At 70.6% G+C, this 57,671-nt stretch carries 53 protein-coding genes and 1 riboswitch (1 of these 54 running past the window's edge); of the genes, 33 read left to right on the top strand and 20 right to left on the bottom strand.

What is annotated here, in order from left to right:
* Positions 1-147, bottom strand: the beginning of a protein-coding gene (locus ACWGDB_RS12815) for an SseB family protein (RefSeq protein WP_453822444.1). 276 nt of this gene lie to the left of the window's left edge; only the first 147 of its 423 coding nucleotides appear in the window; the start codon lies at positions 145-147; its stop codon lies off the left edge, out of view.
* A gap of 218 nt (positions 148-365) precedes the next feature.
* Here ACWGDB_RS12815 and ACWGDB_RS12810 point away from each other — a divergent pair, with 218 nt between their 5' ends.
* Positions 366-2,627, top strand: a complete 2,262-nt coding sequence (locus tag ACWGDB_RS12810; RefSeq protein ID WP_453822443.1) for a protein kinase domain-containing protein — start codon at positions 366-368, stop codon at positions 2,625-2,627.
* 16 nt (positions 2,628-2,643) lie between these two features.
* Here the strand turns inward: ACWGDB_RS12810 and nadA are convergent, their stop codons facing one another.
* A complete protein-coding gene (gene nadA, locus ACWGDB_RS12805) occupies positions 2,644-3,828 on the bottom strand; it encodes a quinolinate synthase NadA (RefSeq protein ID WP_362378115.1) in 1,185 nt (394 codons plus the stop codon).
* A gap of 328 nt (positions 3,829-4,156) precedes the next feature.
* On the opposite strand from nadA, the gene ACWGDB_RS12800 reads away from it, so the two are divergent.
* Complete coding sequence (locus ACWGDB_RS12800; RefSeq protein WP_093827773.1) at positions 4,157-4,513, top strand: iron-sulfur cluster assembly accessory protein; 357 nt, start codon at positions 4,157-4,159, stop codon at positions 4,511-4,513.
* An 88-nt stretch (positions 4,514-4,601) separates the two neighbouring features.
* Here ACWGDB_RS12800 and ACWGDB_RS12795 read toward each other — a convergent pair whose 3' ends face one another.
* Positions 4,602-6,503, bottom strand: a complete 1,902-nt coding sequence (locus tag ACWGDB_RS12795) for a hypothetical protein (RefSeq protein ID WP_453822441.1) — start codon at positions 6,501-6,503, stop codon at positions 4,602-4,604.
* A gap of 206 nt (positions 6,504-6,709) precedes the next feature.
* Entirely contained in the window at positions 6,710-6,919 is a 210-nt protein-coding gene (locus ACWGDB_RS12790; protein WP_453822440.1) for a hypothetical protein, read from the bottom strand.
* A 131-nt stretch (positions 6,920-7,050) separates the two neighbouring features.
* Here ACWGDB_RS12790 and ACWGDB_RS12785 point away from each other — a divergent pair, with 131 nt between their 5' ends.
* On the top strand, positions 7,051-8,025 hold the full coding sequence (locus tag ACWGDB_RS12785; RefSeq protein WP_453822439.1) for a carbohydrate kinase family protein: 975 nt from the start codon (positions 7,051-7,053) through the stop codon (positions 8,023-8,025).
* Between the two features lie 128 nt (positions 8,026-8,153).
* On the opposite strand, the gene ACWGDB_RS12780 is transcribed toward ACWGDB_RS12785, so the two are convergent.
* Entirely contained in the window at positions 8,154-9,530 is a 1,377-nt protein-coding gene (locus ACWGDB_RS12780) for an aminotransferase class V-fold PLP-dependent enzyme (RefSeq protein ID WP_453822438.1), read from the bottom strand.
* A 261-nt stretch (positions 9,531-9,791) separates the two neighbouring features.
* Here ACWGDB_RS12780 and ctaC point away from each other — a divergent pair, with 261 nt between their 5' ends.
* The 4 genes from ctaC to ACWGDB_RS12760 all read left to right on the top strand — a co-directional run bounded on the left by ctaC (position 9,792) and on the right by ACWGDB_RS12760 (position 14,278).
* Entirely contained in the window at positions 9,792-10,757 is a 966-nt protein-coding gene (ctaC, locus tag ACWGDB_RS12775) for an aa3-type cytochrome oxidase subunit II (protein ID WP_406203935.1), read from the top strand.
* Entirely contained in the window at positions 10,754-12,490 is a 1,737-nt protein-coding gene (ctaD, locus tag ACWGDB_RS12770) for an aa3-type cytochrome oxidase subunit I (RefSeq protein WP_453822437.1), read from the top strand. The genes ctaC and ctaD overlap by 4 nt, the downstream gene beginning before the upstream one ends.
* Positions 12,487-12,885, top strand: coding sequence for a cytochrome c oxidase subunit 4 (locus ACWGDB_RS12765; protein WP_328882172.1), 399 nt, complete (start codon positions 12,487-12,489; stop codon positions 12,883-12,885). The genes ctaD and ACWGDB_RS12765 overlap by 4 nt, the downstream gene beginning before the upstream one ends.
* Positions 12,886-13,015: 130 nt before the next feature.
* A complete protein-coding gene (locus tag ACWGDB_RS12760; protein WP_453822436.1) occupies positions 13,016-14,278 on the top strand; it encodes an Ig-like domain-containing protein in 1,263 nt (420 codons plus the stop codon).
* 95 nt (positions 14,279-14,373) lie between these two features.
* On the opposite strand, the gene ACWGDB_RS12755 is transcribed toward ACWGDB_RS12760, so the two are convergent.
* The gene (locus ACWGDB_RS12755; protein ID WP_383596429.1) at positions 14,374-14,775 is read right to left on the bottom strand and encodes a response regulator; all 402 of its coding nucleotides are present in this window, start codon (positions 14,773-14,775) and stop codon (positions 14,374-14,376) included.
* 145 nt (positions 14,776-14,920) lie between these two features.
* Between ACWGDB_RS12755 and ctaE the strand changes: the two genes are divergently transcribed.
* From ctaE to ACWGDB_RS12725, 6 genes are all read left to right on the top strand, one after another.
* Positions 14,921-15,541 (top strand): aa3-type cytochrome oxidase subunit III, encoded by a 621-nt coding sequence (gene ctaE / locus ACWGDB_RS12750; protein ID WP_019756799.1) that lies wholly within the window; start codon positions 14,921-14,923, stop codon positions 15,539-15,541.
* Positions 15,542-15,621: 80 nt separating this feature from the next.
* Complete coding sequence (gene qcrC / locus ACWGDB_RS12745; protein ID WP_453822434.1) at positions 15,622-16,434, top strand: cytochrome bc1 complex diheme cytochrome c subunit; 813 nt, start codon at positions 15,622-15,624, stop codon at positions 16,432-16,434.
* Entirely contained in the window at positions 16,431-17,480 is a 1,050-nt protein-coding gene (gene qcrA, locus ACWGDB_RS12740; protein ID WP_453822433.1) for a cytochrome bc1 complex Rieske iron-sulfur subunit, read from the top strand. Before qcrC ends, qcrA begins: the two co-directional genes overlap by 4 nt.
* Complete coding sequence (gene qcrB, locus ACWGDB_RS12735) at positions 17,477-19,114, top strand: cytochrome bc1 complex cytochrome b subunit (protein WP_383596438.1); 1,638 nt, start codon at positions 17,477-17,479, stop codon at positions 19,112-19,114. The genes qcrA and qcrB overlap by 4 nt, the downstream gene beginning before the upstream one ends.
* Before the next feature lie 184 nt (positions 19,115-19,298).
* Positions 19,299-20,363 (top strand): anthranilate phosphoribosyltransferase, encoded by a 1,065-nt coding sequence (trpD, locus tag ACWGDB_RS12730; RefSeq protein ID WP_453822432.1) that lies wholly within the window; start codon positions 19,299-19,301, stop codon positions 20,361-20,363.
* Positions 20,364-20,448: 85 nt separating this feature from the next.
* Positions 20,449-20,565: riboswitch (SAM riboswitch) on the top strand.
* A 144-nt stretch (positions 20,566-20,709) separates the two neighbouring features.
* On the top strand, positions 20,710-22,092 hold the full coding sequence (locus ACWGDB_RS12725; protein ID WP_453822431.1) for an aminotransferase class V-fold PLP-dependent enzyme: 1,383 nt from the start codon (positions 20,710-20,712) through the stop codon (positions 22,090-22,092).
* On the opposite strand, the gene ACWGDB_RS12720 is transcribed toward ACWGDB_RS12725, so the two are convergent.
* From ACWGDB_RS12720 to ACWGDB_RS12690, 7 genes are all read right to left on the bottom strand, one after another.
* Positions 22,047-23,240: a glycerate kinase gene (locus ACWGDB_RS12720; protein ID WP_453822430.1), complete on the bottom strand. Its 1,194-nt coding sequence runs from the start codon at positions 23,238-23,240 to the stop codon at positions 22,047-22,049. The genes ACWGDB_RS12725 and ACWGDB_RS12720 overlap by 46 nt on opposite strands.
* A gap of 145 nt (positions 23,241-23,385) precedes the next feature.
* Complete coding sequence (locus ACWGDB_RS12715) at positions 23,386-24,789, bottom strand: SLC13 family permease (RefSeq protein WP_453822604.1); 1,404 nt, start codon at positions 24,787-24,789, stop codon at positions 23,386-23,388.
* 63 nt (positions 24,790-24,852) lie between these two features.
* Complete coding sequence (locus ACWGDB_RS12710; RefSeq protein ID WP_383596449.1) at positions 24,853-25,515, bottom strand: response regulator transcription factor; 663 nt, start codon at positions 25,513-25,515, stop codon at positions 24,853-24,855.
* Positions 25,512-26,957, bottom strand: coding sequence for an ATP-binding protein (locus tag ACWGDB_RS12705; RefSeq protein ID WP_453822429.1), 1,446 nt, complete (start codon positions 26,955-26,957; stop codon positions 25,512-25,514). The genes ACWGDB_RS12710 and ACWGDB_RS12705 overlap by 4 nt, the downstream gene beginning before the upstream one ends.
* Before the next feature lie 238 nt (positions 26,958-27,195).
* Positions 27,196-27,489, bottom strand: a complete 294-nt coding sequence (locus ACWGDB_RS12700) for a small secreted hydrophilic protein (RefSeq protein WP_453822428.1) — start codon at positions 27,487-27,489, stop codon at positions 27,196-27,198.
* Between the two features lie 81 nt (positions 27,490-27,570).
* Positions 27,571-27,852, bottom strand: a complete 282-nt coding sequence (locus ACWGDB_RS12695; protein WP_328428302.1) for an Lrp/AsnC family transcriptional regulator — start codon at positions 27,850-27,852, stop codon at positions 27,571-27,573.
* Positions 27,849-28,616: a rhomboid family intramembrane serine protease gene (locus ACWGDB_RS12690; protein ID WP_453822427.1), complete on the bottom strand. Its 768-nt coding sequence runs from the start codon at positions 28,614-28,616 to the stop codon at positions 27,849-27,851. The genes ACWGDB_RS12695 and ACWGDB_RS12690 overlap by 4 nt, the downstream gene beginning before the upstream one ends.
* Before the next feature lie 165 nt (positions 28,617-28,781).
* On the opposite strand from ACWGDB_RS12690, the gene ACWGDB_RS12685 reads away from it, so the two are divergent.
* The 5 genes from ACWGDB_RS12685 (at position 28,782) to ACWGDB_RS12665 (ending at position 34,159) form a co-directional block, all read left to right on the top strand.
* Positions 28,782-29,021, top strand: coding sequence for a hypothetical protein (locus ACWGDB_RS12685; protein ID WP_328882184.1), 240 nt, complete (start codon positions 28,782-28,784; stop codon positions 29,019-29,021).
* A gap of 37 nt (positions 29,022-29,058) precedes the next feature.
* Positions 29,059-30,402, top strand: coding sequence for an NYN domain-containing protein (locus tag ACWGDB_RS12680; RefSeq protein WP_453822426.1), 1,344 nt, complete (start codon positions 29,059-29,061; stop codon positions 30,400-30,402).
* A gap of 211 nt (positions 30,403-30,613) precedes the next feature.
* On the top strand, positions 30,614-31,648 hold the full coding sequence (locus tag ACWGDB_RS12675) for an NlpC/P60 family protein (RefSeq protein WP_453822603.1): 1,035 nt from the start codon (positions 30,614-30,616) through the stop codon (positions 31,646-31,648).
* A gap of 229 nt (positions 31,649-31,877) precedes the next feature.
* On the top strand, positions 31,878-32,891 hold the full coding sequence (locus tag ACWGDB_RS12670; RefSeq protein ID WP_453822425.1) for an NlpC/P60 family protein: 1,014 nt from the start codon (positions 31,878-31,880) through the stop codon (positions 32,889-32,891).
* 65 nt (positions 32,892-32,956) lie between these two features.
* Positions 32,957-34,159, top strand: coding sequence for a hypothetical protein (locus ACWGDB_RS12665; protein WP_453822424.1), 1,203 nt, complete (start codon positions 32,957-32,959; stop codon positions 34,157-34,159).
* Here the strand turns inward: ACWGDB_RS12665 and ACWGDB_RS12660 are convergent.
* Entirely contained in the window at positions 34,147-34,677 is a 531-nt protein-coding gene (locus ACWGDB_RS12660; protein ID WP_453822423.1) for a PadR family transcriptional regulator, read from the bottom strand. The two genes, ACWGDB_RS12665 and ACWGDB_RS12660, sit on opposite strands and share 13 nt — an antisense overlap.
* 82 nt (positions 34,678-34,759) lie before the next feature.
* On the opposite strand from ACWGDB_RS12660, the gene ACWGDB_RS12655 reads away from it, so the two are divergent.
* Positions 34,760-36,079 (top strand): MATE family efflux transporter, encoded by a 1,320-nt coding sequence (locus ACWGDB_RS12655; RefSeq protein ID WP_453822422.1) that lies wholly within the window; start codon positions 34,760-34,762, stop codon positions 36,077-36,079.
* Here ACWGDB_RS12655 and ACWGDB_RS12650 read toward each other — a convergent pair.
* The gene (locus tag ACWGDB_RS12650) at positions 36,040-37,275 is read right to left on the bottom strand and encodes a glycosyltransferase 87 family protein (RefSeq protein ID WP_453822421.1); all 1,236 of its coding nucleotides are present in this window, start codon (positions 37,273-37,275) and stop codon (positions 36,040-36,042) included. The genes ACWGDB_RS12655 and ACWGDB_RS12650 overlap by 40 nt on opposite strands.
* A 119-nt stretch (positions 37,276-37,394) precedes the next feature.
* Here ACWGDB_RS12650 and ACWGDB_RS12645 point away from each other — a divergent pair, with 119 nt between their 5' ends.
* Positions 37,395-38,537, top strand: a complete 1,143-nt coding sequence (locus ACWGDB_RS12645; RefSeq protein ID WP_453822420.1) for a glycosyltransferase family 4 protein — start codon at positions 37,395-37,397, stop codon at positions 38,535-38,537.
* A 67-nt stretch (positions 38,538-38,604) separates the two neighbouring features.
* Positions 38,605-40,227, top strand: coding sequence for a GMC oxidoreductase (locus tag ACWGDB_RS12640; RefSeq protein ID WP_453822602.1), 1,623 nt, complete (start codon positions 38,605-38,607; stop codon positions 40,225-40,227).
* Between the two features lie 28 nt (positions 40,228-40,255).
* Here the strand turns inward: ACWGDB_RS12640 and ACWGDB_RS12635 are convergent, their stop codons facing one another.
* Positions 40,256-42,052 carry an AMP-dependent synthetase/ligase gene (locus ACWGDB_RS12635; RefSeq protein ID WP_453822419.1) on the bottom strand — a complete coding sequence of 599 codons (1,797 nt, stop codon included), beginning with the start codon at positions 42,050-42,052 and terminating at the stop codon, positions 40,256-40,258.
* Positions 42,053-42,362: 310 nt separating this feature from the next.
* Here ACWGDB_RS12635 and ACWGDB_RS12630 point away from each other — a divergent pair, with 310 nt between their 5' ends.
* The 6 genes from ACWGDB_RS12630 (at position 42,363) to ACWGDB_RS12605 (ending at position 47,572) form a co-directional block, all read left to right on the top strand.
* Positions 42,363-43,160 (top strand): metallophosphoesterase family protein, encoded by a 798-nt coding sequence (locus tag ACWGDB_RS12630; RefSeq protein WP_383596486.1) that lies wholly within the window; start codon positions 42,363-42,365, stop codon positions 43,158-43,160.
* Positions 43,161-43,292: 132 nt separating this feature from the next.
* Entirely contained in the window at positions 43,293-43,733 is a 441-nt protein-coding gene (locus tag ACWGDB_RS12625) for an SRPBCC family protein (RefSeq protein WP_453822418.1), read from the top strand.
* 131 nt (positions 43,734-43,864) lie between these two features.
* Positions 43,865-45,040 (top strand): ArsA family ATPase, encoded by a 1,176-nt coding sequence (locus ACWGDB_RS12620; protein WP_453822416.1) that lies wholly within the window; start codon positions 43,865-43,867, stop codon positions 45,038-45,040.
* A gap of 57 nt (positions 45,041-45,097) precedes the next feature.
* On the top strand, positions 45,098-45,589 hold the full coding sequence (locus ACWGDB_RS12615; RefSeq protein ID WP_453822415.1) for a DUF5304 domain-containing protein: 492 nt from the start codon (positions 45,098-45,100) through the stop codon (positions 45,587-45,589).
* Positions 45,590-45,729: 140 nt separating this feature from the next.
* Positions 45,730-46,683, top strand: a complete 954-nt coding sequence (locus tag ACWGDB_RS12610; RefSeq protein ID WP_328882197.1) for an ROK family glucokinase — start codon at positions 45,730-45,732, stop codon at positions 46,681-46,683.
* A gap of 139 nt (positions 46,684-46,822) precedes the next feature.
* Positions 46,823-47,572 (top strand): endonuclease/exonuclease/phosphatase family protein, encoded by a 750-nt coding sequence (locus ACWGDB_RS12605; protein ID WP_453822414.1) that lies wholly within the window; start codon positions 46,823-46,825, stop codon positions 47,570-47,572.
* Between the two features lies 1 nt (position 47,573).
* On the opposite strand, the gene ACWGDB_RS12600 is transcribed toward ACWGDB_RS12605, so the two are convergent.
* Both ACWGDB_RS12600 and ACWGDB_RS12595 read right to left on the bottom strand, forming a co-directional pair.
* The gene (locus ACWGDB_RS12600; protein ID WP_453822413.1) at positions 47,574-48,227 is read right to left on the bottom strand and encodes a hypothetical protein; all 654 of its coding nucleotides are present in this window, start codon (positions 48,225-48,227) and stop codon (positions 47,574-47,576) included.
* On the bottom strand, positions 48,220-48,999 hold the full coding sequence (locus ACWGDB_RS12595) for an alpha/beta hydrolase (RefSeq protein ID WP_383596507.1): 780 nt from the start codon (positions 48,997-48,999) through the stop codon (positions 48,220-48,222). Before ACWGDB_RS12595 ends, ACWGDB_RS12600 begins: the two co-directional genes overlap by 8 nt.
* Positions 49,000-49,194: 195 nt before the next feature.
* On the opposite strand from ACWGDB_RS12595, the gene ACWGDB_RS12590 reads away from it, so the two are divergent.
* From ACWGDB_RS12590 to ACWGDB_RS12570, 5 genes are all read left to right on the top strand, one after another.
* Positions 49,195-49,926, top strand: a complete 732-nt coding sequence (locus ACWGDB_RS12590; protein WP_453822601.1) for a lysophospholipid acyltransferase family protein — start codon at positions 49,195-49,197, stop codon at positions 49,924-49,926.
* A gap of 34 nt (positions 49,927-49,960) precedes the next feature.
* On the top strand, positions 49,961-51,190 hold the full coding sequence (gene macS / locus ACWGDB_RS12585) for a MacS family sensor histidine kinase (RefSeq protein ID WP_453822412.1): 1,230 nt from the start codon (positions 49,961-49,963) through the stop codon (positions 51,188-51,190).
* The gene (locus tag ACWGDB_RS12580) at positions 51,187-51,888 is read left to right on the top strand and encodes a response regulator (RefSeq protein WP_453822411.1); all 702 of its coding nucleotides are present in this window, start codon (positions 51,187-51,189) and stop codon (positions 51,886-51,888) included. Before macS ends, ACWGDB_RS12580 begins: the two co-directional genes overlap by 4 nt.
* A gap of 147 nt (positions 51,889-52,035) precedes the next feature.
* Entirely contained in the window at positions 52,036-53,064 is a 1,029-nt protein-coding gene (locus ACWGDB_RS12575) for a 6-phosphofructokinase (RefSeq protein WP_383596517.1), read from the top strand.
* A gap of 57 nt (positions 53,065-53,121) precedes the next feature.
* The gene (locus ACWGDB_RS12570) at positions 53,122-54,117 is read left to right on the top strand and encodes a 2-hydroxyacid dehydrogenase (protein WP_453822410.1); all 996 of its coding nucleotides are present in this window, start codon (positions 53,122-53,124) and stop codon (positions 54,115-54,117) included.
* Here the strand turns inward: ACWGDB_RS12570 and ACWGDB_RS12565 are convergent.
* Both ACWGDB_RS12565 and ACWGDB_RS12560 read right to left on the bottom strand, forming a co-directional pair.
* The gene (locus ACWGDB_RS12565) at positions 54,069-56,003 is read right to left on the bottom strand and encodes an anthranilate synthase family protein (protein ID WP_453822409.1); all 1,935 of its coding nucleotides are present in this window, start codon (positions 56,001-56,003) and stop codon (positions 54,069-54,071) included. The genes ACWGDB_RS12570 and ACWGDB_RS12565 overlap by 49 nt on opposite strands.
* 105 nt (positions 56,004-56,108) lie before the next feature.
* On the bottom strand, positions 56,109-56,165 hold the full coding sequence (locus ACWGDB_RS12560; RefSeq protein WP_078516689.1) for a trp operon leader peptide: 57 nt from the start codon (positions 56,163-56,165) through the stop codon (positions 56,109-56,111).
* Between the two features lie 96 nt (positions 56,166-56,261).
* Here ACWGDB_RS12560 and ACWGDB_RS12555 point away from each other — a divergent pair, with 96 nt between their 5' ends.
* A complete protein-coding gene (locus tag ACWGDB_RS12555; protein ID WP_453822408.1) occupies positions 56,262-57,614 on the top strand; it encodes a class II 3-deoxy-7-phosphoheptulonate synthase in 1,353 nt (450 codons plus the stop codon).
* Positions 57,615-57,671: the final 57 nt, after the last annotated feature.

The raw sequence follows: 57,671 nt of genomic DNA, 5'->3' as shown, positions 1-57,671 counted from the left end.
CGCCGCCACCGACAGCAACGAGTCATCCACCACCGGCACGAACACCTCGCTGCGCCTGAACTCACCGACAACCGCCCGCAGATCGCCCCGCCCGGACGCCGCCAGATCCACCAACCGCGTCCGCAGCCCCATGGCATCCGCGCTCAAAACAACCCCCGCCGAAACCCCGCCGAAAACTCCACCGTCGATCGCACATGCGAACGATCATGCTAGTCAGGCGAACGCGAGCCGACCCAAACGCCGCCACCCCCGGCGTTTCGGCCAGTCCCGGCCCCGAGGCTCCAAGAGCTCCTCGCTCGGCCCCGCCGACTCACCGTTACGTATCCTGAGCCCCTCGAACTGCATGACGGGGGAGGGTTCCGGGCGTGCTGCTGCACAAGGACGACCCGAGGTCGGTCGGCGGGTACAGGTTGGTCGATCGGCTCGGGGCCGGGGGTATGGGGGTCGTCTACCGGGGCAGGTCGCGTTCGGGGCGTGAGGTCGCCGTCAAGGTGGTGCACTCCCAGTACGCCGAGGACCCCGTCTTCCGTGCCCGCTTCCGGCAGGAGATCGAGGCGGTCCGCAAGGTGAGCGGTGTCTTCACCGCACCGGTGGTGGACGCCGACCCGGAGGCGGTCCGGCCCTGGATGGCCACCCAGTACGTGCCCGGGCTCTCCCTCGCCGCCCGGATCGCCGACCAGGGCCCCTTGAAGGGCACCGAGCTGCGGCGGCTGACGCTCGGTCTGGTGGAGGCGCTGCGGGACATCCACCGGGCCGGGGTGGTCCACCGGGATCTCAAACCCGCCAATGTCCTGATCGCGGACGACGGCCCGCGTGTCATCGACTTCGGCATCTCGCGCGCGGCCGAGGACCACAAGACCCTCACCGAGACCGGGCAGATGATCGGTACTCCGCCGTTCATGTCTCCGGAGCAACTCACCGACGCCCGTTCGGTGGAGCCGGCCTCCGACGTCTTCTCCCTCGGCGCCCTGCTCGTCTTCTCGGTCACGGGCCGGGGCCCCTTCGACGCGGACAGCCCCTACCTCACGGCGTACCGGGTCGTCCACGACGCCCCCGTCCTGGACGGCGTACCGCAGGCCCTTCGCTCGATCCTGGAGCGCTGCCTCGCCAAGGACCCCGCCCACCGGCCCGAACTGGACGAACTGGCGCGGGAGTTCGTGACCGCGCTGCCGGAGGCGGGTGCGGACGACCAGTCCACCGTGACGCTGCGCACGGAGGAGATGGCCCTGGTCCGGACCCGGCCCGCCGCGGTCGCCGACCTCGACCCCGGCGCCGAGGCCTCCGGCCGGCGACGCAGTCGTATACGCCCGCTGTGGGCCACGGCCGGCACGGTCGGTGCCCTCGCGCTCGGCCTGACGGGATACCTGCTGCTCGGGACCGGAGTGGGGGACGACGACGCCCGGAAGGCGGCCGACACCGCCGCGGCCGCGCCTGCCCGATGGGCGGCCATGCAGGCCGGCTGGAAGCCCTGGCAGACCACGGTGGACGCCACCGCCGCGCACGGCGTGAAGAAGGGGTCGGCCGGCGGGACCGGGTTGGGAGACGGCCCGCAATGCCGGCTGTACGAGGGGGCCGTCTACTGCGCGGGTGACGGTGTACTGCCCATGCGCCTCGACGGGCTGACCGGACGGATCGACTGGCGGGCCGACGTCCTGCCCCCCGGCCGGCAGCAGGGGACGTACACCTTCTCCGTCCTCGGACTCGTGGACGACGCGATGCTGGTCCAGGAGGAGTTCACCCCCGTCGCCGGCCAGGCGTCGAGCACGACGGTCGCCGCTCTGGACACCGGGACCGGTGAGCGGCTCTGGCATCGGAAGGTGACGAACCACGGGATGTCCCCGGCGGTCTCCGGCAGCCTCGTGGTCATGTCGGCCGACGGTGCCCGCGCGGTGACCGCCCGCTCGGCACGCACCGGCGCCGCACGCTGGACGACACCGCTGCCGGCGGGGCAGTACTGCGACGCCCAGGACGTGTCCGAGGCCCTCCGGCTGGAGTGCGTCGCCGAGTTCGAGCCTTCCCAAAACATCCTGCTCATGGAGCTGGACCGGGCCGACGGCTCGGTTCGGCGCGTGAAGGTGCCCAACCACGGAACTCTCGTGGGCACGATCGACGGCCGCCTGCTCTACGTCGACCCGGCCGAGGACGAGGAGGGGAACATCCCCGCCGGCGACGACGGGCCGTTCGGCGGCATCCGGCTGGTGGACCCGGAGACCGGTGAGGGCCGCTCGACGGAGCTGGCGGAGCAGTTCGAGGGCGATGTGACGCTCGGGGACGGCACGCTGTGGTTCGTCACGTCCTCCGGCCAGGTGACCGCCGTGTCGGTGCGGACGGGCGAGCGGCTGTGGCAGACCCCGACGAGCCTGGAGACGCCCAGCGGCGTCACCCACGACCCGCGCGCCCGCGCGCTCTACCTGTCCAGCGCCAGCGGCCGTGTGGCCGCCCTCGACACGAAGAAGGGCACGCTGCTGTGGGAAACCCTGCCGCGTGCCCAACGGGTGACGAACACGGGCAGCCGGTCGCTGCCCGAGGTGATGCTCCGTGAGGGCGCCCTGATCGCCGCCACCCCGGACGGTGACCTGTTCACCCTCGACCCCGCCCACCCCGACCGGAAGCCCGTGTCGGGGTGAGCGCCTGAAGCGCGGCCTACGGCAGCGCCAGCATCCGCTCCAGCGCCAGCTTCGCGAACGCCTCGGTCTCCTTGTCGACCTCGATCCGGTTGACGAGGTTGCCCTCGGCCAGCGACTCCAGCGTCCAGACCAGGTGGGGCAGGTCGATGCGGTTCATGGTCGAGCAGAAGCAGACCGTCTTGTCGAGGAAGACGATCTCCTTGCCCTCCGGCGCGAAACGGTTCGCCAGCCGGCGGACCAGGTTCAGCTCCGTGCCGATGGCCCACTTCGAGCCGGCCGGGGCGGCCTCCAGGGCCTTGATGATGTACTCCGTCGAGCCTACGTAGTCCGCGGCGGCGACGACCTCGTGCTTGCACTCCGGGTGGACGAGGACGTTGACACCCGGGATGCGCTCGCGCACGTCGTTCACCGAGTCGAGGCTGAAGCGGCCGTGCACCGAGCAGTGGCCGCGCCACAGGATCATCTTGGCGGCGCGCAGCTCGTCCGCCGTCAGTCCGCCGTTCGGCTTGTGCGGGTTGTAGACGACGCAGTCCTCCAGGGACATGCCCATGTCCCGCACGGCGGTGTTGCGGCCGAGGTGCTGGTCGGGCAGGAACAGGACCTTCTCGCCCTGTTCGAAGGCCCAGTCCAGGGCCCGCTTGGCGTTGGACGAGGTGCAGATCGTGCCGCCGTGCTTGCCCGTGAACGCCTTGATGTCCGCGGACGAGTTCATGTACGAGACGGGTACGACCTGCTCTGCTATCCCGGCCTCGGTCAGCACGTCCCAGCACTCGGCGACCTGCTCGGCCGTCGCCATGTCGGCCATCGAGCAGCCGGCGGCGAGGTCGGGCAGGACGACCTTCTGGTCGTCGGAGGTCAGGATGTCCGCCGACTCGGCCATGAAGTGCACGCCGCAGAACACGATGTACTCGGCCTCCGGGCGGGCGGCCGCGTCCTTGGCCAGCTTGAACGAGTCACCGGTCACGTCTGCGAACTGGATGACCTCGTCGCGCTGGTAGTGGTGGCCGAGCACGAAGACCTTGTTCCCGAGCTTCTCCTTGGCAGCGCGGGCGCGCTCGACCAGGTCCGGATCGGACGGCGAGGGAAGGTCGCCGGGACACTCGACGCCGCGCTCGCTCCTCGGGTCGGCCTCACGGCCGAGGAGCAGCAGGGCGAGGGGCGTCGGCTGTACGTCGAGCTCCTGGGTCTGGGCGGTGGTCACGACACGCACCCTTTCTGTTCTGCGGCTCGCCGGCACCGGGAAAGTCCGGACCCGGCGGGTCAAGCGGGACACCTTCTTCGACTTCTCGTCGAATTGACGTTATCTATCATAACCGGTTCACGTCAGTTTGACGATGGCCATCATGTCGATGTGACGTGAATCCCGGTGCCGGGCCCGCGTATTCCCGATTCGGTCGTTTTCCGCTCCGGGCACCGTGTGCGAGCATGAAGAAGGACCGAAAGACAAACGCCCGGCCCGGAATGAATCCGCGGCCCCGTCGGTTGCAACCGTCGGCAAGCAGTCTCCGTACAACCCGGGAGAGATGTAGATGTCCGTATCGGACGAGACCAGCACCGTCACCGACGGCATCATCCTGTCCGACGCCGCCGCGGCGAAGGTCAAGGCGCTGCTCGACCAGGAAGGCCGTGAGGACCTGGCGCTGCGCGTCGCCGTTCAGCCCGGTGGCTGCTCCGGCCTGCGCTACCAGCTCTTCTTCGACGAGCGCTCCCTGGACGGCGACGTCGTCAAGGACTTCGGCGGCGTGAAGGTCGTCACCGACCGCATGAGTGCCCCGTACCTGGGCGGCGCGTCCATCGACTTCGTGGACACCATCGAGAAGCAGGGCTTCACGATCGACAACCCGAACGCGACCGGCTCCTGCGCCTGCGGCGACTCCTTCAGCTGACCCGGCCGAAACCGGCTGATCCAGTCGAAACGCGAGAAGGCGGCGACCCCCTCCGACGGGGCCGCCGCCTTCCCGTGTCCGTCGGCGCTTACCGCGCCCCGGACGTCTCAGGCCGGACCGTCCCCGGCTTCTCCAGCGGGACGTCCTGCCCGTCCGTGCCCACGACCTTGCGGTCCCCGAGCGGCTCGTCCAGCTGCACGGTCTTGTGGAACACCTTGGCGATCAGGATGCAGACCTTCTCCGGCTGCGACGTCTCGGTCACCCGGACCGTCACCTCGTCGCCGCTCTCGCTCGCCGTCACCTTGTAGTCGGCGCACACACCGCCCGTGAAGGCCACGGTCAGCTCCCTGCCGTCGACGGTGTACCCGTCCACACCCACGTTCCGCGTGACCGGCGACGACGTCGGCTCGTCCTTGGGTCCGGACGGCCGCGGGCTCGGCTGAGCGGGCGGCTCCTGGGACGGCGTGGTCGACACCAGGTACTTCGGGTCGATCGCCGGATGCGTCACCGTGAAGCTGTCCTTCGCGCCCGGCGCCCGCACCTCGAACAGCCAGGACGGCACCAGCGCCTGCCGCGTGTCGACGTAGTGCGAGGCGAGCCCGAACACCGCCTTCTCGACCGTGAGGGTGTCCTTCGCCGGCGTGCCGGTGCCGGTCTCGGTACCCGTACCCGTCGAAGCCTCCGAACCGGAGGAGGCGCAGGGCGCCTCAAGACGGTCCTTCAGCGGTACGGGGCCGGCGCAGCCGCCGATGCCCATACGGCCGTCGCCCGCCGGCGCCGCGTTCATCAGCCCGAGCGTCTTCTCGGCGTCCAGCACGGGGTACGTGTCCCCCTTCACCGGCGCCGCCAACTGGCCGCTGCCGCCGACCACTTCGCCCTGGGGGTGCACGGTCACCCCGGTCGTCCAGCCGTACGTGGGCAGACCGCCGACCACAGGGCTCGCGTTGACGACCCGCCGGCTGCCCATGAGCTGGCTCGCGTCGAGCTTCGCGTCATCCTGACCCACAGCCTTGAGCACGGGCGCGGCGGCCTTCTTCGCGGCGGCCTCGCTCACCGGCTCGCCGCCGTGGTCCGGCGCGTCCTTCGAGCAGGTGGTGGTCGACCGGCAGTCATCGGTGCCGGGGGCGTACTGGTGGAAGGTCCAGGTGCCCGGCGCCTGCTTGTTCACCTGCAGGCTGGGCCCCGCCCCGTCCTTCGCCCCGACCCGCCAGGTCTGCCCCTGTGCGACCGGCGTCCCGGCCACGCCGAGCGCGTCGGCCAGCCGGGCCACGTCGTCGGCGCCGACCTCGCCGCCGGCCCGGTACACGGGCGCCGAGCCGGGGCCGTCCGCCAGGTCCCCGTCGGCCTTGTAGGTGACGCCGTACGGGTTCGGTTCGCCGGGCGCGATGCCCGTCGTGCCGCCGCCCTCGGTGTAACCGTCCAGATGGAGCGGCGGGGGAGTGTCCTCGTCGGCGGCCCCGGAGGTCGTACCGCCGTCCGAACCCCCGGACGCGTTCGCGGCGAGGTAGGCCCCGCCGCCCCCGACGAGCAGTACGGCGGCGGCGACGGAGGCGATGATCGCGGGGGAGCGGCGCCGGCTGGAACCGCCGGCTCCGTCCTCATCGGCCTCGGCCCCGGCAGCGGAGGTGGCAGAGGTGGGATCCGCGCCGGCAGAGCCGGTCGGCTCCGCTTCCACAGCGGCAGCGGGCGCAGCAGCCTTCGCGTCCCCGGCCCGTTCCCCGTCGGCGGCGCCGGTGCCGCTCTCCGCACCGTCGCGCTCGCCATCGGCCCGGCCGGCCTCGGCGTCGCGCCCGGTCCGGCCGCCCTCCGCCGCGCCCTCGGGATCGCGCTCCCCGTCGGCGGCGGGAACGGCGGTGCCGTCCGCCGCTGCGCCGGACGCCCCGGTACCGGAAGCCTCGGTACCCGCGGCGCCCTTCTCCTCCCGGGTGCCCTGCTCCTCGGCGGAGCCGTCGGCGCCCGTGTCGTCGTTCTCGGGTCGCTCGGTGTTCACCGCATCGCTCCTTCGGCTGCGCACATGTCCCATGACCCTGACCCGACCCTGTCAAAAGGAAGGGTCTGCCGGGTCGTATCCCGCATCCCCTTTACGGGGGACAGCGATGGGACGCAGCGGGGGAGCGCACGGTTCCCTGAAGGGCGCCGATTGAGCCGCCGGAGTTCGATCGGCCGGCGTAATCCGGACGGATGGCGTCGTTTCGATCAGTCGCCGTAGTCCGACATCGCGTCCACCAGCCGCGCCGACCCCGGCGGCACGGTCACCCCGTGGATGAGTGACGGGGAGACCGGACGGGACAGGACGCGGTCGGGAGCGGCCCAGTGAGGAGCCATCCGCGCGCAGTCGCCGAGCAGCGATGCCAGGCCGGCCTCCAGGTCTGCCTGAGCGGTGGCACGGACCTCGAATTTCGTCATAGCGGAACCGTAGGCACGTGAACACCCGCGAAGAAAGATCTACTATCGGGTAGTTTTGACTGCTTCAGAGTCCAGGTCACGGACGGTAGCGTGAACTGTCAACCCATCCTCTTCGCAGGAGACTCCACGCCGTGCGCATCGCAGTCACCGGCTCCATCGCCACCGACCACCTCATGACCTTCCCCGGCCGCTTCACCGACCAGTTCGTCGCGGACCAGTTGCACACGGTCTCGCTGTCCTTCCTGGTCGACAACCTGGACGTACGCCGGGGCGGCGTAGGCGCGAACATCGCCTTCGGCATGGGTCAGCTGGGCACGAAGCCGATCCTCGTCGGCGCCGCGGGCTCCGACTTCGACGAGTACCGGGCCTGGCTGGACCGGCACGGCGTCGACACCGGGTCGGTCCGCATCTCAGAGACCCTGCACACCGCCCGCTTCGTCTGCACCACCGACGCCGACCACAACCAGATCGGCTCCTTCTACACCGGTGCGATGAGCGAGGCCCGCCAGATCGAGCTGAAGACCGTCGCGGACCGCGTGGGCGGCCTCGACCTGGTCCTCATCGGCGCCGACGACCCCGAGGCCATGCTCCGCCACACGGAGGAGTGCCGCTCCCGCGAGATCCCCTTCGCCGCCGACTTCTCCCAGCAGATCGCCCGCATGAACGGCGACGAGATCCGCATACTGCTGGACGGCGCGACGTACCTCTTCTCGAACGAGTACGAGAAGGGCCTCATCGAGTCCAAGACCGGCTGGAGCGACGCGGAGATCCTCTCCAAGGTCGGCCACCGCGTCACCACCCTCGGCGCGCGGGGCGTGCGCATCGAGCGGGACGGCGAGGACCCGATCGAGGTCGGCTGCCCCGAGGAGGAGCGCAAGGCCGACCCCACGGGTGTCGGCGACGCCTTCCGCGCCGGGTTCCTGTCGGGGCTGGCGTGGGGTGTGTCCCTGGAGCGGGCCGCGCAGGTCGGCTGCATGGTCGCGACGCTGGTCATCGAGACGGTCGGCACGCAGGAGTACCAGCTGCGTCGGGCGCACTTCATGGACCGGTTCACCAAGGCCTACGGGGACGTCGCCGCCGAGGAGGTCCGCAAGCACCTCGGCTGACGCCGGGCGCGACCGATGAGGCCGCCTCGGCGGGTTCGTCGTCGGCCGCGGGTGCGTGGGGGCTGTTCGCGCACCCGCGGCGGTAGCCGCAGGTCCACACAGCCCCGCGCCCCTGAAAAGAAGGGCGTTCAGGTCATCCGGCGGACGGTGTACGCCGTTCCCCGCTCCGCCGGCTCCTCGCCCACGTACTCCTGCCCCCGCATCTCGCACCACGCCGGGATGTCCAGGCGGGCCGCCTCGTCGTCGGCGAGGACACGGACCGTGCCGCCGACCGGTACCTCGCCGATGACCTTGGCAAGCTCGATGACGGGCAGCGGGCAGAGCTTGCCGAGGGCGTCCACGACCAGGACGTTCTCCCGCACGACCGTGCTGGGCACCGGCGCCCCCAGCTTCTCCCGGACCCCCGCCACGGCCGCCGGCAGCACCTCCAGGAACCGCTCGACGTCCTCCTGCGGAGTCCCGAACGGCAGGGACACCCGCACGTTCCCCTCGCTCAGCACGCCCATCGCCTTCAGCACATGGCTGGGCGTCAGCGTGCTGCTCGTGCAGGACGAACCCGAGGAGACCGAGAACCCGGCCCGGTCCAGCTCGTGCAGCAGGGTCTCCCCGTCCACATAGAGACAGGAGAAGGTGACGATGCCGGGCAGTCGCCGTTCCGGATCGCCGACCACCTCCACATCCGGCACCAGTTGCGGCACCGCTACCCGGATCCGCTCCGTCAGCTCCCGCAGCCGTACCGCCTCTTGGGCCGCCTCCGCCTGCACGGCACGCAGCGAGGCCGCCGCGGCGACGATCGCCGGGATGTTCTCGAACCCGGCGGCCCGCCCCGACTCCCGCTCGTCCGCGGGCCCTTGCGCGGCGAACCGTACGCCCTTGCGTACGACGAGCAGCCCGACCCCCGACGGACCGCCCCACTTGTGGGCACTCCCGGTCAACACCGACCAGGCGCCCTCGGCTCGCCCCCACCCCAGCGACTGCGCCGCGTCCACCAGCAACGGCACCCCGGCCTCCTGGCACCGGGCGGCCACCTCGGCCACCGGCTGCTCGGTCCCCACCTCGTGGTTGGCCGACTGCAGACACGCCAGCGCGGTGTCCGCCCGAAGCGCATCCGCGTACGCCCGTACGCCCACCGCCCCCGCACGGTCCACCGTCACCCGAGTGACCGTCCCCCCGTCACCCTCGTGCGCGTCAGCCGCATGGAGCACAGAGGAATGTTCGACCGCAGACACGATCAGGTGGCGTCCGACGCGCCGCCGCCCCGCCAACACCCCGGCGACACCCGAGTGGACGGCTTTCGTCCCCGATGAGGTGAACACCAACTCGTCGGCTCGGCACCCCACAGCCTCCGCGGCGGCCTCCCGAGCCGCGTCCAGCAGCATCCGCGCCCGCCGCCCTTCCCTGTAAAGACGGGCCGGATCGGCCCACCCCTCATCAAGGGAGGCCACAAGCGCCTGCCGGGCCACAGGATGCAGAGGAGCACTGGAAGCAGCGTCGAAGTAACTCACACAGCAACGCTAGACGCCGGGGCACTGCAACGTCCCTAATAGGGGCGCGGGGAACTGCGCGATCAGCCACAAACAACCCGCAGCCGCCAATCAAGCGAACCCCCCACCCCACTAGGCCCCCCTCCCCGCGAACCCCCGGAGGGCGTCGGCTAGGGTTTGGTCCGCATAAACATCCAAACCCCTGCCCGACGCAGGGCGGCGACCGACCAGAGAGAAGGCCGCAGCCGATCCGCGCGGGCGAGACTCTCGGGAAGGCGCTACGTGAGTCCCAACGGCTCCGACCGCTCGCCGCGGCGCCCGATGCGGCGGAAGCTGCTGCAGGCAATGACTGCGGGCCTGGTCCTGGCTACAGCCACCGGTTGCTCGTACAACTGGGAGGACTTCCCCCGTCTTGGTATGCCCACCCCGACCACGGAAGAGGCTCCGCGGATCCTCTCCCTGTGGCAGGGATCGTGGGCGGCCGCGCTCGCCACAGGCGTGCTGGTCTGGGGCCTGATCCTGTGGAGCACCGTCTTCCACCGGCGCAGCCGCACCAAGGTCGAAGTTCCTCCGCAGACCCGGTACAACATGCCGATCGAGGCGCTGTACACCGTGGTCCCGCTCATCATCGTCTCGGTGCTCTTCTACTTCACGGCGCGCGACGAGACGAAGCTGCTCAGCCTCAAGGACAAGCCCGACCTCACGGTCAACGTCGTGGGCTACCAGTGGAGCTGGGCCTTCAACTACGTCCAGCCCGTCGACGGTTCCACGGGCAACGCGAAGACCGACAAGAACCTGGCGGCCATTCCGGACCGGTTCAAGGAGGACTTCCCGGCGAACGCGGGCGGTGTCTACGACGCCGGTACCCCCGGCAGCCGGAACCCCCAGACGGGCAACCCCGGCCCCACCCTGTGGCTGCCCGAGGGCAAGACGGTCCGCTTCGTCCTCACCTCGCGTGACGTCATCCACTCCTTCTGGGTGGTGCCGTTCCTGATGAAGCAGGACGTCATCCCGGGCCACACCAACGCCTTCGAGGTGACCCCCAACAAGGAGGGCACCTTCCTGGGCAAGTGCGCCGAGCTGTGCGGCGTCGACCACTCCCGGATGCTGTTCAACGTGAAGGTCGTCTCCCCCGAGCGCTACGAGCAGCACCTCAAGGACCTCGCCAAGAAGGGGCAGACCGGTTACGTTCCCGCCGGCATCGCGCAGACGAGCCACGAGAAGAACCGGGAGACGAACAACCTGTGAGCATCCTCAACGAACCCCAGGGTGCCGCGGCGGCTGAGGACTCGTACGAGAACGAGCTGCCGGTCCGGCGCAGGCAACCCGGCAACGTCGTGGTCAAGTGGCTCACCACCACCGACCACAAGACGATCGGAACGCTGTACCTCGTCACGTCGTTCGCGTTCTTCGTGATCGGTGGCGTGATGGCGCTCGTCATGCGCGCCGAGCTCGCCCGGCCGGGTCTGCAGATCGTGTCGAACGAGCAGTTCAACCAGGCGTTCACGATGCACGGCACGATCATGCTGCTGATGTTCGCGACGCCGCTGTTCGCCGGCTTCGCGAACTGGATCATGCCGCTGCAGATCGGCGCGCCGGACGTGGCGTTCCCGCGGCTGAACATGTTCGCCTACTGGCTGTACCTGTTCGGCTCGCTCATCGCGGTGGGCGGCTTCCTCACCCCGGACGGCGCGGCCGACTTCGGCTGGTTCGCCTACAGCCCGCTGTCGGACGCGGTCCGCAGCCCGGGTATCGGCGCCGACATGTGGATCATGGGCCTGGCCTTCTCCGGCTTCGGCACGATCCTCGGCTCGGTCAACTTCATCACCACGATCATCTGCATGCGCGCCCCCGGCATGACCATGTTCCGCATGCCGATCTTCGTGTGGAACGTGCTGCTGACGGCCGTCCTGGTCCTGCTCGCCTTCCCCGTCCTGGCGGCGGCGCTGTTCGCGCTGGAGGCGGACCGCAAGTTCGGCGCGCACATCTTCGACTCCGCCAACGGCGGGGCCCTGCTGTGGCAACACCTCTTCTGGTTCTTCGGCCATCCGGAGGTGTACATCATCGCCCTGCCGTTCTTCGGAATCATTTCCGAAGTGATCCCGGTCTTCTCCCGCAAGCCGATGTTCGGCTACATGGGCCTGATCGCGGCGACCATCGCGATCGCGGGTCTGTCCGTGACGGTGTGGGCGCACCACATGTACGTCACAGGCGGCGTACTCCTGCCGTTCTTCTCCTTCATGACGTTCCTCATCGCCGTACCGACAGGCGTGAAGTTCTTCAACTGGATCGGAACGATGTGGAAGGGCTCGTTGTCCTTCGAGACACCGATGCTCTGGGCGGTCGGCTTCCTGATCACCTTCACCTTCGGTGGCCTGACGGGCGTCATCCTGGCCTCGCCGCCGATGGACTTCCACGTGTCCGACTCGTACTTCGTGGTGGCGCACTTCCACTACGTCGTCTTCGGCACCGTCGTGTTCGCGATGTTCTCCGGCTTCCACTTCTGGTGGCCGAAGATGACCGGCAAGATGCTCGACGAGCGCCTGGGCAAGATGACCTTCTGGACGCTTTTCGTCGGCTTCCACGGCACCTTCCTGGTGCAGCACTGGCTGGGCGCCGAGGGCATGCCGCGTCGTTACGCGGACTACCTCGCGGCCGACGGCTTCACCGCCCTGAACACGATCTCGACGATCAGCTCGTTCGTGCTCGGCGCGTCGCTGCTGCCGTTCTTCTACAACGTGTGGAAGACCGCCAAGTACGGCAAGAAGATCGAGGTCGACGACCCGTGGGGCTACGGCCGCTCGCTGGAGTGGGCGACGTCCTGCCCGCCGCCGCGGCACAACTTCCTCACCCTGCCGCGGATCCGTTCCGAATCCCCGGCGTTCGACCTGCATCACCCTGAGATCGCCGCTCTCGACCAGCTCGAGAACGCCCCTCACGGTGAGAAGGCTCTGGCTGGTGGCAAGGAGGTCGGCAAGTGAAGACTCAGGGCACGATGTTCACCTGGCTGAGCGTCTTCATCCTCGCCATGGCGGTCGTCTACGGCGTTTGGTCGAAGGAGCCGGCCGGTACCACGGCCCTCTTCCTGGCCTTCGCTCTGTGCATCATGATCGGCTTCTACCTGGGCTTCACGGCCCGGCGGATCGACGCGGGTGCGCAGGACAACAAGGAAGCGGACGTGGCGGACGACGCCGGCGAGGTCGGGTTCTTCAGCCCGCACAGCTGGCAGCCGCTCTCCCTCGCGATCGGAGGCGCCCTCGCCTTCCTGTCGATCGCGATCGGCTGGTGGCTGATGTACTTCTCGGCGCCGCTGATCCTGGTCGGCATCTGGGGCTGGGTCTTCGAGTACTACCGCGGTGAGAACCGCACCCAGTAACACGAGCTGAGCTCACAGGAACCCGGACACTCCCTCAAGAGTGTCCGGGTTCCTGCGTTTGCCGTAGTCACGATCACCCGTACGCCTTATCCGGCGCGCCGCGGCCGACGCTGCTTCCTAGCGTGAGGCCATGAGCAGAAAATCGAGCAAGGGCCCCGTCATAGGTTGCACGCTCCTGCTGATCGCGCTCGGCGCGAGCGCCGCCGGCTGCAGCAGCGACGGCAACCCGCTGTCCGCCGAGCCGTACGACGCGGCCGACCAGATCGCCTTCAACGGCCCCGCGGGCGACGGCAAGAAGGCCGACCCCGACAAGCCCCTGGAAGTCACCGCGGAGGACTCCGACGGCCGTATCACGGACGTCACCGCCAGGGACGCCGCAGGACGCTACGTCGCGGGCGAACTCTCCGCCGACGGCACCCGCTGGCACAGCACCTCTCCGCTCGCCGCCAACGCCCGCTACACGGTCCGCGTGAGCACCGAGGACGAGGACGGCGCGCCCGGCCGCAAGGTCCTCACCTTCGACACCAGCAAGCCGACTTCCAAGAAGCACCTGACGGTGACGTTCGGCCCCAAGGCCGGCACCTACGGCGTCGGCCAGCCCGTCACGGCCGAGCTGAGCCAGCCCATCAAGGACCGCAACCAGCGGGCGATCGTCGAGCGGGCCCTCAAGGTCGACTCCGCGCCCGCCGTCGAGGGCAACTGGCACTGGGTCGACGACAAGAAACTCCACTACCGCCCCAAGGAGTTCTGGCCCGCGAACGCCACCATCCAGGCTCGCAGCAACCTGGACGGCGTCAAGGTCAGCGACCGCCTCCGGGGCGGCAAGGTCAAGCCGCTGCGGATCACCACGGGCGACCAGGTCATAGCCGTCACGGACGCCGCGTCCCACCAGTTGACGCTCTACCGCAACGGCGAGGAGGTCAGGTCCATACCGGTCACGACCGGCAAGCCCGGCTTCGAGACCCGCAACGGCGTCAAGGTCGTACTGGGCAAGGAGTACTTCGTACGCATGCGCGGCACGAGCATCGGCATAGCCGAAGGCTCCTCGGAGTCCTACGACCTACCGGTCTACTACGCCACCCGTGTGACCTGGAGCGGCGAATACGTCCACGCCGCCCCCTGGTCGGTCGGCTCCCAGGGCTACGCCAACGTCAGCCACGGCTGCACCGGCATGAGCACCGCCAACGCCGAGTGGTTCTTCGACAACGTCCGCGAGGGCGACATCGTCAAGGTCATCAACTCGTACGGCAACACCATGGAACCGTTCGGGAACGGCTTCGGCGACTGGAACCTGGAGTGGCAGAACTGGCGCAACGGCAGCGCGCTGGTGGGCGGCACCCCTGATGGTCCAAGCCCCGCCGAGAGGGCCAGGCTGAGGCCGCAGAGCGTCTGAATCGCCCTCCTGGGCCGCGCCCCTCAGGGGCGCGGGGAACTGCGCGACCAGCCACATGGGGCCCGCAGTCGCCCGCGTGGGCGCACCCCGACCTCTCAGGCGCTCGCAAGCCTCTTCGTGCGCAACAGGGAAGCCAAGGCCGCCGCGAACTCCACCGGCTCCACAGGCAGCGTCACAGCCGCCTCGGCCCGGCTCCACGTGGCGAGCCACGCGTCCTGCGGCCGCCCGATCAGCAGCAGCACCGGCGGGCAGTTGAACACCTCGTCCTTGATCTGGCGGCAGACCCCCATGCCCCCCATGGGCACGGCCTCACCGTCCAGCACACAGACGTCGATGCCCCCCTTGTCCAGCTCACGCACCACCGCCTCCGGCGTCGCGCACTCCACGAACTGCACCACAGGTACGTCCGGAGCGGGCCGGCGCCCGGTGGCCAACCTCACCTGCTCGCGGGTGGTGGAGTCGTCGCTGTAGACCAGCACCGTGGCGGTCGGCTGCATTCTTCCTCCGTGACGTCAGCGTCGTAAGGACAGGCCCGTTGGGCCGGATGCTACTCCCTTGAACACCACGTCAACACCGGTACGGACGGCGAAGACACTCCGAACGGCACCCCCCGGAGTGAGGGCGGGATAAGCGACCGACATAATGTCGGTCGTGGCGACAGCAACGACAGTAGACAAGGGTCACGCGCACCCGTCGGTCAACCGACCGAACCTCACCAGCGTCGGAACCATCATCTGGTTGAGTTCCGAGCTGATGTTCTTCGCGGCCCTCTTCGCGATGTACTTCACCCTGCGATCGGTGACCGGTCCGGACTTCTGGCATGAGAAGGCCGACGCCCTGAACTTCCCGTTCTCGGCGACGAACACCACGATCCTGGTGCTTTCCTCCCTCACCTGCCAGCTCGGCGTCTTCGCCGCCGAGCGCGGTGACGTGAAGAAGCTCCGGGGCTGGTTCATCGTCACCTTCATCATGGGTGCGATCTTCATCGGCGGTCAGGTGTACGAGTACACCGAGCTGGTCAAGCACGAGGGCCTCTCGCTCTCGTCCGACCCGTACGGCTCGGTCTTCTACCTGACCACCGGTTTCCACGGCCTGCACGTGACGGGCGGTCTGATCGCCTTCCTGCTGGTCCTCGGCCGCACCTACGCGGCCAAGAGGTTCACGCACGAGCAGGCGACCGCCGCGATCGTCGTGTCCTACTACTGGCACTTCGTCGATGTCGTCTGGATCGGCCTTTTCGCCACGATCTACATGATCAAGTAGCCGGGCCCGATCCCGCGCGCGTTCAACGAACGCACCTGACAGAAGCATCGACGCAGAAGATCCTGACACCGGGGTAATCCGTGAAAAAGCTCTCCGCACGACGACGCCATCCGCTGGCGGCGGTCGTCGTCCTACTCCTCGCGCTGGCGTGCACGGGAGGGGTGTACGCCGTGTTCGCGCCCGCGGGCAAGGCACAGGCCGAGGAAACCGCCCAGTCCCTCACCATCGAGGAGGGCAAGAAGCTCTACGCCGTCGGCTGCGCCAGCTGCCACGGAACCGGCGGTCAGGGCACCTCCGACGGTCCGAGCCTGGTGGGTGTCGGCGCCGCTGCCGTCGACTTCCAGGTCTCGACGGGCCGTATGCCGGCCGCCACCTCCCAGGGCGCCCAGGTCCCGGCGAAGAAGAACATCTACTCGCAGGCCGAGATCGACCAGCTCGCGGCGTACATCGCCTCGCTGGGCGCCGGTCCGACGGTCCCGACCGAGGAGCAGTACGGCCCCGAGGGCGCGGACATCGCCAAGGGCGGCGAACTCTTCCGCAACAACTGCGCCCAGTGCCACAATTTCACCGGCAAGGGCGGCGCGCTGACGAAGGGCAAGTACGCCCCGAGCCTTGAGGGTGTCGACCCGAAGCACATCTACGAGGCCATGCAGACCGGCCCGCAGAACATGCCGTCGTTCCCCGACACCACGCTGTCGGAGCAGAACAAGAAGGACATCATCGCGTACCTGCACGCGGTCAACAGCGACGAGACGGTCAACCCGGGTGGTCTGGAGCTGGGCGGCCTCGGGCCGGTCAGCGAGGGCCTCTTCGCCTGGATCTTCGGGCTCGGTGCACTGATCGCGGTCGCCGTCTGGGTCGCCGCTCGGACCGCAAAGGCCAAGAAGTCATGAGTAGCCAAGACATTCCAGAAGAGAACCTGCCCGCTGAGCAGGACGCCCACGTCGCGGTAGCGGACGAGAAGAACCCCTTCGCCGACCCCGGCCTGCCGCCCCACGAACACCGGATCCAGGACATCGACGAGCGGGCCGCCCGGCGGTCCGAGCGCACGGTGGCCATGCTGTTCACGTTGTCGATGCTGGCCACGGTCGGCTTCATCGCCTCGTACGTCGCGATCCCGCACGACAAGTCGGTCTTCGTCTTCCCGATCGGTCACCTCAACGCGCTGAACTTCGCGCTGGGTCTGACCCTCGGCGCGGCGCTGTTCTGCATCGGCGCGGGCGCGGTCCACTGGGCCCGCACCCTGATGTCCGACGTGGAGGTCGCCGACGAGCGGCACCCGATCGCCGCGGAGCCCGAGGTCAAGGCCAAGGTCATGGCCGACTTCAAGCAGGGCGCCAAGGAGTCCGCGCTGGGTCGCCGCAAGCTGATCCGCAACACGATGTTCGGAGCGCTGGCCCTGTTCCCGCTCTCCGGCGTCGTGCTGCTGCGTGACCTCGGCCCGCTGCCCGGGACCAAGCTGCGCCACACGCTGTGGTCCAAGGGCAAGCTGCTCGTCAACATGAACACCAACGAGCCGCTGCGTCCCTCGGACGTCGCGGTCGGCTCCCTCACCTTCGCCAAGCCGGAGGGCCTGGAGGAGCACGACCACGACTTCCAGAACGAGATCGCCAAGGCTGCCCTGATGATCGTCCGGATCCAGCCCGACGACATCAAGGACAAGCAAGAGCTCGACTGGTCCTACCAGGGCATCGTCGCGTACTCGAAGATCTGCACCCACGTCGGTTGCCCGATCTCCCTGTACGAGCAGCAGACGCACCACGTGCTCTGCCCCTGCCACCAGTCCACCTTCGACCTCGCCGACGGTGCCCGAGTGATCTTCGGCCCGGCCGGGCACGCCCTGCCGCAGCTGCGCATCGGCGTGAACGACGAGGGCTACCTCGAGGCGCTCGGCGACTTCGACGAGCCCGTCGGTCCTGCATTCTGGGAGCGCGGATGAGCACGACAGAGACCACGGAGTCCCGCTCGCGCGGGAAGGCACCGGCCGGCGAGCGCGTCGCCGACTGGGCCGACGGCCGGCTGGGGATCTACTCCCTCGCCAAGGCCAACATGCGCAAGATCTTCCCCGACCACTGGTCGTTCATGTTGGGTGAGGTCTGCCTCTACAGCTTCATCATCATCATCCTCACGGGTGTGTATCTGACGCTGTTCTTCCAGCCCTCGATGGCCGAGGTGGAGTACCACGGCAGCTACGTCCCGCTCCAGGGACAGCTGATGAGCCAGGCGTTCAGTTCCACGCTGGAGATCTCCTTCGACGTGCGCGGTGGTCTGCTCATCCGGCAGATCCACCACTGGGCCGCGCTGATCTTCCTGGCCGGCATGTTCGTGCACATGATGCGCGTGTTCTTCACGGGCGCGTACCGCAAGCCGCGTGAGATCAACTGGCTGTTCGGCTTCCTGCTGTTCGTCCTGGGCATGTTCACCGGTTTCACCGGCTACTCGCTCCCCGACGACCTGCTCTCCGGCACCGGTGTCCGCTTCACCGAGGGCGCGATCCTGTCCATGCCGATCGTCGGCACGTACATCTCGTTCTTCCTCTTCGGCGGCGAGTTCCCGGGCACCGACTTCGTGGCCCGCTTCTACTCGATCCACATCCTGCTGCTGCCGGGCATCATGCTCGGCCTGGTGGTCGGCCACCTGATCCTGGTCTTCTACCACAAGCACACGCAGTTCGCGGGCCCCGGAAAGAGCAACAAGAACGTCGTCGGCATGCCGCTGCTGCCGGTCTACATGGCCAAGGCCGGAGGCTTCTTCTTCCTGGTCTTCGGCGTCATCGCGGTCATCGCGGCGGTCGCGCAGATCAACCCGATCTGGGCCATCGGTCCCTACCGTCCGGACATGGTGTCCACCGGCGCCCAGCCCGACTGGTACATGGGCTTCGCCGAGGGTCTGGTCCGGTACATGCCGGGCTGGGAGGTCAACTTCTGGGGTCACACCCTCGTCCTGGGTGTGTTCATCCCGCTGGTGCTCTTCGGCCTGGTGCTGATGGCGATCGCGCTCTACCCGTTCATCGAGTCCTGGGTCACCGGCGACAAGCGCGAGCACCACATCCTGGACCGTCCGCGCAACGCCCCGACGCGCACCGCGTTCGGCGTCGCCTGGGTCACGGTGTACATGATCGGCCTGGTCGGCGGTGGCAACGACCTGTGGGCCACCCACTTCCACCTGTCGATCAACGCGGTCACCTGGTTCGTCCGGATCGGCTTCTTCGTCGGACCGGTCCTCGCGTTCATCGTCACCAAGCGGATCTGCCTCGGCCTGCAGCGCCGGGACAAGGACAAGGTGCTGCACGGCCGCGAGTCGGGCATCATCAAGCGCCTGCCGCACGGTGAGTTCATCGAGGTGCACGAGCCGCTCAGCCAGGACGCGCTGCACACCCTCACCGCGCACGAGCAGTACAAGCCGCTCGAGATCGGCCCGACGGTCGACGAGAACGGCGTCGAGCGCAAGGTGAAGGGCTCCGAGAAGCTGCGCGCCAAGCTCAGCAAGTCGTACTTCGGCGAGGACGGCCAGATCCCCAAGCCGACCGTCGAGGAGTACAAGGAGATCACGAGCGGCCACGGCCACCACTGACGCTGCGCCAGCTACGCCACGGTTGAGGGCCCCGTCCGGTTGTCCGGACGGGGCCTTCGGCCGTGTACGGGCCCGTCCGGGGTTCGGACGGGGCCCTTCTTCGGGTCTGCGGGCTGGATAGGGTGGACCCGTTGAGACTCACGTCCCGCAGTGCGGGACACCACAACCGACCCAGGAGCGGCTTATGAGCGCTGTGACCCCCGCTGGAGGCGACACCGCGGCGGGCCGTTCCTGGCCCGAGGTACTGAGTGCCCTGCTCGGCGGACAGGACCTGAGCGCCGGCGACACGGCATGGGCGATGGACCGCTTTATGAGCGGCGAGGCCTCGGACGCCCAGATCGCCGGCTTCATGGTGGCCCTGAGAGCCAAGGGCGAGACCGTCGAGGAGATCAACGGTCTCGTCGAGGCGATGTACGCCCACGCGCAGCCCCTGGACATCCCCGGACCGGCCGTCGACATCGTCGGCACGGGCGGGGACCGGGCCAAGACGGTGAACATCTCGACGATGTCCGCCATCGTGATCGCTGGTGCCGGCGCGAAGGTCGTCAAGCACGGCAACCGGGCGTCGTCCTCGGCGAGCGGCTCGTCCGACGTGCTGGAGAAGCTCGGCATCAACCTGGACCTGTCGCCCCAGGGCGTGGCCCGGGTGGTGGACGAGGCCGGGATCACCTTCTGCTTCGCGGCCAAGTTCCACCCCTCGATGCGGTTCGTCGGTGGCGTACGACGGGACCTCGGGATTCCGACCTCGTTCAACCTCCTCGGCCCGCTCACCAACCCCGCCCGGGTCACCGCCTCGGCCGTGGGCTGCTTCGACACCCGGATGGCGGGGCTGATCGCCGGCGTCCTGGCCGAGCGCGGCTCGTCCGCGCTGGTGTTCCGGGGCGACGACGGCCTCGACGAGCTGACGACGACCGCCACCTCGCGGGTGTGGGTGGTGCGCGACGGCAAGGTGACCGAGGAGGCCTTCGACCCCCGTGACGTGGGCCTCGAGCTGGTGCCCGTGGAGGCGCTGCGGGGCGCGGACGCGTCGTACAACGCGGAGGTCGCCCGGCGGCTGCTGGACGGCGAGCCGGGGCCGGTGCGGGACGCCGTACTGCTCAACTCGGCGGCGGCGCTGGTGGCGTTGGAGCAGACGGGCGCCCCGCTCGCCGAGCAGATCCGGCTCGGGATGGCGAAGGCGGCCCGGTCGATCGACTCGGGGGCGGCCAAGCGGACGCTGGAGCGCTGGGTGGCGGCCAGCAACACCTGAGTCGCGCACGATGTGACGCAGGGCGCAGTCCGGATCCTGGACTGCGCCTTGCGAGCCGAAGATCGTGTGGCAGGATATTGGACCAGGTCATGAGTGACAGTCATGAGGCCCCGGCCGACTGTCCGGCAACCCTCCGTCCGTGGCGGGGTGCCCCGGGTGAAGACCAGGTCGTAGGCAGCGAGGTCTACGGCAAGCGCGGGCCCCTCTCGAAACCAGGGGTCCTGGTCGTTCGAGGGAGTCTTCCGTGAGCAAGCGAATGCGATAGGGCCGCAGAGCCCCGCCTCCGCAGACCCTTTTCTCTTTCTCGCATGCCGCTCAACCGGCATGCCCCTCACGGGAGTTCGCCATGTCTGTCTCCACCGCTGCCGCCGACCAGTCCGTTTGTGCCTCCCTGCCCGTTCTGGGTCGTGATGTCACCGTCCCGCTCGTCACCGGCGGCGAGGTGACCTACGCGGCGCTCGACTACGCCGCCAGCGCCCCCGCCCTCCAGCGCGTCTGGGACGACGTCGCCGCCTACGCGCCGTACTACGGCAGCGTCCACCGCGGGGCCGGCTACCTCTCGCAGCTCTCCACCGACCTGTTCGAGAACGCCCGCAGGACGGTCACCGAGTTCCTCGACTGCCGCCCCGACGACCAGCTGATCTTCACCCGGTCCACCACCGACTCGCTGAACCTCCTCGCCGCCGCCCTGCCGGCCGACTGCCAGGTCTTCGTCTTCGAGACCGAGCACCACGCCTCCCTGCTGCCGTGGCGCGACGCCCGCGTCACCTACCTCAACGCGCCCCGCACCCCCCGCCAGGCCGTCGAGACCCTGGAGCGCGCCCTCGCCGACCGCACTGTGTCGATTGAGGGGGGCCACGGCCCGGCCCTGGTCTGTGTCACCGGCGCCTCGAACGTCACGGGTGAGCTGTGGCCCGTACGGGAGCTCGCGGCCGCCGCCCACGCGCACGGCGCCCGCATCGTGCTCGACGCCGCCCAGCTGGCCCCGCACCACCCGGTGAGCGTGCGTGACCTGGACGTCGACTGGGTCGCCTTCTCCGGCCACAAGCTGTACGCCCCGTTCGGCTCCGGCGTCCTGGCCGGCCGCTCCGACTGGCTGCGCGCGGCGGAGCCGTACCTCGCGGGCGGCGGTGCCTCGCGGAAGGTGTCGCGGCGCGGGGACGGGGGCGTCGACGTGGAGTGGCACGACAGCGCCGCCCGCCACGAGGCCGGTTCGCCGAACGTCATCGGCGCCTACTCCATCGCCTCCGCCTGCAAGGCGCTGACGGAGGCCGGCTTCGACACGCTCGTCGCCCGTGAGCAGTACCTGATCGAGAAGGTCCGCGCGGGCCTCGCCGAGGTCCCCGAGGTCCGGGTCCTCTCCCTCTTCGGCGACGACGCCCCGCGCGTCGGCGTCATCTCCTTCGTCGTCGAGGGCTGGAACAGCTCCCACTTCGCCGCCGCCCTCTCCGCCGAGTACGGCATCGGGGTGCGGGACGGTCTGTTCTGCGCCCACCCCCTGGTCCGCACCCTGCTGGGCAGCGACCCGCAGACGCAGGGCGAGTGCGGGGCACCGGAGGCGGCGCCCGGCGAGAAGTCCCTGAACGCCATCCGGGTGAGCTTCGGGGCCGGCACGCCGGACGAGCACGTCGAGCGGTTCGTGAACGCCGTGCGGGAGCTCGTGACGGACGGCGCCCGGTGGAACTACCGCACGGAGGACGGGCGTTGCGTGCCGGACACCTCCGCGTGAGCCGGTAGCCGGGCGCCCAGCAGGATCATCCGCAGGGCGCGTTCGGTGGCGTCCGTGAGGAGTTCGGAGGCCCGCACCAGGGCCTCCGCCAGGGCCATCGGGGCCGGCAGGATGCCGCTGTACGCGTCCACGCCCGGCACGTCGTGCGCACCCTCGCCGAGCGTGCCCGCCAGCGCGAGCACCGGGCGGCCGTACAGCTTGGCCCGGCGGGCCACCTCGGCCGGGACCTTGCCGCGGGGCGTCTGGTGGTCCAGGGCGCCCTCCGCGGTGACGACCAGGTCGGCGCGGGCGAGGCGGGCGTCGAGGTCGAGGTGGTCGAGCAGCACGTCGAAGCGGGGGAGCAGCCTGGCGCCGAGGGCGGCGAGGCCCGCGCCCAGGCCGCCGGACGCTCCGGTGCCGGGGCCGTGGCGCAGGTCGGTGCCCACGGCCCCCAGGTCGCGGGTGAGGACGTCCGCCCAGTTCTCCAGGCCGGCCGACAGATGCTCGACCTGTGCGGGTGTCGCCCCCTTCTGCGGGCCGAAGACGCGGGCCACGCCGCGCTCGCCGCACAGCACGTTGTACGGGTTGCAGGCGACCAGCAGATCGACGTCCCGCAGGCGCGGGTCAAGGCCGGACGGGTCGATCCGGGCGAGCCGCGTCAACTCACGTCCGCCGCGGGGAAGTTCGAAGCCGTCGGCGTCCAGCAGCCGGGCACCGAGGGCCTGGAGGGCGCCGGCGCCCCCGTCGGACGTACCCGAATCGCCGCAGCCGACCAGAATGCGCCGTACGCCTGTGTCGAGCGCGGCGCGGATGAGCTCGCCGACGCCGTAGGTCGTCGTGGCGCCCGGGTCGCGCAGGGCGCGCGGGACGAGGGACAGCCCGGCCACCGCGGCCATCTCGACGACCGCGGTGTCCCGGGAGCCGAGCAGGGCGAAATGCGTGCCGAGCGGTTCGCCCACCGGTCCCGTGGCGGGCAGGGCGACGAGCCGCCCGCCGGTCGCGGCGGCCAGCGCGGTGGCGGTGCCCTCGCCGCCGTCCACGAGCGGGATCAGGTCGATCACGACGTCCGGCAGCACCCGTCGGACGCCGCCCGCGATGGCATCGGCGGCGGCCTGGGCGGACAGGGACTCCTTGAACCCACTGGGGGCTACTACGACTCGGGTCAGCATCGGATCTCCTCAACAGGTCGTCGAGGCTGCAACGCCCCGAGGGGAAGCGCACCTAGGGGCGCGGGGCTGTATCGATATGCGGCTCCGCCGCGGGGCGCGACCAGCCACAACGGCGCCGCATCCACCGGACGGCATGACGCGGCACTCACAGTGGAACGCCCAGCAGTGGCCACACCGCCACGGCGAACAGCAGGACGAGCGCGGCCGTCAGCGGAGCCAGCACCGAGGACAGCCGCAACAGGTCGCGCGGCGTGTAGGTAGGGGTCCCGGGAAGGTCGGAGAAGAGCGTGACCGGCTTGGCGGAGGCCGGGAGCGTGTGGCAGAAGCCCGCCGCCGCGGTGGACGCCAGCGCGGCGGCCACCGGGTTGACGCCGGCGCCGACGGCCGCCGCGACCACCAGCGGCACCAGCACCGACGAACGGGCCGAGCGGGACTGGAGGACCAGGTGGGCCGCCGTGCTGATCGCGATCACCACGGTCAGGAACAGCAGCGGGCTGACGCCCGTGGGCAACTCGGCCACCAGCCATTTCGCGGCCCCGGAGTCGGCGAGTGCCACACCCATCGCCATCGTCGCCGCCATGAACAGCAGCAGCGACCAGGGCACCGTCTTCAGCGCGTCCTTCAGGTGCACGGTGCCCAGGGCGGGCGAAGCCGCCACCACCGCGCCGATCAGCGCGACGACGGCCGGCGGAACCCGGTGCAGCGGCTCGCTGCACCACAGCATCACGACCGTGCCGAGCAGCAGCGCGCACCGCTTCTCGGCCTGCGACCAGGGGCCGGTGACCGGCTCGTCGCTGTGCTCCTGGATCTGCTCGGGGGTGATGCGCACGGGGCCCTTGCGGTCCGCGCGTCGAGTCGTCGTCAGGAGTACGGCCTCGGCGGCCAGATGGGACGACGCCACGGCCAGCGGCAGGCCGAGCAGCAGCCACTCGGTGAAGCCGATCCGTTCGCCGGTGGCCTGCCACAGCACCGAGACGGTGATCAGATGCGCGCCTGCGCCGATCAGGGTCGCCACCGCCGACAGCAGGATCACGGTCGGGAACAGCAGCGCCAGCATCACGACCAGCCGCCGCCGGTCGGTCAGCGCTTTGGCGAGCGCCAGGAACACCGGCAGCGCGAGGGCGGCCCGGCCGGACGTGGCCGGCACCGCGAACGCCGTCACGACCAGGGCGGCCGTGGTCAGGTGCACGAGCTGCCGTACGGTGCGCGCCCCGCCGACCAGGAACGCCGCCGCCCGTCCCGCGAGCCCCGTCCGGGTCACCGCGGCCGCCAGCACGAAGGCGCAGATCAGCAGCCATACGGTCGAGTCGCCGAGGGTGCCGAAGAGCGTGTCGCTGCTGATCACCCCGGTCACCGTGAGCGCGAGTCCGGCGCCCAGCGCGATGTAGGTGTCGTCGACCGGGGTGGCGATCCAGGCGCAGGTCGCCAGGGCGAACACCGCGAGGGTGAGGCGGGCGTCGGTGCCGAGGCCCGCGAAGTTGCCGGGCACGGCGAGCAGCGCGCACAGGGAGAGCGCGACGCAGAGGCCGACGCCCAGTCGGAGGTTCAGGGTCACGTCATCCAGGGTTCACCTGGGCCGTTAGCCGTCGATGAGCCCCACATGAAAGGGACTTCACGCAGACAGGCGATACCCCACGCCGCGCACGGTCTCGAAGCGTTCGGCCCCGAGCTTCTTGCGCAGGGCCCGCACGTACACGTCCACGATGTTGGAGCCGGGGTCGAAGTCGTAGCCCCACACGTGCGACAGGATCTGCTCGCGGGACAGCACCTGGCCCGGATGCCTCAGGAACAGCTCCAGGAGCACGAACTCACGGGCCGTCAGGTCCACGGTCCGCTCGTCGGCCCGCGCCCGCCGGGTGCGCAGGTCCAGGGTCAGCGAGCCGGACCGCAGCACCGTCACCTCGGGCGCCCGGGCCGCCGTACGCAGCCGCAGACGGACCCGCGCGAGCAGTTCCTCGAAGCGGAACGGCTTGGTCATCCAGTCGTCGGCGCCGCCCTCCAGACCGGCCACCGTGTCCCGTACCGAGTCCCGTGCGGTCAGCACGATCACCGGGGTCGTCACCCGGGCCTCGCGCAGTTCGCGCAGCACGGTGAAGCCGTCCCGGCCGGGCAGGCCGATGTCCAGGACCACCAGATCGAAACTGCCGGTCAGCGCGTACTCGTGGGCGGCGTCGCCGTCGCCGACGACGGTCGTGGTGAAGCCGTTGGAGCGCAGCCCCTTCTGGACGAAGGAGGCGATCCTTTCCTCGTCCTCGACGATGAGAATGCGGTTCACGTGTGTGCCTCTCCCAGTGCCAGTACGAAGGTGGCGCCGCCGCCGTCGGTGTCGCGCAGCCGGACCCGGCCGCCGTGCGCCTCGGCGATCGCCCGGACGATCGACAGGCCGAGCCCGGCTCCGGAGCCGCGGGCGCCCCGGCGGGACGTGCCGCGCCGGAACCGTTCGAAGATCACCTCGCCGTCCTGCGGCTGGACACCGCACCCGGAGTCGGCGACGTACAGCTCGACGCCCGGCCCGTCCGTGCGCGAGCCGATCCGGACGGTCTGCCCGGGCGCGGTGTGCTGCACGGCGTTCTGGGCCAGCTGGACCATCGCCTGGGTGATCCGCTGCGGGTCCAGCTCGGCCTCGACGTCGGCCACCTCGGCGAGCTGCCAGTCCCGTTCGCCGAGGGTGCGGGCCTTGACGTAGACGTCGGCGGTGAGTTCGGCGAGCTGGACCGGCTCGGGGGTGACGAAGTCGGGGCGCTCGGCCTTGGCGAGCAGCAGCAGGTCCTCGACGATGCGGCTCATCCGGTCCAGCTCGTCGGTGACCAGGCGTATCGTCTCCTCGCGCTCGGCGGGGTCGTCGCCCATCAGCTCCAGATGCCCGCGCACGATGGTGATCGGCGTGCGCAGCTCGTGGCCCGCGTCGTCGACGAACTCGCGCTGGGCGGCGAAGGCGCGCTCCAGCCGGTCGAGCATCGCGTTGAACGTCTCCGCGAGCGCGGCGATGTCGTCGCGCCCGTGCACCGGGATACGGCGGGTGAGGTCCTGCTCGGTGAGCTGTGCCGCCGCGGTGCGCACCAGCCGCACCGGCTTGAGGATCCGCCCGGAGACCGCCCAGCCGATGCCGGTCATCATGAGCAGGGCGACCCCGGAGATGGCGAGCAGGATACGGAACTCCGCGTTCACGGCGGCCTGTTCGCGTCCCGGGTGGAAGGCGACGACGAACGCCGCCTCCGCCTCGCCGCCGGCCCGGACGACCGTGACCTTGGCCCAGCGGATCTCGCCGGACGCCCGGTGCACGGTGCCGGTGGCGTCGGGCGAGTCGAAGATGCGGCGGCGGGCGTCGGCGTCCTCGTGCAGGGGAACGGCGACGGGGATGTCGCGCGGCTGGATGAACTGTGCCGGGGTCCGGCCCGCCCGGCCCACCAGACCGATCAGCTCCTCGTCCGGATCGGCGTACTGGCGCACCAGGAATTCGCGCAGCAGCCGGGACGGGTCGGTGAACGGCCGCCCGGTCTCGGGGTCGACGCCCCGCTCCTCGAAGTTCGCGAACTCGCCCGCCTCCTGGGCGAGCAGCCCGTTCACCCGGTGATCGACGTCCCGCAACAGGATCGACCGCGTGGTCGTCGCCACGGACACCAGCCCGACGGCCATGACGAGCAGCAGCCAGAGCAGGATGCGGACCCGCGCGGAGATCCGGCGGCGCACGGGATCGGGGGGTGTCGTCCGGGTCATGGCGACGGCGTGGGGTCCGGTGAGCAGGGGGCGCACCGGGCCGCTGCGGGCGCGCGTCGGGTCGGCCGCGAAGCACCGGGTCCGGGACCGGAAGCCCGACCCGGGCGGAACCGTGCCTGCCCCGTCCGTGCACCGGACGCCGTGTGCCCGCCCGCCGGCGCACACGCCTCCGGTGGGCAGGATCCGAGCCGCGCCGTCGTCACTCGCCGACCCCCTGAAAGCTCTCGACAGGACACCCCTAGCCGTCGTCCCCGGGCTCGCCCCGGTCGTCGTCTCCGGTCTCCCGGTCGGGGCCGTCGTCATCGTCGTCGCCCGTGGGGCCGTCTGTCACCGGGGGCCGGGAGACGACCTCGTCGCTCGGGGTCGGTGAGGGGCGCGACGGGGTCGGTGTGGGGGAGCCGCTGTCCAGCTCCACCTTGGCCGGGACCTTGGGGGACTCCGGGTTGTCGGTGAGGGCGAAGCTGGTCGCCGCGATGCCGAGGGGGATCGCCACGACGGCGGCCAGCGCCGCGATCCGGTGCGAGAAGACCATGCGGCCGATCCTGCGGCCTAGGCCCGGCCCCGAGGATGAGCCCAGGATGAAGAACTCTTCATGATCGGGCGGTGGCCGCTCTCAGCTGTCCAGCCCGATGGCGAACGCGGCCTCGATGTCGTGCTGCGAGTACGTACGGAACGCCACGTGCGTGTCCGTCCCCTCCACCCCGGGGATCTTGCTGATCCGGCCCGGAATGACCTCGGCGAGGTCCTCGTGCTCCTTCACCCGCACCATGGCGATCAGGTCGTACGTACCGGTGACCGAGAAGACTTCGGTGACGCTCTCCAGCGAAGCGATCCGCTCCGCGATCTCGGGAATCCGGTCCACGCTGGTCTTGATGAGGACGATCGCGGTGATCACGGCTGGTTCTCTCCCTCGGAGGCCGGAGCTGGGGCGGCCTTCACTCTAGTCGCAGGCCGGAAGCGGGCCCACGCGAAGCCGAAGCCCAGGCCGAACCCGACCAGGTGCGCCAGATACGCCACCCCCGGCCCCTGGTCCGCCCGGCCCGCCGCCACCCACTGCAGCGCCACCCAGAAGGGCAGCACGACCCAGGCCGGGAAGCGCAGCGGCAGGAAGAGCAGGAACGGCAGCAGGCTTGTCACCCGCGCCCCGGGGAAGAGGAACAGGAACGCGCCGAGGACCGCAGAGATCGCCCCGGACGCGCCGACCAGGGACTGGGTGGAGTCGTCGTTGGCGGCCGCGTAGCCCAGCAGGGCCAGGTAGCCGCAGCCCAGATGGAAGAGCGTGAACTGGACGCGGCCCATCCGTTCCTCGGTCATCACGCCGAAGACGTAGAGGAAGAGCATGTTGCCGAGCAGGTGCACCCAGCTGCCGTGCACGAACAGGGCCGTCGCGGGGGTGAGGACGGCCCGGGGCGCCCCCTCGAACAGCTCCGCGGGTACGACACCCCAGCGGTGGAAGTAGGCCCGCTGAGCGGCGAGCAGCTCGTCGCCGGAGCCGTACGCCGGATTGAGTCCCGCCGCCGGGCCGATCAGGAAGATCAGGCAGCACAGGACGATCAGCACGTACGTCACCGGCGCCGAGGACCGCAGGACGGCACGGACCGATCGGCCCGCCCTGCCGAACCGAGTCCCGAAATGCGCCATGCTCCAGTTGCCGATCATGGACACAGAGCATGACGTAACAGGACGCACGCGCACAGACCGCCTCGCCGCCTCGGACGGACGGGCGGTGGGTACCCGCCAGGCCGTAGGGTTACGAGCCACACGCACCGGGGGCCCGGCGCGTCGCGGACAATAGAAGGTCTAGAAGGAAAGAGCACAGTCACGATGACGGTTCCCCTGCCGACCACCACGACGCGGTGGCGCTGCACCCTCTGCGGCAACCTCACGCGCTTCGACGTGACGCGTTCGTCGAAGGTCGTGGAGTACGTCCACCTCGATCTGGCCGGTGAGCCCAAGGTCGAGGAGCGCGAGGTGCTCAGTGAGACCATCGAGTCGGTGCGCTGCCGCTGGTGCAACGCGGTGGACAAGGTGGAACTCGTGGACAGGCCGGGCGCCGACTCCTGACGGGAGCGGCCCCCGCACAGGCATTGGGGTGTGACGGATGGTGGAGACACAAGGCGGGGGGCCGGACGACGGCGCCGCTGAGGTGCTCGACCGTCCGCTGCCCGACGGTGTACGGCGCAAGGTCGTACAGATCGTGTCCGACGGGTTCGGCGGCCTGACCGTCGGTGAACTGCCCGCACAGCTGAGGCAGTACGCCAGATTCGCGCCGAACCGCCGGGCCAAGTTCGCCGGCAACGCCATGGCGGCGGCGCTGGAGACCGATCCGCTGTTCCGGCAGCGCATCGGGGAGAAGTTCAGAGAGACCCAGCCGGAACTCGCCGGCGCCCTCGACGCCGGCTCGGCGCCCCCGGCCGCGGACCCGCTCGACGTGGCGGCCGCGGCCTATGTTCTGCGCCCCACCGGCTGGGTCAAGCTGGTCACCGCGGCCGGCGAGGAGGCCCAGCGGGCCGACGCCGAGCGCGCCGACGAGGAGAGCCGCGCCGAGCTGGAGCGGCTGCGCGAGGAGCTCGCCCACGCCCGTGAGCACACCCGGCACGAGACCGAGCGGCTGCGTACCGAGCTGGATGCGGCGAAGAAGGAAGCCGAGTCGCTTCACCGAAAGCTGCGCTCGGCCCTCAGTGACGTCAAGCGCGGCGAGGCCGCCCTGCGCAAGGTGCACGGCGAGATCGAGACCGTGCGCGCCGAGGGACACGCCCAGGTCTCCGCGGCGGAGAGTGAGAGCCGGCGCCTCAAGGCGCGGCTCGGGGAGGCCGAGGCCGCCCTGGAGGCCACGCGCAGGGCCGCACGCGAGGGGCGCAGCGTCGAGGACATGCGCGTACGGCTGCTTCTGGACACCCTGCTGGACTCCGCCCAAGGGCTGCGCCGGGAGCTGGCGTTGCCGCCGGTCTCCGTACGGCCCGCCGAGACCGTGGACGCGGTCGAACCGGGACGAATGACCCCGAAGGACATCGCCGCCCGGGCCTTGTCCGAGAACGACCCCGCGATCCTCGACCAGCTCCTCGCCCTGCCCCAGGCGCACTTGGTGGTCGACGGCTACAACGTCACCAAGACCGGCTATCCCCAGATGCCCCTGGAGAAGCAGCGGCTCAGGCTGCTCGGCCAGCTCTCGCAGCTCGCCGCGCAGACCGGCGCCGAGGTGACCTGCGTCTTCGACGGGGCAGAACTGGCCGCGCCGGTGCTGCTCGCGCCGCCGCGCGGGGTGCGGGTGCTGTTCTCCAAGCCGGGTGTCACCGCCGACGAGTTGATCCGCCAGCTGGTGCGCGCCGAGCCGCCGGGCCGTCCGGTCATCGTCGCCTCGACCGACCGTGAGGTGGCGGACGGGGTGGCCCGGGCCGGAGCGCGTCCGGTGGCTTCTGCGGTGCTTCTCAAGCGGCTGTCCTGATAACGCCAACGTACGGGCGCAATGCCCGAATTGGCGTCAACCCCGCGCGACGTAGCGTCAAGCCTGCGTCACGTGATGTGAGTTGTGTGTAAAGAATGACCGGTGTGACGAGAATTTTCGTGTGAGGATTTGATCTGATCACAACTGGGTCACTAGGGTCTGGCCTCGAACCTCCGAGCGGGTGATCACTCAGAAGAAGGGTTTCACCTCCGTGGCGTCCCACCGTCGACCCAAGCAGCCCAGCCGAGCACGTGTGACTGTGCTGACCACCGCTGCCGCTGCTGCCGTGGCCATCAGTGCGCAGGCCGCCAACGCGGCCCCCAGCGAGAAGCCGAGCAAGGACGAGGTCAAGGCCAAGGTCGACAAGCTCTACGAGGAGGCCGAGCAGGCCACCGAGAAGTACAACGGCGCCAAGGAGAAGCAGGAGAAGCTCCAGAAGGAGATCTCCACGATCCAGGACAACGTCGCCCGCGGCCAGGAAGAGCTCAACGAGCTGCGCGACAGCATGGGCCTCGCCGCCGCCGCCCAGTACCGCACGGGCAGCATCGACTCCTCCGTCCAGCTGTTCCTGTCGTCCGACCCGGACGACTATCTGGACAAGGCGTCCACCATGGACCAGCTGAGCGCCCAGCAGGTCGACTCGCTGAAGAAGATCCAGGACAAGCAGCGCGACCTCTCCCAGCAGCGTGCCGAGGCGTCCGACAAGCTCAAGGACCTCGCCTCCACCCGTACCGAACTGGGCAAGAAGAAGAAGCAGGTCCAGGGCAAGCTCGGCGAGGCGCAGAAGCTGCTCAACACCCTGACGGCCGCCGAGAAGGCCGCCCTCGCCGCCGAGGAGCAGCGCGCCAGCCGCGACGCCGCCGACCGCGTGGACCTCGGCAACACCGGTTCCGCCTCCGGCCGGGCCATGGCCGCCTTCCAGGCCGCCCAGGGCAAGATCGGCTCACCGTACGTCTACGGCGCCTCCGGCCCGTCCTCCTTCGACTGCTCGGGCCTGACCTCCTGGGCCTTCGCCCAGGCCGGCGTCTCCATCCCGCGCATCTCGCAGGATCAGGCCAACGCCGGCACCAGGATCTACTCGCAGAGCCAGCTCAAGGTCGGCGACCTGGTCATCTTCTACGGCGACCTGCACCACGTCGGCTTCTACGCGGGCAACGGCCAGGTGCTGCACGCCCCGCGCAGCGGCACGGTCGTCCGTTACGAGTCGATCAACAACATGCCGTTCCAGTTCGGCGTCCGGATCTGACCCCGGCCGAACACCCGCAAGATCAACACCACGTGCCGCCCGAACGGGCGAATCACGACAACATTCGCTGACCCCGCGCCCCGCCCATGACCTGCGTCAGAGGCGGGGCGTCACTTTGTGTGCCCGCGCGGGTCGTTGGTCGTCACCCCGACACGGAGCTACTGTCTGCCGCGTTTCCCCGCTCGCCGGGGAAGGTCCTTGTCCGCCAGCGGAAGGAGAGCGGCTTCCCGTGGGGTCCCATCGCCGCCTTGCACCGACCGGGTTCGACCGGGGCGCCGGAGCAGCGCTCTGCGTCATGTCAGCCGCCGCCACGGCCCTCGGGGTCAGCCCGGCCTCGGCCGCGCCACAAGACGACACCCGGGCCAAGGTGGACCGCCTCTACGAGGAGGCCGAGAAGGCCACCGAGGCCTACAACAGGTCCGACGAGCGCGCCGACAAGCTCCGCAAGCAGGTGACCGACGCGCAGGACCGGATCGCCCGGCAGCAGGAGGACATCAACTCCAAGCGGGACGCGCTCGGTTCGCTGGCCGGTGCCCAGTACCGGTCCGGCGGCCTCGATCCGTCCCTCGCGCTGCTGCTCTCCAACGACCCGGCCGACTACCTCGACAAGGCCGCCCGCATCGCGCGGCTCAGCGCCCACCAGGCCGGTGAGCTCAAGGAGCTCCAGGACGCCATGCGCGAACTCGCCCAGGAACGCTCCGAGGCGACCGGGAAACTCGTCGAGCTGGACAAGAGCCGCAAGGCCGTCGCCGCCCACAAGCGGACCGTCGAGCGCAAACTCGCCCAGGCCCGCAGGCTGCTGAACTCCCTCACCGCGGCCGACCGCGCCGCCTACGACCGCGCCTCCCGCTCCGGGCGCGCCGACATGCCCGACTTCGGGAGCCTCGTCGCCCCCTCGGGCCGCGCCGCGGCCGCCGTCGCCGCCGCCCACTCGGCGCTGGGCAAGCCGTACGTCTGGGGCGCCAACGGGCCCTCCGGCTTCGACTGTTCGGGACTGATCCAGTGGTCGTACGCCCAGGCCGGCGTCGGCCTGCCGCGGACCTCGCAGGGGCAGCGGTACGCCGGCCGGCAGGTCCCGCTCTCCGAGGCCCAGCCCGGCGACGTGGTCACCTACCGGGGCGACGCCAGCCACGTCGGGATGTACGTGGGCAACGGCCAGGTGATCCACGCGCCCTACCCCGGCGCCCCCGTGCGCTACGACCCGGTGGGCATGATGCCCGGGGCGACGGTCACCCGGGTCTGACGCGGGGCCGAGGCCGCTGCGACGCGGGTCTGACCTTCGTGCCGTCGCCGCCGTACGATCGGGAAATGGCTGGTCGAAGGCGGGCGTCAGGGGCGCGGGGAACGCGCGTCGTGGTCGCGCTCTGTCTCCTGCTCGTCTCACTGGTGGGCTGCGGCGGGCGGCCCGCCACCGACAGCGCCAAGGCCGAGGTGCAGCAGGTCCTCGACGGCCGGGCGGCCGCGGTACTCGACCGCGACGAGACGGCGTTTCTGCGCTCGGGCGCCCGGGACTGGTTCGGCAACCTGAGTGCGGTGCCCCTCGCCGACTGGTCGTACCGCCTGACCGCCCTGCGACGCACCGGCGACACCGCCCTCGCCGACGCCGAGCTCCGTTACCGCGTCCAGGGCCACGACCGGGCCCCCGTCAGCGTCGGCCGCACCCTGAGCCTGCGCCTCGACGTGGAGGGCCACTGGTACGTCGAGGCCGAGCGGCCCGCGAAGGGCTCCGCCGAACAGCTCTGGGACCAGGGCGAGGTGAGCGCCGTACGTGGCGACGACAGCCTCGTCCTGGGCGTCGGGCAGTCCGACGCGGCCCTGCGGTCGTACGCCGAGCTGGCCGACCACGCCGTGCCGGCCGTCTCCCAGGCGTGGGGCGGTGACTGGCCCCGGCGCGTGGTGGTCCTCGTACCGATGTCGCTGGGCGATATGGCGGGCCTGCTCGGCTCGCCCGAGTCCTCCTACCGCGGGATCGCCGCGGTCACCACCGGTGAGACCGGCGCCCCGGCGAGTGCGCCCGCGGACCGGATCATCGTCAATCCCGACGCGTACGGCGTCCTCGGGAGCACCGGCAAGCAGGTCGTCCTCACCCACGAGACCACCCACGTCGCCACCCGCGCCCACACCACCGAGGCCACTCCGCTGTGGCTCTCGGAGGGCTACGCGGACTGGGTCGGCTACCTCGGGAGCGGCCGCTCCCCGTCCCAGGCCGCGCCCGAACTGTGGCGGGAGGTGACCGAGGGGCGGGCGCCCCGGATACTGCCGACGGACGAGGACTTCGGTTTCTCCGGCGACGCGGGGCGGCTCGCGCGGGCCTACGAGAGCGGCTGGCTGGCCTGCCGGCTGATCGCGGACCGCTGGGGCGAGGTCAGACTCGCCGAGTTCTACCGGGCCGTCGGGGCCCATGAGCGGCGGGCCGGGGCGGTGGAGGGCGCCCTGAAGGACGTACTCGGGACGTCGCTGGAGGAGTTCACGGGGGAGTGGCGGGACTATCTGCGGGCTCAGCTCGGCTGATCCAGCTTCGCGATCGCCTCCGTCAGCCACGCACGCTCCGCCTCACCCGTCGCCCGGGCGACCCGCAGCATGCCCTGCCGGAACAGATCCTCCGCCTCCTCCGCCCGTACCGGCTTCTCCCCTTCGTAGAAGAAGCTCGTGGGCGCGGTGAGGAACTCCAGACGGCGGCGCAGCACTCCGGCCTGCTCCCGGTGGTCCGGCAGGTGGCGCAGGAAGGCCAGGAGGGTGTTGAAGCGGACCTGGTCCGTGATCTCGACGTCCTTGGGGTGGCGCAGGCGCTCCAGCAGGTCCTCGCGGCCCTCGTCGGTGAGGGAGAGGATCCGGCGCGGGGCGGCTCCCGTACCCGGCTCGGTGTGCTCGTCGAGCTGTCCGGCCTTGATCAGCCGCGTGATCGCCGGATAGAGCGCCCCGTCGCTGACGGGGCGGACATGGCCGCTCAGCGCCTTGATCCGCTCCTTCAACTCATAGCCGTGCAGCGGCTCTTCGGCCAGGAAGCCGAGGATCGACAGCTCCAGCATGGTCCTCCTTGCGGGCGTGATGGCCCAATGTACCTCTTATCGAGCTACCTCGAATCGATGTAATGATGGGAGGGGCCGGATCGTGAACGCGCACCGCAAGCAGCTCATCTCGCTCGCCAACCCCGTCTACTTCTCGCTCCTCGCCTCGGTCGCCGCCGGAATCATCAACACCGTCTGGGTCTCCCGGCTCGGCGGCCCGGCCGTGGCCGCCGTGGCCGTCGCGACCAACACCGAGAACGTCCTGCTCGGCGTGGCCCTCGTCTTCGGCTCCGGTACGACGGTGCTGGTCGCGCATGCCAGGGGCGCGCGTGACCCGGGGGCGACGCCGGCCGCGGTGCGCGGGGGATGGGCGGTGTGGGCGCTGGTCACGCCGGTGGTCGTGGCGGGTGGGTTTCTGGGGCGGGAGCCGTTGGCGCGGCTCGTGCTCGGCGACGGCGCCGCGCTGCCCCTGGCCGTGCAGTACTTCGCGATCTCGCTGCCGGGTGTCGCCGTGTTCTTCGCGCAGACACTGGTGGACGGCATCCTCAAGGGGGCCGGTGACACCAGGACGCCGATGCGGCTCGCGCTCCTCGCGGGCGGGCTGATCCTGATCTGCGACCCGCTCCTCATCCAGGCCTACGGCGTCCCCGGCGCCGCCGCCTCGACCGTGCTGTGCCGGAGCGTGGCCCTGGCGGTGGGGCTGGCCGCGCTACGGAGGAACCCACTGCTGCGCGCGGCTGCCGAGGTGCCGCCCGCCGAGCCGGTCGGGGTCGCCCTGCGGTGGACGCTGCGGACCGGGCTGCCGATGTCGGCCGACTTCACCGTGCGGCAGGCGGGCGCGCTGGCGCTGGTCGCGATCGTGGCACGGCTGGGCGTGCCGGCGGTGGCCGCGTACTCGATCGCGTACAAGGTCCTGTACGTCGCCACCATGGGTTGCTACGCCGTACGCCAGGCCGCCGCCATCCACACCGCGCACCTGCTCGGCGGCGGTGCGGACGCCCGGTCGGCGATCGGACGGCAGGCGGTGCTGGTCGCGGGGGCCTTCGCGCTCGCGGCGGCCGTACTGCTGGGCGTGACCGCGCCATGGATCATGGCCGCCTTCGGGGCCGGTGACGACGTCGCCGGCGCCGGTGTGCTCTTCCTGCGCTGCGTCGGGCCCTATCTGCTCCTGATGGCCTGCTTCATCGCGCTCGGCGGGGTTTTCGAGGGGAGCGGGGGAGCGCCCGTGCTGCTTCGGGTGACGGTGCTCGGTACCGCCGTACAGCTGCCGCTCGCACACGGGCTGTCCGGCCTGGGTCTGCCGGGAGTGTGCCTGGCGCTGGGATCGGCCATGGCGGTGCAGTGTGCCGCGGTCCTGGTGCTGCTCCGGCGACGCACCCGGCGTCAGGACGGCAGGGACGTTTCCTTGGCGCGGGTGGCCTGAGCCGGTACGGGGGCCGGGGCGGGGCGGGTGACCGTCGAGCGCCACAGTGCGCGGGCGGCGAGGAGAGTGGCCAGGACCAGCAGGCCGTTGCGGAGGAACAGGAGGGTGACGCCGAGGCCGTCGCTGGCGACGACGTGCGCGAACCACACCGGGAACTCCAGGACCGTCACGAAGCACGCCGCGAGGACCAGGCCGACGGGCAGCCCCATCCGGCTGCCGCGGAAGCACAGGCACACCGCCGCGAGGCCGACCAGCCACACCAGGTACTGCGGACTGATCACCCGGCTGGTCGTCACGAACATCAGCACCGCCACGAAGGCGGCGTCCGCGAGGGTGTGCGACGCGAACCGCCGAGCCCGCAGCCGCCACAGCAGCAGCCAGCCGAAGGCGAGCCCGCTCAGGACCAGGGCGGCCGCGCTGACGACGTCGACGTGCGGGCCGAGGAACTCCACCGAGCCGTAGTTCAGCAGCACCTGCCCGTCCCAGCCGTACTGCCGGGCCACGTGGAAGACCAGCGCGCCCAGCGACTCCACCTCGGTGCCGCGGTCGCGCTGGAAGGTCAGGAAGGCGAACGCGCCGGGCATGGCGACGGCGAACAGGGCCGCTATGGCGCCGGCGGTCAGCGCGGCGGACAGCCACGTGCCGCGTCTGCGGGCCGCCACCAGCAACAGCACCGGCCAGACCTTCAGCATCGCCCCGAACGCCGTCAGCGCGCCCATCAGCCGGGGATGCCGGGCGCCCGCCAGCAGTGCGGCCACGGCCACGGCGGTGACCATCACGTCGTAGCGGGCGTACACGGTCGGCCCGAGCAGCGGCACGCCCGCCACCCACACCCAGGCCCCGCCCAGGGTCCGGCCGGGGCGCACGCCCGCGTACAGCAGAAGCAGCAGGACGACCAGGTCGGCGGTGAAGGCGAGGACGAAGAACGCCGACGTGTAGTCCAGCCAGAACACCAGGGCGGGGGACAGGATCGGCAGCGCGGCGGCGGGCGGGTACTGCCAGGTGACGTCGTCCAGCGGGAACGTTCCGGTGCGCAGCACCTCGTACCAGCCCTGGTAGATCACCGACACGTCGCTGGTGACGTCCGGGCCGGGGAAGACGTACACCTTGAACACGAAGAGCAGCAGGCCCACCCTGGTCAGGCCCCAGATCCCCAGCAGCCACGCCAAGGACCGCCGCGTGCCCGTCGTCTCCACCGGATCCCCTGCCGTTCGCTTCCCGCCTCAGTGAAACATGATGTCGTGTCCGCCTGTGCGCAAGCCACACACATGGCCGGGCCCCGGCTGTGAACAGCGGCTTCGGTAAGGTCGGCGGCGTGCACAAGACCCTGATCGTGACCAACGACTTCCCGCCCCGCCCCGGCGGCATCCAGGCGTTCCTGCACAACATGGCGCTGCGGCTCGACCCGGAGCGGCTGGTCGTCTACGCCTCCACCTGGAAGCGCGGTCGCGAGGGCGTGGAGGCCACCGCCGCCTTCGACGCCGACCAGCCCTTCACGGTCGTACGGGACCGTACGACGATGCTGCTGCCGACGCCCGCGGCGACCCGGCGCGCGGTCGGGCTGCTGCGCGAGCACGGCTGCACGTCGGTGTGGTTCGGGGCGGCGGCCCCGCTCGGCCTGATGGCACCGGCGCTGCGCAGGGCGGGCGCCGAACGGCTGGTGGCCACGACCCACGGCCACGAGGCGGGCTGGGCCCAGCTGCCCGCGGCCCGGCAGCTGCTGCGCCGGATCGGGGAGTCGACGGACACGATCACGTACCTGGGTGAGTACACGCGCTCGCGGATCGCCACCGCGCTGACGCCGGACGCGGCCTCGCGGATGGCCCAGCTGCCGCCGGGGGTCGACGAGAAGACCTTCCATCCGGGATCCGGCGGTGACGAGGTCCGGGCGCGGCTGGGGCTGACGGACCGGCCGGTGGTCGTGTGCGTGTCGCGGCTGGTGCGCCGCAAGGGGCAGGACACCCTGATCCTGGCCATGCCCCGCATCCTGGCCGCCGAGCCGGACGCCGTACTGCTGATCGTCGGGGGCGGCCCGTACGACGAGGACCTCCGCAAGCTGGCCCACGACACGGGCGTCTCCGACTCGGTCCACTTCACCGGCCCCGTCCCCTGGTCCGAGCTGCCCGCCCATTACGGCGCCGGCGACGTCTTCGCCATGCCCTGCCGGACCCGCCGGGGCGGCCTGGACGTCGAGGGCCTCGGCATCGTCTACCTGGAGGCCTCGGCGACGGGCCTGCCGGTGGTCGCGGGCGATTCGGGCGGGGCGCCGGACGCGGTCCTGGACGGCGAGACGGGCTGGGTGGTGAGGGGCGGCTCCCCGCAGGAGACGGCCGACCGTGTCGTCACGCTCCTCGGCGACCCCGAGCTGCGCCGGCGGATGGGGGAGCGGGGCAGGCGGTGGGTCGAGGAGAAGTGGCGCTGGGACCTGCTGGCGGAGAAGCTCAAAGCTTTGCTGTGACCGGGCTTCCCGGACCCTAGGCGGAACGAAAAAATCCGCACATGCTGCGCGCATGACAGCAAAACTGATGCAACGTCAGCTGACTAGACGTCAAATCTTCGGCATGGCGGCCCTGCAGACCGCGGCCGCCCTCGGCTTCACCCGAATCTCCCTCGCCTCGGCGCGAGCGGCCGAGCCCGACGCGGTCGAGTCCGCCCCCGCCATCGTCATCGGCTCGGGCTACGGCGGTGCCGTGGCCGCCCTGCGCCTCGGCCAGGCGGGCATCCGCACCGTCGTCCTCGAAATGGGCCGCCTCTGGAACACCCCGGGCCCCGACGGGAAGATCTTCTGCTCCACGCGGGCCCCCGACCGCCGGTCCATGTGGTTCCGCACCCGCACCGAGGCCCCGCTCGCCACCTTCCTGTGGCTGGATGTGGTCAACAGGGACATCAGCCCGTACCCGGGAGCCCTTGACCTCGTGCACTACGACCACATGTCCGTCTACGTCGGCCGCGGCGTCGGCGGCGGCTCCCTGGTCAACGGCGGCATGGCCGTCACCCCGCTCCAGTCCTACTTCGCCGAGCAGTTCCCGACCGTGGACACCGCGGAGATGTACGGCACCTACTTCCCGCGCGCCCGCTCCATGCTCGGCGTCAACAGCATCGACCCCGCGTGGTTCGAGTCGACCGAGTGGTACCGCTTCACCCGGATCTCCCGCAAACACGCGGCCAACGCCGGTCTGCGGACCACCTTCGTGCCGAACGTCTACGACTTCGGGCACATGCAGCGCGAGGCGGCAGGCACGGCGACCAGGTCCGCGCTCGCCGGTGAGGTCATCTACGGCAACAACCACGGCAAGCGCAGCCTCGACAAGACCTACCTGGCCGCCGCGCTCGGCACCGGGAACGTCACCATCCACACCCTGGAGAGGGTCACGTCGATCAGCAGGGCCGCCGACGGGACGTACGTCCTGACCGCCGACCGCATCGACGACACCGGCACGGTCGTCGAGACCAAGGAGTACGGCTGCACCTACCTCTTCCTCGGCGGCGGCAGCATCGGCACCACCGAACTCCTCGTCCGCGCCCGGGAGTCGGGCACGCTGCCCGCCCTGGACGCGAGCGTCGGCGCGGGGTGGGGGACCAACGGCAACGTGATGCTCGGGCGGGCCAACCACCTGTGGGACACGGTCGGGGCGAGACAGTCGACCATGCCGGTCATGGGCATCGACGACTGGGCCAACGCGGCCAACCCCGTCTTCGCCGAGATCGCGCCTCTGCCGATGGGACTGGAGCACTGGATCAGCCTCTATCTGGCGATCACCAAGAACCCGGAGCGCGCGTCGTTCTCGTACGACTCGGGGAGCGGCGCCGTGCGGCTCGGGTGGAGTGCCGCGCAGAGTGCCGTGTCGGTGCGCATGGCGAAGAAGCTGTTCGACCGGATCAACAGGGCCAACGCCACGATCTACCGGTACGACCTGTTCGGCTCGGCCGGCAAGGTCTTCGCCGACGACTTCACGTACCACCCGCTGGGCGGCTGCGTGCTGGGGAGGGCGACCGACAACTACGGCCGGGTGAAGGGGTATTCACGGCTGTACGTCACCGACGGTTCGCTCGTGCCCGGGTCGATCGGGGTGAATCCGTTCGTGACGATCACCGCGCTCGCCGAACGGACGATGGCGCGGGTCCTCGTGGAGGACACCGCGCCATGAGCCGTCGTACCGCCCCGGAACGGGGCGGCTACTTCTGGTAGATCGCCTCGATCTCGTCCGCGAAGTCCTTCGCCACGACGTTGCGCTTGAGCTTGAGCGACGGCGTCAGATGGCCCGAGTCCTCCGTGAACTGGGAGGGAAGAATGCGGAACTTCCGCACCGATTCCGCCTTCGACACCGCGGCGTTGCCGTCGTCGATCGCCGACTGGATCGCGGCCAGCAGGTCGGGGTCCTCGTGCAGCGACGCCGTGGTGGAACCCGCCGGCTTGCCGTGGTCCGCGCACCAGCGGTCCAGGAACTCGTCGTCGATGGTGACCAGCGCGCCCACGAACGGCCGTCCGTCGCCGACCACCATGCACTCCGCGACCAGCGCGTGCGCCCGGATCCGGTCCTCGATCACGGCCGGGGCGACGTTCTTGCCGCCCGCGGTGACGATGATCTCCTTCTTGCGGCCGGTGATCCTGAGGTAGCCGTCCTCGTCGAGGGTGCCGATGTCACCGGTGTGGAACCAGCCGTCGGCCAGCGCCTCCTCGGTCGCGCCCGGGTTGTTCCAGTACTCCTTGAACAGGTGCTCGCCGTGCAGCAGCACCTCCCCGTCGTCCGCGATCCGCACGACCGAGCCCGGCAGCGGCTGGCCGACCGTGCCGATCTTCTGGCGGTCCCAGGGGTTGAAGGCGGTGGCGGCACAGGACTCGGTCAGGCCGTAGCCCTCCAGGACCGTGAAGCCGATGCCGCGGAAGAAGTGCCCGAGCCGCTCGCCCAGCGGGGCGCCGCCGGAGATGGCGTACTCGCCCCGGCCGCCGAGCACCGCGCGCAGCTTGCTGTAGACCAGCTTGTCGAAGACCTTGTGCTTGATCTTCAGGCCGACGGCCGGACCGGACGGGGTGTCCAGCGCCTTGCTGTAGGCGATCGCCGTGTCCGCCGCCTTGTCGAAGATCTTGCCCTTGCCGTCCGCCTGAGCCTTGGCGCGCGCCGAGTTGTAGACCTTCTCGAAGACGCGCGGCACACCCAGGATCAGCGTCGGCCGGAACGAGGCCAGCTCTTCGGTGAGGTTCTTGATGTCCGGGACGGTGCCCAGCTTGATCGGCGCCATCATCGGCGCGACCTGCACCAGGCGGCCGAAGACGTGCGCGAGCGGGAGGAAGAGCAGGACCGAGCACTCGCCGGTGCGGAACAGGGGCCGCAGGCGCTCGACGATGTTGCCGCACTCGGCGAAGAAGCTGCGGTGGGTGAGGACACAGCCCTTGGGGCGGCCCGTCGTGCCGGACGTGTACACGATCGTCGCCGGGTCGTCGGCCTTCGCCAGCGAGCTGCGCTCCTCGACCGTCGCGTCGCTGATGTCCTGCCCGAGCCTGCCCAGCTCCTCGACGCCACCGCCCTCGATCTGCCAGACGTGCTTGAGGGCGGGCAGGTGGTCGCGCACCGACTCGACGGCGGCGGTGTGGCTGTCCAGCTCGACGACGCAGGCGGTGGCGCCCGAGTCGGAGAGGATCCACTGGATCTGCTCCGGCGAGCTGGTCTCGTACACCGGCACGGTGACCGCGCCCGCCGACCAGATCGCGAAGTCGAGCAGGGTCCACTCGTAGCGGGTACGGGACATCAGGCCCACGCGGTCGCCCGGCTGGACCCCGGCGGCGATGAGCCCCTTCGCGGCCGTGCGCACCTCGGCGAGGAACGCGGTGGCCGACACGTCCTGCCAGGCACCGCCCACCTTGCGGGCGATGACGGCGACGTCCGGGTGCTGCGCGGCGTTTCTGCGGACGATGTCGGTCAGATTGCCGTCCGCAGGGACCTCGTACAAAGCCGGAAGGCTGAACTCGCGCAAGACTGCTGCTCCTCATAGGGCGCCGGCGCCACGACGTTGTGTGATGCGACGGTGCGGTCCAAGGCTCGGGCAGGTGCTCAGGGATTCACAAGTTGAAATCCTGAGCACGACTGGACCGACCGGACGTTACCCGCCGGTATGGCTTCTTCGACAGGGGGTCCCGACGAGATGTTCGCTGCGTCACACGGTTGGTGCTTCACGGATTGGTGCTTCTGCGCGCACATTAGTCGAGCCGTCTGACGACTGGCCAGTAACCGTGGGTCCCGCCGCCACTGTTCACGTTTGCCGCACACGCCTACCCTTGATCGCCATGGCACCGACACCGACCGGAAACCGCCGGACCCGCGTTCACGTGGTCAGCGACGTGCACGGCAACGTCCGTGACCTGGCCAAAGCCGGCGAGGGCGCGGACGCCCTGATCTGCCTCGGCGACCTGGTGTTGTTCCTCGACTACGCCGACCACTCGCGCGGCATCTTCCCCGACCTGTTCGGCAGGCAGAACGCCGACCGCATCGTGGAGCTGCGCACCGAACGGCGCTTCGAGGAGGCGCGCGCGTTCGGGGCGCGGCTGTGGGCCGGGATCGGCTCGGACCGGGGTGTCGTGATCGAGAAGGCGGTGCGCAAGCAGTACGCCGAGATGTTCGCCGCGTTCCCGACGCCGACGTACGCCACGTACGGCAATGTCGACATGCCGCCCCTGTGGCCGGAGTACGCCGGGCCGGGCACGACGGTGCTGGACGGACAGCGGGTGGAGATCGGGGGCTGGACCTTCGGCTTCGTGGGCGGTGGCCTGCGGACGCCGATGCGGACGCCCTACGAGATCAGCGACGAGGAGTACGCCGCGAAGGTCGAGGCCGTGGGGGAGGTGGACGTACTGTGCACGCACATTCCGCCGGAGGTCCCCGAGTTGGTGTACGACACCGTGGCGCGGCGCTTCGAACGGGGGAGCAGGGCGCTGCTGGAGGCGATTCGCCGTACGCGTCCCCGTTACTCCCTCTTCGGGCATGTTCATCAGCCGCTGGTGCGGCGGATGCGGATCGGGGCGACGGAGTGCGTGAACGTGGGGCACTTCGCCGGGTCGGGGAAGCCGTGGGCCCTGGAATGGTGAGTGGTCCGCCGGGATCCGGTCAGGGTCGCAGGTGGGGGTGAAGTCGGCTGGTCGGGCGCGCGGTAGCCTTCACGCTGCGCACGCGTGCGCACCACGACTTCTTACCGGCCCGCATCTGGAGGAGCCACGGCGATGGCGGAACACACCAGCTCGAGCATCACGATCGAGGCGGCACCGGCCGATGTCATGGGGGTGATCGCCGACTTCGCCCGCTACCCGGACTGGACCGGTGAGGTGAAGGAGGCGGAGGTCCTCAAGACAGACGACGAGGGCCGCGCCGAGCAGGTCCGGCTCGTCATGGACGCCGGGGCGATCAAGGACGACCAGGTGCTGGGGTACACCTGGACCGGTGCGAACGAGGTGTCCTGGACGCTGGTGAAGTCCCAGATGCTGCGGTCGCTGGACGGCTCGTACATCCTGAAGCCGGCCGGGGCGGGTTCGACCGAGGTCACCTACCAGCTGACGGTGGACGTCAAGATCCCGATGCTGGGGATGATCAAGCGGAAGGCCGAGAAGGTCATCATCGACCGCGCGCTGGCGGGGCTGAAGAAGCGGGTCGAGTCGGACAAGTAGGCAGCGGCCCCGTCCTCGGACGCCGGACGGGCCGAAGTGCCTGGACCGGCGTCACCTGGGTAGTCGGTGTGGTCAGGCCGGGGCTGCGTTCCAAGCGGCCTTCATCCCGACGTCCGTTACGGTTCACCCCCATGCGCACCATCCTGATCACGGGCCCCGGCGGCAGCGGCCGTACCACCGTTGCCGCTGCCACCGCGCTCGCCGCCGCCCGTGCGGGCACCCGCACCCTCGTTCTCGGCGGCGACCGCACCGACACCCTCGGTGCCGCTCTCGGCGTGCCGACCGGTGCAAAGCCGACGCAGGTCAGCGAGACCCTCACCGCCTGGCGCCCCGACGCGGCGCTGAGTTTCCGGGAGGACCTCGCCGGCTTCCAGGAGCGTGCCTCCGCCGCCCTCGACCTCCTCGGCGCCTCCCGGCTGGACCCGGAAGAGGTCACCCCGCTGCCCGGGGCCGAGGAGCTCGCGCTGCTGCGGGCACTGCGGGACGCCGCCCTCGCCGAACGGCACGAGCTGCTCGTCGTGGACCTGCCCGCCACCCCGCAGGCCCTCGCCCTGCTCTCGCTCCCCGAGGAACTGCGCCGCTATCTGCGCCGGCTGATCCCGTCCGAACGGCAGGCGGCCCGCGCGCTGCGGCCCGTCCTCGGGCGGCTGGCCGGAGTTCCGATGCCCGCGGAGTGGCTGTACGAGACCGCCGCCCGCTGGGACGTCGAGCTTGCCGCCGTGGAGGCCGTGGTCGACGACCGCGACACCGTCGTACGGCTGGTCGCCGAACCCGGCCCGGCCGGCGCCGACGCCGTGCGGGCCGCCGCCCTCGCGCTCGCCCTGCGCGGCCTGCGCCCCGACCTGTTGATCGCCAACCGCGTCCTGCCGGAGGCGGAGGCCACGGCGGGCAGCTGGCTCGACGGCCCCGTCACCCAGCAGCGCAAGGTCCTGGAGGAATGGCGGCAGGACCATGACGTCCATGGCGTCGGCCACCTCGGACGGGACCCCCGGGGCTCCGACGACCTCGCCGCGCTCGCCGTGCCCGCCGTCAACACGACGTCGTCCACCGTGGAGTGGCCCGTCGTCGACCGGCTCGCCGAGGACGGCGTCCTCGTCTGGCACATCCCCCTGCCCGGCGCCGTACGCGACGAACTCGACCTCGTCCGGCGCGGCGACGAACTCGTCCTCACCGCGGGACAGTTCCGGCGTATCGTGCCCCTGCCGTCCGCCCTGCGCCGGTGCGGTGTGGACGGGGCCGCGCTGCGCGACGGCGAGCTGCGGATCCGGTTCGCGCCGGATCCGGGTCTGTGGCCGAGGACCCGGTGAAGCAGGTACGCCCGTTCGGGTAACGTCGTAGAGACGAACCGTAGTCAGGAGTCCGTCATGAGCGAAGAGCTCCCCCCGTCCGACGCCGAGCACGAGGCGATCGACGAGGTACGGGCGACCGACGCCGACGCCTGGGCCACGGCGTGCGCCGAGGACCTCGCGGAGGAGAAGGCCCGCCGCCGCACCCAGTACGGCACGCCCCCGGGCTCGGCCGCCGAGGAACTGCGCAAGCTCGTCGACGCCGTCGCGGACAAGCTCTCGACCCTCCAGTCCCCGCTGCTCGGCGCGGTCGCCGGGCCCGCCGCCCAGCAGGTGGTCAAGCAGGTCGTGGAGCAGGCCAAGGCCGCCGTCGAGCCCGTCATCGAGCGCAACCCCGACGTCTTCGACCACCTGGCCGCGGCCGGCGGCGAACTCCTCGCCGCCTACCGCTCCGCGGTCCAGGCCCAGGAACAGCGCTGGACCACCCGCGAGACGCGCGGGCACGACCTGGACGAGCGCCCCGACCGGGGCGACGAGCCCGGTCCCGGAGAGCGCATCGACCTGGACTGATTCCCCGGTCGCCGGACGAGTCGAGCCCCCGCGTGCAGGGGCTCGGCCGGCCCCGTCCGCCGGGCGGACGACGGGAACTCCGACGGCAGGGGCTCGGGTACGGTTGGCCGTAGCGGGGCTCGACCGAAACTGAGGGATTCATGGGACTCACCATCGGCGTCGACATCGGCGGCACGAAGATCGCGGCCGGCGTGGTCGACGAGGAAGGCAACATCCTCTCGACCCACAAGGTGCCGACCCCGGGCACGCCCGAGGGCATCGTGGACGCCATCGCCTCCGCGGTGGAGGGCGCGCGCGCCGGGCACGAGATCGTCGGCGTGGGTATCGGTGCGGCCGGTTACGTCAATCGTCAGCGCTCCGAGGTCTACTTCGCCCCCAACATCGACTGGCGCAACGAGCCGCTCAAGGAGAAGGTCGAGGCCCGCGTCGGCCTCCCGGTCGTCGTGGAGAACGACGCCAACGCGGCCGCGTGGGGCGAGTACAAGTTCGGCGCGGGCAAGGGCCACCGCAACGTCATCTGCATCACCCTGGGCACCGGCCTCGGCGGCGGCATCATCATCGGCAACAAGCTGCGCCGCGGCCACTACGGCGTGGCCGCCGAGTTCGGCCACATCCGCATGGTGCCGGACGGCCTGCTCTGCGGCTGCGGCAGCCAGGGCTGCTGGGAGCAGTACGCCTCCGGCCGTGCCCTCGTCCGGTACGCCAAGCAGCGCGCCAACGCCACCCCCGAGAGCGCCGAGGTCCTGCTCGGCATGGGCGACGGCAGCCCCGAGGGCATCGAGGGCAAGCACATCTCCATGGCCGCCCGCCAGGGTGACCCGGTCGCCGTCGACTCCTACCGCGAGCTCGCCCGCTGGGCCGGCGCCGGCCTCGCCGACCTGGCCTCCCTCTTCGACCCGTCCGCCTTCATCGTCGGCGGCGGCCTCTCGGACGAGGGCGAACTGGTCCTCGACCCGATCCGCAAGTCCTACAAGCGCTGGCTCGTGGGCGGGAACTGGCGCCCGGTGGCGGACGTCATCGCCGCTCAGCTCGGCAACAAGGCGGGCCTGGTGGGCGCGGCGGACCTGGCCAGGGAGCCCGACCCGATCATGTAGCGGGCCGGCGGGTCCCACTCCTCAGGGGTGCGGGGCTGTATCAGCACGCGGCACCGCCGCGTGGGCGCGACCAGCCACACCCGACTGGCACTCGCGCACCAGCCTCGCGCCCCGAGCCGTTGGGCGTAAATTGATCCACATGGAGCCGCTGCCCAACTCCCGGACGGAGCCCGACGGTTCCGCTCTCATCCGCGTACTCAGCTACAACATCCGCTCGATGCGCGACGACACGGACGCCCTCGCCCGCGTCATCACCGCCTGCGCCCCCGACCTCGTCCTCATCCAGGAAGCCCCCCGGTTCTTCCGCTGGCGCAAGAAACTCTCCCGCCTGGCCCGCGCAGCGAACCTCGTCGTCCTCACGGGCGGCGCCACGGCCGCGGGCCCGGCGATCCTGTGCAATCTGAGGGCCACGGTGGAGCGAACCGAGGACGTACTCCTCCCGCTCACCCCCGGACTCCACAGACGCGGCTTCGCCACGGCAGTGGTCCGCTTCGGCGGCGCCCGCCTCGGCGTGCTCTGCTGCCACCTCTCCCTGCAGAAGGACGAGCGTTACACGCAGGGCGGCATGCTGCTCGACCGTCTCGCCGGCATGGGCGTGGAGCACGCCGTCGCGGGCGGCGACCTGAACGAACGCCCCGGCGGCCGCACCTTCCGCCGCCTGGCCGTCGGACTCCAGGACTGCTGGGCCACCAGCCCCTGGGGCAGCGAGTACACCTCGACCCCGGCCGACCCCCACCAACGTATCGACGCGATCTTCGCGACGAAGGGCATCGACGTGGCCGGATGTGGAGTCCCCCTCGGCCATCCCGGGATCACGCAGGCAGACCTGAGGGCGGCCACGGACCACCTTCCGGTCCTGGCCGCCCTCAGAGTCCCGGCAGCTCAGTAGGTCATACGACCGCGCCCCGGCCCGGATCGTCGTCGTCCTCGTCGTCCGTCTTCATGCGCATCACCAGCGTGGCGAACCCGCCCAGGAACCCGCCGATGCCCAGGGTGGCCAGCCACCACGTCATGTCCCAGTTCAGCAGGACGGCGAGCAGCAGCAGGACCGGCCCGCCGATCACCGCGAGCCAGGCGAACTTCGCGGTCGGGTCGGCGGCGGGCAGGGGCGGCGGCTCCGGTGGGACGAAGTGGCCCTCGTCGTCGGCGTCGAAGTCCTCCTCGGCGGGCTCGGGCACGCTGTAGTCGCGTGGGCCGACGCCGGGGGCGAAGGAGATCGAGCTGCCGAGGGGCTGGGCGGGCTCGGCCGGCTTGTCCTCCTTGGGCTCGTCGGTCTGCTTGACCTTCGCGCCCTTGTCGCCCTGCCCGGCATGCGGCTGCTCGTCCCCCCTGCCGCTGGTCTCGTCGTTGGTGTCGGGCTCCAGCAGGGCCAGGTCCTCCACGGACTTGAAGGGCTTCGAGCCGGGCGGGTCCGGCGGCTCGTCGCCGTACCCGGCGACGATCGCGGCCCAGGCGGCGTCCTCGTCGAACGGGACGTGCTGCTCTTCCGGCTCGCGATCGTCGCGGTCCTCGCGCCTTTCGCGGTCGGAGTCGTGCTCAGCCACGTGCGGTCGTCCTTCCCTTGCCGACGCCGGTTGCGAGCCGGCTGATGAAGCCGAGGCTCTCCTCGAAGATCCGGTTCGCGTCATGGTCCAACGTCGCCACGTGATAACTCTGTTCCAGCACGACCTCCGTTACGTCCGTCGAGGACACCCTGCTCAGGATCCGGGCCGAGTCCGCGGGCGGCACGGTGTGGTCCTGGGCGCTGCGCAGCAGCAGCAGCGGCTGGGTGACCTGCGGCAGCTCGCCGTCGACCAGGCCGAAGAAGGTGCGCAGCGAGTGGGCCGCGTGCAGTGGCACCCGGTCGTACCCGATCTCGACGCCGCCCTCCTTGGCGATGTCACTGGCGATCCCCGGCGCCGTACGGACGAAGTGGCGGGACACCGGGAGGGTGTACGCGAACAGTCCGTGCACCTTGTTCGCCGGGTTGACGACCAGTACGCCGGCGACGTCCTCCCCGTGCTTCGCGGCGAGCCGCAGGGCGAGGGCGCCGCCCATGGACAGGCCGGCCACGAAGACCCGGGTGCAGTGCTCGCGCAGGCTGCGCAGCTCGCGGTCCACCTCGGCGTACCAGTCCTGCCAGCCGGTGAGCTGCATGTCCTCCCAGCGGGTGCCGTGCCCCGGCAGCAGCGGCAGTGAGACGGTGAGCCCGCGCTCGGCGAGATACTCCGCCCAGGGGCGCAGCGACTGGGGGGAACCGGTGAAGCCGTGGCAGAGCAGGACCCCGACCTCCCCGCCCGCACGGCGGTAGGGCTCGGCTCCAGGAAGGACCGGCACCTTACGGTCTCCTGTTCGTGAGAAGGACGACATGGACGAGAGGAACCACAACGACCCACGCGGCGGAGCCGCAAGTCGATACATCCAGGTGTGCTTCACCGTACGCGACCGCACTGACACCGACCAGGGTCGTCGGAGTCATTGGGAGTGCTCCGGGTTAAGGTCTGAGCGACAGACACAGGAGGCACTCGGTTGTTGTACGGCGCGATGAAGGTGACCATCGGGGGACCGCTGAAGGTCGCCTTCAGGCCCTGGGTGGAAGGCTTGGAGAACATTCCCGCCGAGGGCCCCGCGATCCTCGCGAGCAATCACCTGTCCTTCTCGGACTCGTTCTTCCTGCCCGCGGTCCTCGACCGCAAGGTGACCTTCATCGCGAAGGCCGAGTACTTCACCACCCCGGGCGTCAAGGGCCGCCTGACAGCCGCGTTCTTCAAGGGCGTCGGCCAGCTGCCCGTGGATCGCTCCGGGGGGCGCGGGGCGGGCGAGGCTGCCATCAAGAGCGGCCTGGACGTCCTCGAGCGCGGTGAGCTGTTCGGTATCTATCCCGAGGGCACGCGCTCGCCCGACGGCCGGCTCTACCGGGGCAAGCCGGGCGGCCTCGCGCGCGTGGCGCTCGCCAGCGGAGCGCCGATCATCCCGGTCGCCATGATCGACACGGAGAAGATCCAGCCGCCCGGCAAGGTCATGCCGAAGCTCATGCGGCCCGGCATCCGGATCGGCAGGCCGCTGGACTTCAGCCGGTACCAGGGCATGGAGCATGACCGCTTCGTGCTCCGCGCGCTGACCGACGAGGTCATGTACGAGATCATGAAGCTCTCCGGCCAGGAGTACGTCGACATGTACGCGACCGCCGCCAAGCGGCAGATCGCGGAGGCGGCGAAGGCCGAGAAGGAACAGGCGCGGAAGAAGAAGGAACTGTCCGAATAGAGTCGGCCGCACACTGAGCCGAGGGGTGGGGGGCATGGCCAAGCGCGAGCGGGTCATGAGGATGTCGGTCGAGCAGCCGCTGTGGCGCGCGCTCACCGGATACCGGGTGCTGACCCTGGTGTACGCGATCGGGCTCTTCGTCAGCGCGCACGACGAGGTCGCCCGCCCCTGGGTGGCCATCGGCTACTTCGCCGTACTGACCGTCTGGACGCTGGCCACTTTGCCCCGCGTCGCGAACGCCGCGAGCTGCACCAGGCGCTTCCTCGCGGTGGACCTCACCATCGCCCTGGCCGGCATCCTGCTCACCCGGCTCGCCGAGTCACCCGAGCGGATCGATGCCGGGGCCCCGACCCTGCCGTCGATATGGACGGCGGGCGCCGTGCTGGCGTTCGCCATCAAGGGCGGCTGGCGCTGGGCCGCGTTCGCCTCCACGCTGGTCGCCGCCGCCAATCTGGTCCACCGCTCCGGCGTACCGACCCGCGACACCGTCCACATGGTGCTGCTCGTCTGGATCGCGTCCATCGCCATCGGCTACGTCGTCGAGGTCGCCCGGGCCTCCGAGCGCACCCTCGCCCGGGCCCTGGAGATCGAGGCGGCGACGCGGGAGCGGGAGCGGCTCGCCCGGGACATCCACGACAGCGTGCTTCAGGTGCTGGCGATGGTGCAGCGGCGCGGCGCCGTCATCGGCGGCGAGGCGGCCGAGCTGGGCCGGATGGCGGGCGAGCAGGAGGTCGCGCTGCGCACGCTGGTCTCGGGCGGCCTGGTGCCCGTGTCGCGGGTGTCGGAGGACGCCACCGAGGGCGCGGTCGTACGGGCGGTCGAGGAGCCGGACGACTCCACCGGTCCGGTCGATCTGCGTGTGCTGCTCGCCCCGTTCGCCGGCGCCAGGGTCAGCCTCGCCGAGCCGGGCGCACCTGTGTCCCTGACCCCGGCCGCGGCACGGGAGTTGACCGCGGCCGTCGGGGCCGCCCTGGACAATGTCCGCCGGCACGCGGGGGAGGACGCACGTGCGTGGATCCTCGTCGAGGACGAGCCCGGCGAGGTGATCGTCACCGTCCGGGACGACGGACCCGGCATCCCCGAGGGCCGGCTGGTCCAGGCCGAGGGTGAGGGGCGGCTCGGCGTCGCCCTGTCGATCCGGGGCCGGCTGCGGGACCTCGGCGGCACCGCCGAGCTGATCTCGGTGCCGGGTCAGGGCACCGAAGTGGAACTGAAAGTACCGAAGGACAGCAGCGCTTCACGGGGGAAGGCGGAGCAGCGATGACGGACGCCGCGAGCGGACCGGACACACAGCAGGGCACGATCAGGGTCATGGTGGTCGACGACCACCCCATGTGGCGCGACGCGGTGGCCCGGGACCTGGCCGAGTCCGGCTTCGACGTGGTCGCCACCGCGGGCGACGGCGACCAGGCCGTACGCCGCGCCAAGGCCGCCGCCCCCGACGTCCTGGTGCTCGACCTGAACCTGCCCGCCAAGCCCGGCGTCCAGGTCTGCAAGGAACTCGTCGGCCACAACCCGGCGCTGCGCGTCCTCGTCCTGTCCGCGAGCGGCGAGCACGCCGACGTCCTGGAGGCCGTCAAGTCCGGCGCGACCGGGTACCTGCTGAAGTCCGCGTCCACGGAGGAGTTGCTGGACGCGGTGCGCCGAACCGCCGTCGGCGACCCGGTGTTCACGCCGGGCCTGGCCGGGCTGGTCCTCGGCGAGTACCGGCGCCTCGCGTCCGAGCCCGGGCCGGTCGCGTCCGACGCCGACCAGCCGGGGGCCCCGCAGCTCACCGAGCGCGAGACCGAGGTGCTGCGGCTCGTGGCCAAGGGCCTGAGCTACAAGCAGATCGCCGAACGACTGGTCATCTCCCACCGCACGGTCCAGAACCACGTCCAGAACACCCTCGGCAAGCTCCAGTTGCACAACCGGGTGGAGCTGGTCCGATACGCGATCGAGCGCGGCCTCGACGACGAGTGATCCGGCGATCCGCTGACCCGATGAACGACCCGGTGCGTAAACCGACCGCCTGACACTTCACCGGAATTGCCCTTCCCGCCCATCCCTGTGTGACCTGTATCACCATTAGCGTGGCCTCATCAGGCAACCGCGGCGAAGGGACATTTCATGCGGGTCGGAGTACTGACCGGAGGCGGCGACTGCCCCGGTCTCAACGCCGTCATCCGGGCCGTCGTCCGCAAGGGCGTACAGGAGTACGGCTACGACTTCGTCGGCTTCCGGGACGGCTGGCGAGGTCCGCTCGAGAACGACACCATCCGTCTCGACATCCCCGCCGTGCGCGGCATCCTGCCCCGCGGCGGCACCATCCTCGGCTCCTCGCGCACCAACCCGCTGAAGCAGGAGGACGGCATCCGCCGTATCAAGGAGAACCTCGCCAAGCAGGAGGTCGAGGCGCTCATCGTCATCGGCGGCGAGGACACCCTGGGCGTCGCCACGCAGCTGTCCGACGAGTACGGCGTGCCCTGCGTCGGCGTGCCGAAGACGATCGACAACGACCTGTCCGCCACCGACTACACCTTCGGCTTCGACACCGCGGTCGGCATCGCGACCGAGGCGATCGACCGGCTGCACACCACCGCCGAGTCCCATATGCGCGTCCTCGTCTGCGAGGTGATGGGCCGTCACGCCGGCTGGATCGCCATCCATTCCGGGCTGGCCGGCGGGGCCAACGTCATCCTCATCCCCGAGCAGCGCTTCGACGTCGACAAGGTCTGCGCCTGGATCACCTCGCGCTTCAAGGCGTCGTACGCCCCGATCGTGGTCGTCGCCGAGGGCGCCATGCCGAAGGACGGCGACATGGTGCTGAAGGACCAGTCGCTGGACTCCTTCGGACACGTCCGGCTGTCCGGCGTGGGCGAGTGGCTCGCCAAGGAGATCGAGCGGCGGACGGGCAAGGAGGCCCGTACGACGGTTCTCGGGCACATCCAGCGCGGCGGCACCCCCAGCGCCTTCGACCGCTGGCTCGCCACCCGGTTCGGGCTGCACGCCATCGAGGCGGTCCGCGACGGCGACTTCGGCAAGATGGTCGCCCTGCGCGGCACCGACATCGTCCGCGTCCCGATCGCGGACGCCACGGCCAAGCTGAAGACGGTGGAGCCGAAGCTGTACGAAGAGGTCGGCGTCTTCTTCGGCTGACCGGTCTGGGGCTATGGGCCGTATATTCGGCCCATAGCCCCACGAAAGGGAGCCGTCTTGGAGATCATGGCCTTCGGTGTGCAGGCCGACGAGAAGCCCCTGATCGAGCAGGCCTTCCGGGGCCACCACGAGGTCCGCTGCCTGGACGTCTTCCTCAACGGGGACACCGCCCCCATCGCCACCGGCCACGAGGTCGTCTGCACCAGCGTCAACTGCGACCTCGGCGACCGCGTCCTGGGGACCCTCGCGGCCGGCGGGACCCGGATGGTCGCCCAGCGCTCCACCGGCTTCAACAACATCGACCTCAAGGTCGCCGAGCGGCTCGGCATGACGGTCGCGCGGGTCTCGTACTACTCGCCCCACGCCGTGGCCGAATTCGCCTGGACCCTCGCCATGGCGGTCAACCGCCGTATCGTCCGCGCTTCCACGCGCACGCGTGACTTCGACTTCCGCCTCGACGGACTGATGGGCCGTGACATGCACGGCCGCACCGCCGGCGTCCTCGGCACCGGAAAGATCGGCGAGGCGTTCACGCGGATCGCCCACGGCTTCGGCATGAAGCTCCTCGGCTGGGACGTCGCCGAGAACCCCACCTGCATGCAGCTCGGCATGCGCTACGTCTCCAAGGACCAGCTTCTCGCCGAGTCCGACCTGGTCAGCCTGCACGTCCCGCTGATGCCGGAGACCCGGCACCTGATCGACGCGGACGCCCTGAAGGCGATGAAGGACGACGCGATCCTGGTCAACTCCAGCCGCGGCGGCCTCATCGACACCGCGGCCCTCGTCGCCGAACTGCGCGAGGGCCGCTTCACGGGCGTCGGCCTCGATGTGTACGAGGCGGAGGCCGGGCTGTTCTTCCTCGACAAGTCCCTCCAGGCGGTCGAGGACGACACCCTGGCCCGCCTCGTCACCTTCCCGAACGTCCTGGTCACCTCCCACCAGGCGTACTACACCCAGGACGCCGTCGGCCAGATCGTCGATACCACCCTGAAGAACGTCCTCGACTACACGGCGGGCCGCCGTTCCGAGAACTTGCTGGTCCCGCGCAGCTGACCCACCAGCTCCCGGACGACGGCGGCGCCGTTCAGCGTCAGGACCGACTCCGGGTGGAACTGCACGCCGGCGAAGCCGGGCCCGCGCACCGCATGCACCTCCCCGTTGCCGGCCCGGCTGACCTCGACGCCGTGCGCCGCGAGCTCCTGGACGGCCTCGTCGTCGCAGCGCGCCACGAAGCTGTTGTAGAAACCGACCGTCTCCGGCCGCCCGAACAGCTCGATCGTCGTCTGCGCGCCCTGGTACGGCACTTCCTTGCGTACGATCTCCAGCCCCAGCTCGGCCGCGATCAGCTCGTGCCCGAGGCAGACGCCGAGCACGCCGTGCCGGTGGCCGCGGATGACCCCGGCGGTCAGCTCCCGCAGGAACCTCATCTTGGGGTCGGCGAGGTCCGAGGGGTCCCCGGGGCCGGGGCCGAGCACGACCGGTCCCTCGTGCGCGAGCACCGCCTCCCGCAGACCGGGCTCGTCGTAGCGCCGCACGGTCACCTCCAGGCCGCTCGACCGCAGCACGTGCGCGAGCATCGCCGTGAAGGTGTCCTCCCCGTCGACGACCAGGGCGTGTCCGCTCAGCTCGGCGGACGGCTCCTGCATCCGCAGCCAGAAGGGCGCGAGCGACGCCCGTCGCCCGTCGAGCGCGGCACGCACGCGCGGGTCGTCGGCGAGGCGGGGCCGCACGGACTCCTGGCGCGGCCTGCCCGGCCGTACGCCCAGAGCCGCCAGCACACCCGCCGCCTTCGCGTGGGTCTCCGCGACCTCGCTCGCCGGGTCCGACCCCCGCACGAGCGTCGCGCCGACCGGTACCCGCAGCCGTCCGGCGGCGTCGATGTCGGCGGTGCGGATCAGGATGGGGGAGTCGAGGGTCTGGGCGCCGCCGGAGTCCTGGCCGAGGAGGGCCAGCGCGCCGGCGTAATACGCGCGCCCGCCGACCTCGTGCCGCTCGATCACCCGGCAGGCGTTCTGCACCGGCGAGCCGGTGACGGTGGCCGCGAACATGGTCTCCTTGAGGACCTCCCGTACATCCAGCGAGGACTTCCCGCGCAGCTCGTACTCGGTGTGCGCGAGGTGGGCCATCTCCTTCAGCCGGGGCCCGACGACCACGCCGCCCATGTCGCCGACCGTGCACATCATCTTGAGCTCCTCGTCGACGACCATCGACAGCTCCTCGATCTCCTTGCCGTCGGCGAGGAAGTCCAGCAGATGCCCGGGCGTCGGCCCCTCGGCGGGATAGCGGTACGTCCCGCTGATCGGGTTCATGATCACGGTCCCGCCGGACATCCGCACGTGCACCTCGGGGCTGGCCCCGACCAGCGTTCGCCCACCCGTCTCCCGCCCCCGCCCTTCCAAGGAAGGCCCTTCGGGCCCTTTCTGATTTCCGGTGTGCACCACGAAGGTCCAGTACGCGCCCCGCTCGCCCTCCAGCAGCCGCCGGAACAGCGCGAGCGCGTCGGCGCGTCCGAACCCCGGGATCTCCCCCTCGTACGTCCGCCGGATCACGAAGTTCGCGCCCTCGCCCTGCCCGATCTCCTCGCGCAGCACCCGCCCGACGATCTCGCCGTACTCCTCGTCGCCCACGTCGAAGCCGCCGCCCTCGACCCGCACGTCGTGCGCGGGGAGCTGCGCCAGGGCGTCGGCGAGCGGGATCTCGTACGTCTCCTCGGGGATCAGCACCGTCAGCGGCGTGCCGTCGTCACGGACGTCGAAGCCGCGCTCGCGGATCTGCCGGAAGGGGACCAGCGCCAGACCCTCGGCGGGGAGGTCGGCCAGTCTTTCGTGGGTGCTGACCGGGCCGATCATGACCTCGACGGCCTCGTGATCGTGGCCCGGGGTGCGGCGGCGCAGCAGGGCGAAGGGGCGGGGGTCGTGCAGGAGCTGTGCCAGGTCCATGGGTCCTCTTCCGTCGATGTCGGTCGATGTCGGTGAGGAACGGACCCCGGAAAACGCCGAAGGCCGCCCCTCGGGCGGCCTTCGCGAAGTCTGTCGTACGCGCAGTCAGCGGGCCGCCGGATGAGCGGTCCACCACCAGTTCTGGGTCGAGTGCGCGAACATGGCAGGCACCCTACCCCATGTCCGAGTCGTGTACCTCGTGTCTCAATTGCTGGGCATGGGGCAGGACGTCCGACACGACCCCGTAGTGTTGAGGTCGTGACCGTGAACGCTAAGACCAGCACGAGTGCTGGCAACACCTGGCGAAACCTGCCCGCGGCGCAGCAGCCCGAGTACCCCGACACCGAGGCTCTGCGCGCAGTCGTTGCGGACCTCGAGTCGTATCCGCCGCTCGTCTTCGCGGGCGAGTGCGATCAGCTGCGCGCCCGGATGGCGGCCGTCGCCAAGGGAGAGGCGTTCCTCCTCCAGGGTGGCGACTGCGCCGAGGCCTTCGACGCGGTGTCCGCCGACCAGATCCGCAACAAGCTCAAGACCCTGCTCCAGATGGGCGCCGTGCTGACGTACGCCGCGTCCGTCCCCGTGGTGAAGGTCGGCCGTATCGCCGGCCAGTACTCCAAGCCGCGCTCCAAGGGCACCGAGACCCGCGACGGCGTGACCCTGCCGACGTACCGCGGCGACTCGGTCAACGGCTTCGACTTCAACGAGGCCGCCCGCGTCCCGGACCCCGAGCGCCTGAAGCGGATGTACAACGCGTCCGCCTCCACGCTCAACCTGGTGCGCGCCTTCACCACCGGCGGTTATGCCGACCTGCGCCAGGTGCACGCCTGGAACCAGGACTTCGTGAAGTCGTCCCCGTCCGGCCAGCGCTACGAGCAGCTCGCCCGCGAGATCGACCAGGCACTGAACTTCATGCACGCCTGCGGGGCCGACCCGGAGGAGTTCAAGACGGTCGAGTTCTACTCCTCGCACGAGGCGCTGCTGCTCGACTACGAGTCCGCGCTCACCCGAGTCGACTCGCGCACCGGTCAGCTGTACGACGTCTCCGGGCACATGGTGTGGATCGGTGAGCGCACCCGGCAGCTGGACCACGCGCACATCGAGTTCGCCTCCAAGATCCGCAACCCGATCGGCATCAAGCTCGGCCCGACCACGACGGCCGAGGAGGCGCTGCAGTACATCGAGCGCCTGGACCCCGAGCGTGAGCCGGGCCGGCTGACCTTCATCGTCCGGATGGGCGCCGACAAGGTCCGCGACAAGCTCCCCGAGCTGGTCGAGAAGGTCACCGCCTCGGGCGCCACCGTGGCCTGGGTGACCGACCCGATGCACGGCAACACCTTCGAGGCGGCCTCCGGCCACAAGACCCGCCGCTTCGACGACGTGCTCGACGAGGTCAAGGGCTTCTTCGAGGTCCACAAGGCCCTCGGTACCCACCCGGGCGGCATCCACGTGGAGCTCACCGGCGACGACGTCACCGAGTGTGTGGGCGGCGGCGACGAGATCTTCGTCGACGACCTGCACCAGCGCTACGAGACGGCCTGCGACCCGCGGCTCAACCGCAGCCAGTCGCTTGACCTGGCCTTCCTCGTCGCGGAGATGTACAGGGACCAGTAGCCGGTTCGGTTGTTACATGCAAAGGGGTGGGGCGCGGATCACATACGATCCTGTCTC

This window comes from Streptomyces sp. NPDC055013 (genome assembly GCF_053608645.1).
This window is presented reverse-complemented; position numbering and strand designations above follow the sequence as displayed.

Coding starts and splice junctions, on each gene's coding strand:
- ACWGDB_RS12565 (WP_453822409.1), bottom strand. CDS start 56,003: ATGGACCTGGCACAGCTCCTGCACGACCCCCGCCCCTTCGCCCTGCTG.
- ACWGDB_RS12665 (WP_453822424.1), top strand. CDS start 32,957: ATGGCTGGTCGAAGGCGGGCGTCAGGGGCGCGGGGAACGCGCGTCGTG.
- ACWGDB_RS12725 (WP_453822431.1), top strand. CDS start 20,710: ATGTCTGTCTCCACCGCTGCCGCCGACCAGTCCGTTTGTGCCTCCCTG.
- ACWGDB_RS12615 (WP_453822415.1), top strand. CDS start 45,098: ATGAGCGAAGAGCTCCCCCCGTCCGACGCCGAGCACGAGGCGATCGAC.
- ACWGDB_RS12755 (WP_383596429.1), bottom strand. CDS start 14,775: ATGCAGCCGACCGCCACGGTGCTGGTCTACAGCGACGACTCCACCACC.
- ACWGDB_RS12760 (WP_453822436.1), top strand. CDS start 13,016: ATGAGCAGAAAATCGAGCAAGGGCCCCGTCATAGGTTGCACGCTCCTG.
- ACWGDB_RS12720 (WP_453822430.1), bottom strand. CDS start 23,240: ATGCTGACCCGAGTCGTAGTAGCCCCCAGTGGGTTCAAGGAGTCCCTG.
- ACWGDB_RS12690 (WP_453822427.1), bottom strand. CDS start 28,616: ATGATCGGCAACTGGAGCATGGCGCATTTCGGGACTCGGTTCGGCAGG.
- ACWGDB_RS12580 (WP_453822411.1), top strand. CDS start 51,187: ATGACGGACGCCGCGAGCGGACCGGACACACAGCAGGGCACGATCAGG.
- ACWGDB_RS12700 (WP_453822428.1), bottom strand. CDS start 27,489: ATGGTCTTCTCGCACCGGATCGCGGCGCTGGCCGCCGTCGTGGCGATC.
- ACWGDB_RS12630 (WP_383596486.1), top strand. CDS start 42,363: ATGGCACCGACACCGACCGGAAACCGCCGGACCCGCGTTCACGTGGTC.
- ACWGDB_RS12640 (WP_453822602.1), top strand. CDS start 38,605: ATGCAACGTCAGCTGACTAGACGTCAAATCTTCGGCATGGCGGCCCTG.
- macS (WP_453822412.1), top strand. CDS start 49,961: ATGGCCAAGCGCGAGCGGGTCATGAGGATGTCGGTCGAGCAGCCGCTG.
- ACWGDB_RS12610 (WP_328882197.1), top strand. CDS start 45,730: ATGGGACTCACCATCGGCGTCGACATCGGCGGCACGAAGATCGCGGCC.
- ACWGDB_RS12605 (WP_453822414.1), top strand. CDS start 46,823: ATGGAGCCGCTGCCCAACTCCCGGACGGAGCCCGACGGTTCCGCTCTC.
- trpD (WP_453822432.1), top strand. CDS start 19,299: ATGAGCGCTGTGACCCCCGCTGGAGGCGACACCGCGGCGGGCCGTTCC.
- ACWGDB_RS12705 (WP_453822429.1), bottom strand. CDS start 26,957: ATGACCCGGACGACACCCCCCGATCCCGTGCGCCGCCGGATCTCCGCG.
- ACWGDB_RS12800 (WP_093827773.1), top strand. CDS start 4,157: ATGTCCGTATCGGACGAGACCAGCACCGTCACCGACGGCATCATCCTG.
- ACWGDB_RS12680 (WP_453822426.1), top strand. CDS start 29,059: ATGGTGGAGACACAAGGCGGGGGGCCGGACGACGGCGCCGCTGAGGTG.
- ACWGDB_RS12790 (WP_453822440.1), bottom strand. CDS start 6,919: ATGACGAAATTCGAGGTCCGTGCCACCGCTCAGGCAGACCTGGAGGCC.
- ACWGDB_RS12575 (WP_383596517.1), top strand. CDS start 52,036: ATGCGGGTCGGAGTACTGACCGGAGGCGGCGACTGCCCCGGTCTCAAC.
- ctaE (WP_019756799.1), top strand. CDS start 14,921: ATGTCGGTCGTGGCGACAGCAACGACAGTAGACAAGGGTCACGCGCAC.
- ACWGDB_RS12685 (WP_328882184.1), top strand. CDS start 28,782: ATGACGGTTCCCCTGCCGACCACCACGACGCGGTGGCGCTGCACCCTC.
- ACWGDB_RS12620 (WP_453822416.1), top strand. CDS start 43,865: ATGCGCACCATCCTGATCACGGGCCCCGGCGGCAGCGGCCGTACCACC.
- qcrB (WP_383596438.1), top strand. CDS start 17,477: ATGAGCACGACAGAGACCACGGAGTCCCGCTCGCGCGGGAAGGCACCG.
- ACWGDB_RS12660 (WP_453822423.1), bottom strand. CDS start 34,677: ATGCTGGAGCTGTCGATCCTCGGCTTCCTGGCCGAAGAGCCGCTGCAC.
- qcrA (WP_453822433.1), top strand. CDS start 16,431: ATGAGTAGCCAAGACATTCCAGAAGAGAACCTGCCCGCTGAGCAGGAC.
- ACWGDB_RS12625 (WP_453822418.1), top strand. CDS start 43,293: ATGGCGGAACACACCAGCTCGAGCATCACGATCGAGGCGGCACCGGCC.